This window comes from Anoxybacillus flavithermus (assembly GCF_002742685.1).
Classification (GTDB): domain Bacteria; phylum Bacillota; class Bacilli; order Bacillales; family Anoxybacillaceae; genus Anoxybacillus; species Anoxybacillus flavithermus_E.
Genome location: NZ_PEDM01000001.1, coordinates 173,014 through 229,975, shown reverse-complemented (window position 1 = coordinate 229,975; position 56,962 = coordinate 173,014). Strand labels below are relative to the sequence as shown.

The 56,962-nt window shown below is 42.1% G+C and carries 65 protein-coding genes and 1 pseudogene (2 of these 66 running past the window's edge); 52 read left to right on the top strand and 14 right to left on the bottom strand.

Annotation, left to right across the window (positions count from 1 at the left end):
• The 4 genes in view from CS060_RS01235 to crcB (CS060_RS01220) are tightly spaced (at most 11 nt apart) and all read left to right on the top strand, a layout consistent with a single transcriptional unit that may run on beyond the window.
• Positions 1 to 835, top strand: partial view of a Ppx/GppA family phosphatase gene (locus CS060_RS01235; protein WP_035046741.1) — the 3' portion only. The gene continues 677 nt to the left of window position 1, outside the view; only the last 835 of its 1,512 coding nucleotides appear in the window; its start codon lies beyond the left edge, outside the window; its stop codon occupies positions 833 to 835.
• Between the two features lie 2 nt (positions 836 to 837).
• Positions 838 to 2,925, top strand: a complete 2,088-nt coding sequence (locus CS060_RS01230; protein WP_035046739.1) for an RNA degradosome polyphosphate kinase — start codon at positions 838 to 840, stop codon at positions 2,923 to 2,925.
• Between the two features lie 11 nt (positions 2,926 to 2,936).
• Entirely contained in the window at positions 2,937 to 3,323 is a 387-nt protein-coding gene (crcB, locus tag CS060_RS01225; protein WP_035046736.1) for a fluoride efflux transporter CrcB, read from the top strand.
• The gene (crcB, locus tag CS060_RS01220) at positions 3,320 to 3,652 is read left to right on the top strand and encodes a fluoride efflux transporter CrcB (RefSeq protein WP_035046735.1); all 333 of its coding nucleotides are present in this window, start codon (positions 3,320 to 3,322) and stop codon (positions 3,650 to 3,652) included. Before crcB (CS060_RS01225) ends, crcB (CS060_RS01220) begins: the two co-directional genes overlap by 4 nt.
• On the opposite strand, the gene CS060_RS01215 is transcribed toward crcB (CS060_RS01220), so the two are convergent.
• A complete protein-coding gene (locus CS060_RS01215) occupies positions 3,647 to 4,495 on the bottom strand; it encodes a metallophosphoesterase (RefSeq protein WP_035046733.1) in 849 nt (282 codons plus the stop codon). The two genes, crcB (CS060_RS01220) and CS060_RS01215, sit on opposite strands and share 6 nt — an antisense overlap.
• 145 nt (positions 4,496 to 4,640) lie before the next feature.
• Between CS060_RS01215 and fadH the strand changes: the two genes are divergently transcribed.
• The 4 genes from fadH (at position 4,641) to CS060_RS01195 (ending at position 7,378) form a co-directional block, all read left to right on the top strand.
• Positions 4,641 to 5,396 carry a 2,4-dienoyl-CoA reductase gene (fadH, locus tag CS060_RS01210; protein WP_035046731.1) on the top strand — a complete coding sequence of 252 codons (756 nt, stop codon included), beginning with the start codon at positions 4,641 to 4,643 and terminating at the stop codon, positions 5,394 to 5,396.
• Positions 5,397 to 5,493: 97 nt separating this feature from the next.
• Positions 5,494 to 6,708, top strand: a complete 1,215-nt coding sequence (locus tag CS060_RS01205; RefSeq protein WP_035046729.1) for an EAL domain-containing protein — start codon at positions 5,494 to 5,496, stop codon at positions 6,706 to 6,708.
• A gap of 95 nt (positions 6,709 to 6,803) precedes the next feature.
• Positions 6,804 to 7,037: a hypothetical protein gene (locus tag CS060_RS01200; RefSeq protein ID WP_052025515.1), complete on the top strand. Its 234-nt coding sequence runs from the start codon at positions 6,804 to 6,806 to the stop codon at positions 7,035 to 7,037.
• Between the two features lie 101 nt (positions 7,038 to 7,138).
• Positions 7,139 to 7,378, top strand: a complete 240-nt coding sequence (locus CS060_RS01195) for a YkuJ family protein (protein WP_021094469.1) — start codon at positions 7,139 to 7,141, stop codon at positions 7,376 to 7,378.
• Positions 7,379 to 7,701: 323 nt separating this feature from the next.
• Here CS060_RS01195 and CS060_RS01190 read toward each other — a convergent pair whose 3' ends face one another.
• On the bottom strand, positions 7,702 to 8,244 hold the full coding sequence (locus CS060_RS01190; RefSeq protein WP_035046722.1) for a type II toxin-antitoxin system PemK/MazF family toxin: 543 nt from the start codon (positions 8,242 to 8,244) through the stop codon (positions 7,702 to 7,704).
• Between the two features lie 131 nt (positions 8,245 to 8,375).
• Here CS060_RS01190 and cbpB point away from each other — a divergent pair, with 131 nt between their 5' ends.
• From cbpB to CS060_RS01165, 5 genes are all read left to right on the top strand, one after another.
• Positions 8,376 to 8,795, top strand: a complete 420-nt coding sequence (gene cbpB / locus CS060_RS01185; protein ID WP_099668642.1) for a cyclic-di-AMP-binding protein CbpB — start codon at positions 8,376 to 8,378, stop codon at positions 8,793 to 8,795.
• Between the two features lie 62 nt (positions 8,796 to 8,857).
• Complete coding sequence (dapD, locus tag CS060_RS01180) at positions 8,858 to 9,565, top strand: 2,3,4,5-tetrahydropyridine-2,6-dicarboxylate N-acetyltransferase (RefSeq protein WP_009362595.1); 708 nt, start codon at positions 8,858 to 8,860, stop codon at positions 9,563 to 9,565.
• 42 nt (positions 9,566 to 9,607) lie between these two features.
• On the top strand, positions 9,608 to 10,741 hold the full coding sequence (locus tag CS060_RS01175; protein WP_035046717.1) for an N-acetyldiaminopimelate deacetylase: 1,134 nt from the start codon (positions 9,608 to 9,610) through the stop codon (positions 10,739 to 10,741).
• Positions 10,741 to 11,199 (top strand): TlpA family protein disulfide reductase, encoded by a 459-nt coding sequence (locus CS060_RS01170; RefSeq protein WP_035046799.1) that lies wholly within the window; start codon positions 10,741 to 10,743, stop codon positions 11,197 to 11,199. Before CS060_RS01175 ends, CS060_RS01170 begins: the two co-directional genes overlap by 1 nt.
• Complete coding sequence (locus tag CS060_RS01165) at positions 11,199 to 11,864, top strand: potassium channel family protein (protein WP_035046715.1); 666 nt, start codon at positions 11,199 to 11,201, stop codon at positions 11,862 to 11,864. Before CS060_RS01170 ends, CS060_RS01165 begins: the two co-directional genes overlap by 1 nt.
• 34 nt (positions 11,865 to 11,898) lie before the next feature.
• On the opposite strand, the gene rnjA is transcribed toward CS060_RS01165, so the two are convergent.
• Together rnjA and CS060_RS01155 are read right to left on the bottom strand one after the other, a co-directional pair.
• Positions 11,899 to 13,566 (bottom strand): ribonuclease J1, encoded by a 1,668-nt coding sequence (gene rnjA / locus CS060_RS01160; RefSeq protein WP_035046712.1) that lies wholly within the window; start codon positions 13,564 to 13,566, stop codon positions 11,899 to 11,901.
• A complete protein-coding gene (locus tag CS060_RS01155) occupies positions 13,563 to 13,778 on the bottom strand; it encodes a DNA-dependent RNA polymerase subunit epsilon (RefSeq protein ID WP_035046710.1) in 216 nt (71 codons plus the stop codon). Before CS060_RS01155 ends, rnjA begins: the two co-directional genes overlap by 4 nt.
• A 599-nt stretch (positions 13,779 to 14,377) precedes the next feature.
• On the opposite strand from CS060_RS01155, the gene CS060_RS01145 reads away from it, so the two are divergent.
• From CS060_RS01145 to CS060_RS01130, 4 genes and pseudogenes are all read left to right on the top strand, one after another.
• The gene (locus tag CS060_RS01145) at positions 14,378 to 15,268 is read left to right on the top strand and encodes a hypothetical protein (RefSeq protein WP_231563516.1); all 891 of its coding nucleotides are present in this window, start codon (positions 14,378 to 14,380) and stop codon (positions 15,266 to 15,268) included.
• 275 nt (positions 15,269 to 15,543) lie between these two features.
• Positions 15,544 to 15,949, top strand: a pseudogene (tnpA, locus tag CS060_RS01140) (IS200/IS605 family transposase).
• Between the two features lie 16 nt (positions 15,950 to 15,965).
• A complete protein-coding gene (locus tag CS060_RS01135; RefSeq protein ID WP_035046706.1) occupies positions 15,966 to 17,423 on the top strand; it encodes a hypothetical protein in 1,458 nt (485 codons plus the stop codon).
• Between the two features lie 181 nt (positions 17,424 to 17,604).
• Complete coding sequence (locus CS060_RS01130; protein ID WP_035046704.1) at positions 17,605 to 18,381, top strand: Cof-type HAD-IIB family hydrolase; 777 nt, start codon at positions 17,605 to 17,607, stop codon at positions 18,379 to 18,381.
• A 30-nt stretch (positions 18,382 to 18,411) separates the two neighbouring features.
• Here CS060_RS01130 and def read toward each other — a convergent pair whose 3' ends face one another.
• Positions 18,412 to 18,966: a peptide deformylase gene (def, locus tag CS060_RS01125; protein WP_035046702.1), complete on the bottom strand. Its 555-nt coding sequence runs from the start codon at positions 18,964 to 18,966 to the stop codon at positions 18,412 to 18,414.
• Between the two features lie 383 nt (positions 18,967 to 19,349).
• Between def and pdhA the strand changes: the two genes are divergently transcribed.
• From pdhA to CS060_RS01100, 5 genes are all read left to right on the top strand, one after another.
• On the top strand, positions 19,350 to 20,456 hold the full coding sequence (gene pdhA, locus CS060_RS01120; RefSeq protein ID WP_099668600.1) for a pyruvate dehydrogenase (acetyl-transferring) E1 component subunit alpha: 1,107 nt from the start codon (positions 19,350 to 19,352) through the stop codon (positions 20,454 to 20,456).
• A gap of 3 nt (positions 20,457 to 20,459) precedes the next feature.
• Positions 20,460 to 21,437 carry an alpha-ketoacid dehydrogenase subunit beta gene (locus tag CS060_RS01115; protein ID WP_004891307.1) on the top strand — a complete coding sequence of 326 codons (978 nt, stop codon included), beginning with the start codon at positions 20,460 to 20,462 and terminating at the stop codon, positions 21,435 to 21,437.
• Between the two features lie 48 nt (positions 21,438 to 21,485).
• Positions 21,486 to 22,769, top strand: coding sequence for a dihydrolipoamide acetyltransferase family protein (locus tag CS060_RS01110; protein WP_099668599.1), 1,284 nt, complete (start codon positions 21,486 to 21,488; stop codon positions 22,767 to 22,769).
• Between the two features lie 4 nt (positions 22,770 to 22,773).
• Positions 22,774 to 24,186: a dihydrolipoyl dehydrogenase gene (lpdA, locus tag CS060_RS01105; RefSeq protein ID WP_035046696.1), complete on the top strand. Its 1,413-nt coding sequence runs from the start codon at positions 22,774 to 22,776 to the stop codon at positions 24,184 to 24,186.
• A 78-nt stretch (positions 24,187 to 24,264) separates the two neighbouring features.
• Positions 24,265 to 24,501, top strand: a complete 237-nt coding sequence (locus tag CS060_RS01100) for a hypothetical protein (RefSeq protein ID WP_035046694.1) — start codon at positions 24,265 to 24,267, stop codon at positions 24,499 to 24,501.
• Here CS060_RS01100 and CS060_RS01095 read toward each other — a convergent pair.
• Positions 24,489 to 24,869, bottom strand: a complete 381-nt coding sequence (locus CS060_RS01095; RefSeq protein WP_035046797.1) for a DUF1885 family protein — start codon at positions 24,867 to 24,869, stop codon at positions 24,489 to 24,491. The two genes, CS060_RS01100 and CS060_RS01095, sit on opposite strands and share 13 nt — an antisense overlap.
• Before the next feature lie 128 nt (positions 24,870 to 24,997).
• Here CS060_RS01095 and CS060_RS01090 point away from each other — a divergent pair, with 128 nt between their 5' ends.
• Both CS060_RS01090 and CS060_RS01085 read left to right on the top strand, forming a co-directional pair.
• On the top strand, positions 24,998 to 25,297 hold the full coding sequence (locus CS060_RS01090) for a DUF3055 domain-containing protein (RefSeq protein ID WP_035046692.1): 300 nt from the start codon (positions 24,998 to 25,000) through the stop codon (positions 25,295 to 25,297).
• Between the two features lie 132 nt (positions 25,298 to 25,429).
• Positions 25,430 to 25,543 (top strand): GapA-binding peptide SR1P, encoded by a 114-nt coding sequence (locus tag CS060_RS01085; RefSeq protein ID WP_019417972.1) that lies wholly within the window; start codon positions 25,430 to 25,432, stop codon positions 25,541 to 25,543.
• Positions 25,544 to 25,646: 103 nt separating this feature from the next.
• Here CS060_RS01085 and CS060_RS01080 read toward each other — a convergent pair whose 3' ends face one another.
• A complete protein-coding gene (locus tag CS060_RS01080) occupies positions 25,647 to 27,116 on the bottom strand; it encodes an aminotransferase class I/II-fold pyridoxal phosphate-dependent enzyme (RefSeq protein ID WP_035046690.1) in 1,470 nt (489 codons plus the stop codon).
• Between the two features lie 260 nt (positions 27,117 to 27,376).
• On the opposite strand from CS060_RS01080, the gene CS060_RS01075 reads away from it, so the two are divergent.
• From CS060_RS01075 to CS060_RS01040, 8 genes are all read left to right on the top strand, one after another.
• Positions 27,377 to 27,757, top strand: coding sequence for a hypothetical protein (locus CS060_RS01075; RefSeq protein WP_035046688.1), 381 nt, complete (start codon positions 27,377 to 27,379; stop codon positions 27,755 to 27,757).
• A 75-nt stretch (positions 27,758 to 27,832) separates the two neighbouring features.
• Complete coding sequence (locus CS060_RS01070; protein WP_035067885.1) at positions 27,833 to 28,618, top strand: ABC transporter permease; 786 nt, start codon at positions 27,833 to 27,835, stop codon at positions 28,616 to 28,618.
• A complete protein-coding gene (locus CS060_RS01065; RefSeq protein ID WP_035046686.1) occupies positions 28,619 to 30,139 on the top strand; it encodes a hypothetical protein in 1,521 nt (506 codons plus the stop codon). It begins immediately after the preceding gene.
• 27 nt (positions 30,140 to 30,166) lie between these two features.
• A complete protein-coding gene (locus tag CS060_RS01060) occupies positions 30,167 to 30,817 on the top strand; it encodes an ABC transporter ATP-binding protein (RefSeq protein ID WP_035046684.1) in 651 nt (216 codons plus the stop codon).
• Positions 30,818 to 30,933: 116 nt separating this feature from the next.
• Entirely contained in the window at positions 30,934 to 31,893 is a 960-nt protein-coding gene (locus CS060_RS01055) for an NAD(P)H-dependent flavin oxidoreductase (RefSeq protein WP_035046682.1), read from the top strand.
• A gap of 32 nt (positions 31,894 to 31,925) precedes the next feature.
• Complete coding sequence (locus CS060_RS01050) at positions 31,926 to 32,195, top strand: UPF0223 family protein (RefSeq protein ID WP_099668598.1); 270 nt, start codon at positions 31,926 to 31,928, stop codon at positions 32,193 to 32,195.
• 79 nt (positions 32,196 to 32,274) lie between these two features.
• Positions 32,275 to 32,463: a YkzI domain-containing protein gene (locus tag CS060_RS01045; RefSeq protein WP_099668597.1), complete on the top strand. Its 189-nt coding sequence runs from the start codon at positions 32,275 to 32,277 to the stop codon at positions 32,461 to 32,463.
• A 50-nt stretch (positions 32,464 to 32,513) separates the two neighbouring features.
• Positions 32,514 to 33,296 (top strand): inositol monophosphatase family protein, encoded by a 783-nt coding sequence (locus tag CS060_RS01040; protein WP_035046677.1) that lies wholly within the window; start codon positions 32,514 to 32,516, stop codon positions 33,294 to 33,296.
• Between the two features lie 7 nt (positions 33,297 to 33,303).
• Here the strand turns inward: CS060_RS01040 and CS060_RS13990 are convergent, their stop codons facing one another.
• The gene (locus CS060_RS13990; protein WP_180271031.1) at positions 33,304 to 33,480 is read right to left on the bottom strand and encodes a DUF5325 family protein; all 177 of its coding nucleotides are present in this window, start codon (positions 33,478 to 33,480) and stop codon (positions 33,304 to 33,306) included.
• 110 nt (positions 33,481 to 33,590) lie between these two features.
• Between CS060_RS13990 and typA the strand changes: the two genes are divergently transcribed.
• The 4 genes from typA (at position 33,591) to CS060_RS01020 (ending at position 36,995) form a co-directional block, all read left to right on the top strand.
• Complete coding sequence (gene typA, locus CS060_RS01035) at positions 33,591 to 35,426, top strand: translational GTPase TypA (RefSeq protein WP_099668596.1); 1,836 nt, start codon at positions 33,591 to 33,593, stop codon at positions 35,424 to 35,426.
• 12 nt (positions 35,427 to 35,438) lie between these two features.
• Positions 35,439 to 35,741: a YlaH-like family protein gene (locus CS060_RS01030; RefSeq protein ID WP_035046672.1), complete on the top strand. Its 303-nt coding sequence runs from the start codon at positions 35,439 to 35,441 to the stop codon at positions 35,739 to 35,741.
• Positions 35,738 to 36,019 (top strand): hypothetical protein, encoded by a 282-nt coding sequence (locus CS060_RS01025; protein ID WP_035046668.1) that lies wholly within the window; start codon positions 35,738 to 35,740, stop codon positions 36,017 to 36,019. Before CS060_RS01030 ends, CS060_RS01025 begins: the two co-directional genes overlap by 4 nt.
• A gap of 112 nt (positions 36,020 to 36,131) precedes the next feature.
• A complete protein-coding gene (locus CS060_RS01020) occupies positions 36,132 to 36,995 on the top strand; it encodes an Rpn family recombination-promoting nuclease/putative transposase (RefSeq protein ID WP_035046667.1) in 864 nt (287 codons plus the stop codon).
• Between the two features lie 45 nt (positions 36,996 to 37,040).
• Here CS060_RS01020 and CS060_RS01015 read toward each other — a convergent pair whose 3' ends face one another.
• Complete coding sequence (locus CS060_RS01015; RefSeq protein WP_035046666.1) at positions 37,041 to 37,241, bottom strand: YlaI family protein; 201 nt, start codon at positions 37,239 to 37,241, stop codon at positions 37,041 to 37,043.
• A gap of 255 nt (positions 37,242 to 37,496) precedes the next feature.
• Here CS060_RS01015 and CS060_RS01010 point away from each other — a divergent pair, with 255 nt between their 5' ends.
• Positions 37,497 to 37,952, top strand: coding sequence for a pyridoxamine 5'-phosphate oxidase family protein (locus CS060_RS01010; RefSeq protein ID WP_035046665.1), 456 nt, complete (start codon positions 37,497 to 37,499; stop codon positions 37,950 to 37,952).
• A 19-nt stretch (positions 37,953 to 37,971) separates the two neighbouring features.
• Here the strand turns inward: CS060_RS01010 and CS060_RS01005 are convergent, their stop codons facing one another.
• The gene (locus CS060_RS01005) at positions 37,972 to 38,526 is read right to left on the bottom strand and encodes a YhcN/YlaJ family sporulation lipoprotein (protein WP_035046795.1); all 555 of its coding nucleotides are present in this window, start codon (positions 38,524 to 38,526) and stop codon (positions 37,972 to 37,974) included.
• A gap of 139 nt (positions 38,527 to 38,665) precedes the next feature.
• Between CS060_RS01005 and CS060_RS01000 the strand changes: the two genes are divergently transcribed.
• Complete coding sequence (locus CS060_RS01000) at positions 38,666 to 39,997, top strand: PhoH family protein (RefSeq protein WP_035046664.1); 1,332 nt, start codon at positions 38,666 to 38,668, stop codon at positions 39,995 to 39,997.
• A gap of 22 nt (positions 39,998 to 40,019) precedes the next feature.
• Here the strand turns inward: CS060_RS01000 and CS060_RS00995 are convergent, their stop codons facing one another.
• Entirely contained in the window at positions 40,020 to 40,514 is a 495-nt protein-coding gene (locus tag CS060_RS00995) for a molybdopterin-binding protein (RefSeq protein ID WP_082180250.1), read from the bottom strand.
• A gap of 139 nt (positions 40,515 to 40,653) precedes the next feature.
• Here CS060_RS00995 and CS060_RS00990 point away from each other — a divergent pair, with 139 nt between their 5' ends.
• The 3 genes from CS060_RS00990 (at position 40,654) to pyc (ending at position 45,726) form a co-directional block, all read left to right on the top strand.
• Positions 40,654 to 40,944, top strand: a complete 291-nt coding sequence (locus CS060_RS00990) for an Fpa/YlaN family protein (protein ID WP_004891276.1) — start codon at positions 40,654 to 40,656, stop codon at positions 40,942 to 40,944.
• 74 nt (positions 40,945 to 41,018) lie between these two features.
• Entirely contained in the window at positions 41,019 to 42,221 is a 1,203-nt protein-coding gene (gene ftsW, locus CS060_RS00985; RefSeq protein ID WP_099668594.1) for a putative lipid II flippase FtsW, read from the top strand.
• A 64-nt stretch (positions 42,222 to 42,285) separates the two neighbouring features.
• Entirely contained in the window at positions 42,286 to 45,726 is a 3,441-nt protein-coding gene (gene pyc, locus CS060_RS00980) for a pyruvate carboxylase (protein WP_035046662.1), read from the top strand.
• A 24-nt stretch (positions 45,727 to 45,750) separates the two neighbouring features.
• On the opposite strand, the gene CS060_RS00975 is transcribed toward pyc, so the two are convergent.
• Positions 45,751 to 46,698 carry a COX15/CtaA family protein gene (locus CS060_RS00975; RefSeq protein ID WP_035046661.1) on the bottom strand — a complete coding sequence of 316 codons (948 nt, stop codon included), beginning with the start codon at positions 46,696 to 46,698 and terminating at the stop codon, positions 45,751 to 45,753.
• 382 nt (positions 46,699 to 47,080) lie between these two features.
• Between CS060_RS00975 and cyoE the strand changes: the two genes are divergently transcribed.
• The 7 genes from cyoE to CS060_RS00940 all read left to right on the top strand — a co-directional run bounded on the left by cyoE (position 47,081) and on the right by CS060_RS00940 (position 53,428).
• A complete protein-coding gene (gene cyoE, locus CS060_RS00970) occupies positions 47,081 to 47,986 on the top strand; it encodes a heme o synthase (RefSeq protein WP_035046659.1) in 906 nt (301 codons plus the stop codon).
• An 87-nt stretch (positions 47,987 to 48,073) separates the two neighbouring features.
• Positions 48,074 to 49,138, top strand: a complete 1,065-nt coding sequence (coxB, locus tag CS060_RS00965) for a cytochrome c oxidase subunit II (protein WP_035046657.1) — start codon at positions 48,074 to 48,076, stop codon at positions 49,136 to 49,138.
• A 29-nt stretch (positions 49,139 to 49,167) separates the two neighbouring features.
• Entirely contained in the window at positions 49,168 to 51,036 is a 1,869-nt protein-coding gene (ctaD, locus tag CS060_RS00960; RefSeq protein WP_035046655.1) for a cytochrome c oxidase subunit I, read from the top strand.
• Entirely contained in the window at positions 51,036 to 51,656 is a 621-nt protein-coding gene (locus CS060_RS00955) for a cytochrome (ubi)quinol oxidase subunit III (RefSeq protein WP_035046653.1), read from the top strand. The genes ctaD and CS060_RS00955 overlap by 1 nt, the downstream gene beginning before the upstream one ends.
• Positions 51,657 to 51,660: 4 nt before the next feature.
• A complete protein-coding gene (ctaF, locus tag CS060_RS00950; protein ID WP_099668593.1) occupies positions 51,661 to 51,993 on the top strand; it encodes a cytochrome c oxidase subunit IVB in 333 nt (110 codons plus the stop codon).
• A 92-nt stretch (positions 51,994 to 52,085) separates the two neighbouring features.
• Positions 52,086 to 52,955, top strand: a complete 870-nt coding sequence (gene ctaG / locus CS060_RS00945) for a cytochrome c oxidase assembly factor CtaG (RefSeq protein WP_099668592.1) — start codon at positions 52,086 to 52,088, stop codon at positions 52,953 to 52,955.
• A gap of 14 nt (positions 52,956 to 52,969) precedes the next feature.
• A complete protein-coding gene (locus CS060_RS00940; protein ID WP_099668591.1) occupies positions 52,970 to 53,428 on the top strand; it encodes a DUF420 domain-containing protein in 459 nt (152 codons plus the stop codon).
• A 24-nt stretch (positions 53,429 to 53,452) separates the two neighbouring features.
• Here the strand turns inward: CS060_RS00940 and ytvI are convergent, their stop codons facing one another.
• Positions 53,453 to 54,571: a sporulation integral membrane protein YtvI gene (gene ytvI, locus CS060_RS00935; protein WP_180271040.1), complete on the bottom strand. Its 1,119-nt coding sequence runs from the start codon at positions 54,569 to 54,571 to the stop codon at positions 53,453 to 53,455.
• On the opposite strand from ytvI, the gene CS060_RS00930 reads away from it, so the two are divergent.
• Entirely contained in the window at positions 54,558 to 54,818 is a 261-nt protein-coding gene (locus tag CS060_RS00930; RefSeq protein ID WP_035046500.1) for an Asp23/Gls24 family envelope stress response protein, read from the top strand. The two genes, ytvI and CS060_RS00930, sit on opposite strands and share 14 nt — an antisense overlap.
• A gap of 6 nt (positions 54,819 to 54,824) precedes the next feature.
• Here CS060_RS00930 and CS060_RS00925 read toward each other — a convergent pair whose 3' ends face one another.
• Entirely contained in the window at positions 54,825 to 55,184 is a 360-nt protein-coding gene (locus CS060_RS00925; protein WP_035046502.1) for a YugN family protein, read from the bottom strand.
• Positions 55,185 to 55,315: 131 nt separating this feature from the next.
• Here CS060_RS00925 and CS060_RS00920 point away from each other — a divergent pair, with 131 nt between their 5' ends.
• From CS060_RS00920 to CS060_RS00910, 3 genes are all read left to right on the top strand, one after another.
• Positions 55,316 to 55,732 (top strand): CBS domain-containing protein, encoded by a 417-nt coding sequence (locus CS060_RS00920; RefSeq protein ID WP_035046504.1) that lies wholly within the window; start codon positions 55,316 to 55,318, stop codon positions 55,730 to 55,732.
• Between the two features lie 113 nt (positions 55,733 to 55,845).
• Positions 55,846 to 56,856, top strand: coding sequence for a CAP domain-containing protein (locus CS060_RS00915; protein WP_099668590.1), 1,011 nt, complete (start codon positions 55,846 to 55,848; stop codon positions 56,854 to 56,856).
• Between the two features lie 65 nt (positions 56,857 to 56,921).
• On the top strand, positions 56,922 to 56,962 hold the beginning of the coding sequence (locus CS060_RS00910) for a YlbD family protein (protein ID WP_035046505.1). The gene runs 289 nt beyond the window's last position; the window shows 41 of its 330 coding nt (coding positions 1-41); the start codon lies at positions 56,922 to 56,924; its stop codon lies beyond the right edge, outside the window.

The following is a 56,962-nucleotide window of genomic DNA, read 5'->3' as shown; positions in this document are numbered from 1 at the left end:
TCATCAATATGAAATGAATCGTGAGCATATCATTCAAGTGAAAAAATATTTGCGTTCCCTTACATTTGAACAACTGCAAAAAGTGGAAGCATTATCGAGAGATCGGGCCGATTTAATTATTCCTGCGGTTGAAGTGTTTCAAACGTTATATGAAACGGTCGATGCAACGATGTTTATTTTAAGCCGCAAAGGATTGCGCGACGGTATTTTTTACGAACAGTTTGGACCGATCATTTTTCCCAGCGTATTAGATGAAAGTTTTTTTGAATTAGCCCAAGACTACGAAGTGAATACAAGCCATGTGCAGCACGTATTAAAACTAGTCATCCAACTGTTTGAACAAATGCGTTCGCTCGCTCTTTTCCCATTGACAGGGGAAGACCTCGTTCTATTAAAACGCGCTACCCACGTATTTTATTTAGGACAATATGTCGATGAAGAAGCAAGCAGTCAGCATACGTTTTACCTTTTAGCCAATCGAACGATTGACGGGTTAAGCCATCGCGATCGTGTACAATTAGCTCTCGTCGCTTCGTTTAAAAATAAAACGTTGTTTAAACAATACGTCCAACCGTTTCATGCGTGGTTTACCCGCGCAGAACAAAAAAAGCTTCGTTTTCTTGGCGCCTTATTAAAATTTGCTTATAGTTTAAACGACACAAAACGAAATATTGTCAACCGTCTGCAACTTGAACTTCAACAAGAAACGATCGTCATACACATCTTTTGCAGTCAATCATTTAAGGCGGAAGAGTATCAAGCAGAAAAACATAAAAAACATGTCGAAAAAATGTTAAAACGCCCGATTCAATTACAGTTTCATTTGGAGGGATAAAGATGGATTTAAGCCATCCGCGTTATTACAACAACCGCGAATTAAGTTGGCTTGCGTTTAACGAACGCGTTTTGCAAGAGGCGATGGACGAACGCAATCCGCTATTAGAACGATTGAAATTTTTAGCGATCTTTAGCTCGAATTTAGATGAATTTTTTATGGTACGCGTAGCCGGCTTAAAAGATCAAGTGAAAGCCGGTTTTAACAAGCCAGAAAATAAAGCAGGATTAACGCCGAAAGAACAGTTGAAAAAAATTGCAAAAAAAACGCATGAACTTGTGAAATGGCAGTATGACATGTACAATCGAACGTTATTGCCGATGTTGCAGACAGAAGGGGTATATGTGCTTGCGCCACATGAATGGAACGATGAACAAACACAATATTTACAATCATATTTTATGAAAAATATTTTTCCTGTATTAACGCCGATGGCGGTCGATGCGTATCGCCCGTTTCCGATGTTGTTAAACAAAAGCTTAAATTTAGCAATCGTCCTTGAAGATGATGAAGAAGAGGACGACGATCGAAAAAAATTGGCGATTGTACAAGTACCGTCCGTATTAAGTCGCTTTATTCTTTTACCGACACATAACGACACACACGCTTATGCGTTATTAGAAGATGTCATTACGGCATTTATTCATACGTTATTTAAAGGTTACATCGTTTCATCTGTGACGCAATTTCGCATTACACGCAACGCCGATTTAACGATTCATGAAGAAGGGGCGCGCGATTTATTAAAAGAAATTGAAAAAGAGTTAAAAAAGCGAAAGTGGGGCGCGGCCATTCGGCTTGAAATGAGTAAAAAAGGATTTGACGAGTGGGTGCTCGATTACTTATTAGATGAGCTAGAAATTCATGAAAAAGATGTATACAAAATCGACGGGCCAATTGATTTAACGTTTTTATTTTCGTTTTATCATGAAGTAGCACGCTCTAAAGAACATCTTGTGTTTCAAACACTCATTCCGCAACCACCAAAAGATTTAGATGATGACGAAGACATATTTGAAAAAGCGAAAGAGCACGATTTATTGTTTCATCATCCATATGAATCGTTTGAGCCGGTCATTGATTTTATTTCCGATGCGGCCGATGACCCAGATGTGTTAGCGATTAAACAAACACTGTATCGCGTCAGCGGAGACTCCCCGATTATTGAAGCGTTAAAACGGGCGGCGGAAAACGGCAAACAAGTAACTGTTCTTGTCGAATTAAAAGCGCGGTTTGATGAAGAAAATAACGTGCAATGGGCGAAGGAGCTTGAAAAAGCTGGATGCCATGTCATTTACGGCATGACGCATTTAAAAACACATAGTAAAATTACATTAATCGTTCGGCAAAAACAAGGAAAAATTGAGCGGTTCGTTCATTTAGGCACAGGCAATTATAACGACGCCACTGCGAAAGTGTATACGGACTTCGGCTTTATTACGGCGAACGAGCAATTTGGGGAAGATGCGACAAACTTTTTCAATTACTTAAGCGGTTATATGGAAAAGCCACCGTTTCATCATTTAGTTGTCGCTCCGTTTGATTTACGGCAACAATTTTTACAGCTCATTGATGAAGAAATTCGTTACCATAAACAATACGGTGACGGTCGCATCATTGCGAAAATGAACTCGCTCACAGATAAACAGTTGATCATGAAGCTATATGAAGCGTCGCAAGCAGGCGTAAAAATTGATTTAATTGTGCGCGGCATTTGTTGCTTACGTCCACAAATTGAAGGCGTAAGTGAAAATATTCGCGTTCGCAGCATTGTCGGCCGCTTTTTAGAACATAGTCGTGTCTATTATTTTCACCATCATGGAAAAGAACGCGTCTTCTTATCGTCTGCCGATTGGATGACACGCAATATGGATCGACGTATTGAAATTTTGTTCCCGATTTTCCGACAACAATTAAAAGAGCGGCTCATTGAAGTGTTGCACATTTTGCTTGCAGATAACGTCAAAGCACGTGAACAAAACGAACATGGGGAATATCATTATGTAAAACGCAAAGAAGGAGAAGAAGAAGTCGATAGCCAAATGATATTATTTCAAATGGCGTATGATGTCGCAGATGATGAAGAGTAGGAGATGATTGAATGAAAGAAAGTAGAGCAGTCGCTTTTGGCGGAGCGTTAGGAGCGCTATGTCGATACGGCGTCGCGCTTATCTTTCCGTTTCTCACATTTCCATGGGGAACGTTAACGGTCAATTACATCGGTTCGTTTTTGCTTGGTGCGCTGACGTCCTACGTCGGAAAACGGAAAATGGCTGAATGGTTGCGGCTTGCGATCGGTACAGGATTTTGCGGCGGTTTGACGACGATGTCGACGTTTAGTAAAGAGACGATTGCGCTATGGCATACACATGCTACATTAGCGAGCGGATATGTACTTATATCTCTTGTTGGTGGTTTGCTTTGTTGTTATGCGGGTATATATGTCGGTGAACGAATGGGCGCAAGAGGTGTAGGTGAAGTGTCATGATGTATGTAGCACTTGGTGGGGCGTTAGGTGCTTGGTTTCGGTACAAGCTTGGCATATGGCTCTTGCGTTGGACGAAACAGTCACCTGTTCCACTTTCCATTTTACTCATAAATTGGCTCGGCTCATTTGGGCTCGGTTTTGCGCTCTCGTCCGACGTTCAATCGATTGGGGTCACGGTCGGATTTTTCGGAGCGTTTACGACGTTTTCGACATTTAGCGTCGAAGCCATTCAACTACTATTGCGCAAAAAATATAAAGAAGCGCTTCTTTATATCGGGGCTTCGATCGTTGGAAGTATATTTCTATTTCAAGCCGGGTTTATGTTATGACCCGGCTTTTAACGTAAACAATGTGAGTTCTGGTGGCGTTAAAAAACGAAACGGCATGCGCGTCGTACCAAGTCCGCGATTGACATACAATGTAAGCTGCTCGACGTCGTAAAATCCTTCAACGTATTGTTTCGCTAACGGTGGAGTAACGAGCGGACCGATCCACGGCAGTTGAATTTGTCCGCCATGGCTATGACCAGAAAGCTGAAGATGAAACGGATAGACGCTCGCTTGCGTCACAAGATCAGGTTCATGAATTAAAGCAATTGTATACGTTTCTTTCGGTATATGTCGCACCGTTTTTGCGAAATTTGGCTTACCGAGCATAAAATCATCTAACCCAGCAATGACAATTTGTTCGTTCCCTTGTTTGACGGAAACCCATTCGTTTACAAGCAAACGAAATCCACTCGTTGTCATCATTCGTTTATATATGTCTGTACCGTATCCGCCATGATCGTGGTTGCCGTAAATACAGTATTTTCCAAGAGGAGCGTGAAGCGTTTCTAATAATGATGTAATCGCAGCGCCATGTTCGTATTCATTCGGTTTATCCAGCAAATCGCCTGTAAAACAAATGAGATGCGGATCAAGGTCGTTCATTCGTTTGATGACGTGTTGAAAATGGTCAACAGAATAATGATACCCTAAATGCACATCGCTAAATTGAAGAAGCCGACAGCCATCAAAGCTTTTTGGAATAAGCGGATGCACGATCTCATAACGCCGTACCGTCAACTGTCTCGGCTCAATATATGTTGCATACATATATCCTGCCGTTGAAAGCAATGTTCCTTTCACGAACAAAGAAAAAAACGTTTTCAAAAAATCTCGTCGTTTCATTCGCTTCAAACCTTATACATAAAATGTTCTTCACTCATTATAAAAGAAAAAAGTGCATAAAAATAGTAAAAATAATATTAAAAATTTTCTAAATATATAGTACAATAAAAATGAATGAATAACCATTCATAAAGGGGATGAAGAGATGAACGGGAAAGTTATTATTGTGACAGGCGGTTCAAGTGGTATGGGGAAATATATGGCAAAGCGATTCGCGGATGAAGGAGCGCATGTCGTCATTACAGGAAGACGAAAAGAAGCGCTCGAAGAAGCAGCGAAAGAAATTGGGGGAAGCGTGTTGCCGATCGTTATGGACGTCCGCCAACCAGAACTAGTCGCTGCTATGGTAAAAGAAACGGATGAACGTTTCGGAAAAATTGATGCGTTAATCAACAATGCTGCCGGCAACTTTATTTGCCCAGCAGAAAAGTTATCCATTAACGGCTGGAATAGCGTTATCGATATCGTCCTAAACGGCACGTTTTATTGTAGTCGAGAAGTTGGAAACTATTGGATTAATAAAGGGCAAAAAGGGTCAATCATTAATATTGTGGCTACATACGCTTGGGGAGCGGGGGCAGGCGTCATTCACTCCGCGTGCGCCAAAGCAGGTGTGCTCACGATGACGCGCACGTTAGCAGTCGAATGGGGAAAAAAATACGGTTTTCGCGTGAATGCCATCGCCCCGGGACCAATTGAGCGAACAGGCGGAGCAGAAAAGCTTATTTTATCTGAAGAAATGGAAAAGCGCGTGAAAGATAGCGTACCGCTCAGTCGCTTCGGGACACCAGAGGAAATTGCCGGCGTCGCCTCATTTTTACTTTCCGATGCCGCTTCTTACATTAACGGCGAATGCATTACCGTTGACGGCGGTCAATGGCTCAATCAACATCCGTTTTAATGCGACGTTTCTTGACGTCGCTTTTTTTATTTGATGGTACGATGATGCGCATTTCTTATGATATAATGGGTGAAAAAACGGGAGAGGAGGCGTCGTTTTGGATGCGCTAGACATTTTAACACATATCGATCAAGTCGTTCCGCATTACCAACCGATTTTTAGCGCCGATGAGCAATGCATTGTTGGTTATGAAGTGCTCGGCCGCTTTCAACAAGCTGATAAAGTGATGAGCCTCGGTCCATTTTTTCACGATGAAACGATCCCAGAAGAATTTCGTATGGAAGTCGACTTGGCGGTAACGACAAAAGCGCTCGAACAGTTTGTTCACGAGCAGCCCGCATCGCTCATTTTCATTAATCGTGATGCGAACGTGTTAATGATCGATCGGGGAGAATCGTTTTTGCAACTTCTTCTTCAATATAAAGAAAAAGGACTGAAGTTAAACCAAGTCGTCCTTGAAATAACCGAGCATCATTTTAAAGGCGACATTCAACAGCTCGGGCACGTATTGACGTATTTGCGTACATACGGCATTCAAATTGCGGTTGATAATATTGGGAAAGAAAGCAGCAACTTAGATCGCATTCGGTTGTTAGCACCCGATTTATTAAAAATTGATTTGCGTGCGTTGCGCACGTCAGCGACAGCGGTATCGTACGATGATGTGCTTTATTCCATTTCGCTTTTAGCGCGGAAAATTGGGGCGACCCTTCTATATGAAGGGATAGAAAACGCCTTTCAACTTCAATATGCGTGGCGAAACGGCGGAAGGTATTATCAAGGCTATTATTTGCACGAACCGTCACCGTCATTTCTTCCGCCACATTTATTAAAAGAAACGTTGCGCAATCAGTTTCATACGTTCATTCAACATGAAAAAAAGAAACTGCAAACGTTATACGATATTTCCGAACAATTTCAAGCGCGCGTATCCGAGCTCGTCGCCAAACATAAAAAAGCCTCATCGTTTAACGAACTCATTTCCGCCCTAGCCAAACATTTAAGCGATTGTAGTTTTCGCATTTACGTATGCGATGAAGACGGATTTCAACAATCCGCGAACATGTTTAAAAAAGGAGACATATGGGAATTACAGCCGCAATACGAAATGAAAAATTGGAGCTGGCGTCCATACTTTTTAGAAAACATTATTCGCATGCGTTCTCGCAAACGAGGCATTTTATCTGATTTGTACAGCGACATTGAAACAGGTGAAACGATTCGCACATACTCGTATCCGATTGATGAACATCATTATTTGTTTATCGATTTAACGTATGAATATTTATTTGAACATAACGCCCATCTGTAATAAAATATCGTTCGCGGTGGAAAAGTAAGCATAAGGCGCAAACGTTGTGTCACGACAAGGCGATGTTTGCGCACCGTTTCCTAGAGAGGTGGGCGATGATGGATACATTTTCTTGGATGCTTTTACTTGTTGCTAGCGGGGTATTAGTCGGGGGACTTGTTTATACGTATCAAGTAGGAAAACGACAAAAAGTGCAAGGTGAATACGATGCGCCCGTCAGCGAAAAAGTGGCTGCCCATCCGTATGTCCGCAATCCGATTTTTATTGCATACATCGTGTTTGTCGCTCTTTTGCTCGGGTATATCGCATACGTTGCCATTCAAACGTAAAAGCCCGCTTTTGTGGGCTTTCGTTTTTGTTTACTTTTTTCGCGAAACTTGGTACAGTAGTGAATAGTCGTTGAAATACGTATCGGAAAGGAATGAACGTCATGTCGCAATTATTAGGCATTATTCAACGTTTAATTAGCTTACAAGAACAAAAAACAGGAACGAACGAAGCGCCACAACGTAACTTTGAAATCAATGGTGAAAAAAAATGTAGCGTGACATATTATGAAAAAACGAACACGTTCGTATTAGAAGTGTACGAAAAAGGCGAAAAGCCGAAATCGTATCAATTCGACAACATTGATATGATCGCCATTGAAATTTTCGATTTGTTGAATTAATTGTTCAAAAGGCATATGAAAAGGAGCTATCTACTCATTGAGCAGTAAGCTCATTAGATAGCCCCTAGGTTGCCTGCGACAAGACAGGCAGTGATGACTTCGCTAACATAGCGAATGAATTGCCTGTGACAAATACAGGCGATGTATGATCAGTTTATTTTTATATCGCTCATTTTATGCATAAAATATGCGAAAAGGACCTTCAGACAGGTCCTTGTGAGAAAAAACGTGATTTATCACGTGGTTTGCCCGTGACGAGACAGGCGATGTATATGTTTGCCTTAAATATATCTTGACGTACGAGTGGCTGTCAAGCCCATTTATTATTTTTTTAAGCTTTTTCTAAGTCCGAAAACCCATTCAATACGAATCATAATCTTTTCCATATCTTTCATGTCGATGTTTCCTTTATGTTCTTTCAAGCGAATTTTGCTTACGGTTTTTGTTTCTTCTCCTAAAACAGCTGAATCATAATCTAAAAATGGATATTTGTTTTTAAAAAGAAAATAGTGGCTGTGATACCGTGGCTCATTTAAACATGTAACGATTTCCCCGTTTTTGAAAATCGCTTTCTTTTTTAAGTTTTTCGTTAAAGGGACGATCGAAACGTTGCCTGACGAAAGATTAATTTGATCATTAGATACGACAATGACTGGTCGGCATTCCCCTTGTTCAGTCCCGATATTTTCCCCTAGTTCACACATATACACACCACCGCGGATGATTCGGCGACTTTTTTGCGTCGTTTCGTTTTCAATCCATTCGCTAGCTAATGTTATTTTTTTCGCATGCCATTCATTTAGCTTCCCTTTTTTGTTTTCTTTTTTTAGGCGCAATCGCTCGCGTTTTACGGCTTCCGATTCCATTATTTTCTCCTCCCATATGATACCATTTCGTCTATTATTGTATCATATCCGATGCACTTCTCGCTTTTCCATATCGAATTGAACATGGTACAATGACAAATGGGGATTATATTGTGAAAGGCGGAATGACGATGCAACAACCACCGCTCATTGACTTGATGATTCCGTCCGATAAAGTAGCGCATGTGCAAGTGGGGAATCATTTACAACACGCATTACTAGTATTAACACGCACAGGATATTCGGCTGTTCCTGTGTTAGATACGACGTACAAACTGCAAGGGCTCATTAGTATGACGATGATTATGGATGCGATTTTAGGTATTGAGCGCATCGAATTTGAGCGATTAGAGACGATGAAAGTGGAACAAGCGATGCAGCGCAACATCCCGCGTCTACATGTGAACGATTCATTTTTAAAAGCGTTAAAGTTGCTTATTGACCATCCGTTCGTTTGCGTCGAAAACGATGACGGCTACTTTGTAGGCATTGTGACGCGCCGCGAAATATTAAAGCGTTTCAATCGTTCGATGTACGAAAAGCGACAATAAGCTTGTCACCGTTTGTTTCATTTGTTAAAGTAAAAAAATAAAACGATAAGGAGGAAGTTGCGATGATGATGGATGCAAATGAAATTATTTCCTTTATTCAAAATAGTAAAAAGAAAACACCTGTGAAAGTATACATAAAAGGGGACGTCGCTGACATCGATTTTGGCCCGAGCGCAAAAACATTTATTACAGGTCAGACAGGCGTCGTATTTGGCGAATGGGCGGACATTGAAGCAGCGCTTGAAGCGAACAAACATAAAATTGAAGACTACGTCGTGGAAAACGACCGTCGCAATTCTGCCATTCCACTTCTTGATTTAAAACATATTAAAGCGCGCATCGAGCCGGGAGCGATCATTCGCGATCAAGTGCAAATTGGCGACAATGCGGTCATTATGATGGGAGCCGTCATTAACATCGGTGCGGTTGTTGGTGAAGGAACGATGATCGACATGAACGCTGTGCTTGGCGGACGTGCGACAGTTGGGAAAAACTGCCACGTGGGTGCGGGAGCAGTACTTGCTGGTGTCATTGAGCCACCGTCAGCTAAACCGGTCATTGTAGAAGATGATGTCATGATCGGAGCAAACGCCGTTATTTTAGAAGGAGTGACAGTCGGAAAAGGTGCGGTCGTTGCCGCTGGGGCGATCGTGACAGAAGATGTGCCGCCATATACAGTCGTTGCTGGCGTACCAGCGCGCGTCATTAAACAAATCGATGAAAAAACAAAAGCAAAAGTAGAAATTAAACAAGAACTTCGTCAACTATAAAGCGTGGATCGATTCCACGCTTTTTTCAAAAGGAGGATCGAAATGTTTGTAAACATTCGCCGCGATTTGCATCAAATTCCCGAACTCGGCTTTCAAGAGTTTAAAACACAACAATACATATTAGACTACCTTGCCACCCTTCCGTCTGAGCGCCTGCAAATCAAAACGTGGCGCACAGGCATTTTCGTGCGTGTCCTTGGCACGGCGCCAACGAAAACGATCGGTTATCGCGCCGATATGGACGGATTACCGATTGACGAACAAACAGACGTCCCGTTTCGCTCAACGCATGAAGGACGCATGCACGCCTGTGGACACGATATGCATATGGCGATCGCGCTTGGTGTGCTTACTCACGTCGTTCATCATCCGATTCGCGACGACATGCTGTTTATTTTTCAACCAGCGGAAGAAGGACCGGGCGGGGCGCTTCCGATGTTGGAGAGCGACGAAATGAAACAATGGATGCCCGATATGATCCTTGCTTTGCATATCGCGCCACAATACCCGGTCGGAACGATTGCAACAAAAGAAGGATTATTGTTTGCGAACACGTCCGAACTGTTTATTGATTTAATCGGCAAAGGAGGGCATGCCGCTTTTCCGCATGAAACGAAAGATATGGTCGTTGCGGCAAGCGCCTTAATTATGCAACTGCAAACGATCGTCTCGCGCAATGTCAACCCGCTTGATAGCGCCGTTATTACGATTGGAAAACTAACGAGCGGTACAGTACAAAACGTTATCGCCGAGCGCGCACGACTCGAAGGAACGATTCGTACGCTTTCACCAGAAGCGATGGAAAAAGTAAAAGGGCGCATCGAAGCGCTCGTGCGCGGCATCGAAGTCGCTTACGACTGCGAAGCGCATATTGATTACGGTTCGATGTATTATCAAGTGTACAACAACGAAACGCTCACAAATGAATTTATGGAATTTGTTGAAAAAGAAACGGACGTCCGCCTCGTTCGTTGCCAAGAGGCAATGACGGGCGAAGATTTCGGCTACATGCTTGCGCGCATTCCCGGCTTTATGTTTTGGCTCGGCGTGCAATCCCCGTTCGGTTTGCATCATGCGAAGTTAAATCCGAACGAAGAAGCGATCGATGTGGCCATTGAACTTTTGACTCGCTATGTCGCATGGAAAGGAAATCATAAAGTAAAGGAAGAAGAATGATGAAATTACGAGAGCCTATGCCATCATTAGACGGAGCAACAGTCGTACTAAACGGAAACATTACGCACGAACAACTCATTGGAAAACCGACGCTCATTCATTTTTGGGCGGTCAGTTGCCATCTGTGTAAAGAAGGAATCAAACAAGTAAACGCGTTTCGCGATCGTTATAAAGATGAATTACACGTCATCTCCATCCATATGCCGCGACGCGACGGTGATGAAAACGTTGAAGTCGTCAAACAGCTAGCTGAACAATACGGCATTACCCATCCGCTTCTCATTGACAACAATCATCGGTTAAAAGAGGCGTTTGATAACCGATGCGTACCGACGTATTACGTATTTGATGCCAACGGTATATTTCGCCATTACCAAGCAGGAAGCGGCGGAATGAATATGTTAGAAAAACGGATTTTGCGTGTCATAGAAGAATATCGAACAAGAGGGGATTTGTGATGAAAAAGAAGGAGTTTGCCGTCATCGGTCTCGGGCGTTTTGGAGGTAGCGTATGTCGCACGTTAAGTGAGCAAGGAATGGAAGTGCTTGCGATTGATGTAGACGAAGAGAAAGTGAACGAATATGCATCGATTGCCTCACAAGCCGTCGTTGCCGATTCAACGGACGAAAACGTTTTGAAAAGTTTAGGCATTCGCAACTTTGACCACGTCATCGTCGCCATCGGTGACAACATTCAAGCGAGCATTTTAACAACGCTTATTTTAAAAGAGCTTGGCGTCGAAAAAATTACAGTAAAAGCAACAAATGATTATCACGAAAAAGTGTTGAAAAAAATTGGTGCTGATCATATCGTTCACCCAGAACGAGATATGGGCGAACGAATTGCAAACAATATGATTTCAAACAACGTGCTCGATTACTTAGAGCTGTCCGATCGCCATAGCATCGTCGAAATTGTCGCAAACGAACGGCTTCATGGCCACTCGCTTCTCGAGTTAGACATTCGCGCCAAATACGGCATTAACATCGTTGCGATCAAACGAAACAACGACATTATCGTTTCACCGCTTGCCTCTGAAATGATTTACGAAGGAGACATTTTAATTGTCATCGGTGCCGATCAAGACATCGATCGCTTTGAAAACGAAGTCGTGGGGGGATAAGAAAAAAAGGTGTCCAAACGGGCACCTTCTTTTCTTATACTTCCATAATAATTGGTAAAATCATTGGCTTGCGTTTCGTTTTTTCGTATAAAAACGGAGCGAGCGTATCGGTAATTTCTGTTTTAATGTCCGACCATTGATTTGTTCCTTGTTCAAGCAGCTGTTGTAAATGTTTGGCGATCAGTTGTTGGGCATCGCTAATTAAGTTGCCGGATTCACGCATATAAACGAATCCGCGCGAAATAATGTCTGGTCCGGAAGCGATTTTCATTTCTTTCATATTGATGCTTACAACGACGATCACTAATCCTTCTTCTGACAAAATGCGGCGGTCGCGCAAGACGATGTTGCCGATATCGCCAATGCCGCTTCCGTCGATATATACGGAACCGGACGGAATTTTGCCGACGATGCTTGCCCCTTCTTCACTAATGCCGAGCACATCCCCATTGTCCATAATAAAGCAGTTTTCTTCTGGTACACCACAATCGACTGCCAGCTTCACATGCATTTTTTGCATGCGATATTCACCGTGAATCGGCATAAAATATTTCGGTTTCATTAAGCGAATCATTAATTTTTGTTCTTCTTGTCCGCCGTGACCAGACGTATGAATGTCGCTAAGCGGTCCGTGAATGACTTCCGCTCCTGCGCGCGCCAGCATATTAATAATGCGATTGACGCTTACAGTATTGCCCGGAATTGGCGAAGACGAAAAGACGACTGTATCGCCCGGCATAATTTGAATTTGACGGTGTGAGCCGTTTGCGATGCGCGACAACGCTGCCATCGGCTCCCCTTGGCTTCCGGTACAAAGAATCGTGACGCGATGGGCAGGGAGGCGATTAATTTGCACCGCATCGACGAACGTATCTTTCGGACACTTAATGTAGCCGAGCTGTTGCCCAATTTCAATAGCCGCTTCCATGCTTCGGCCGAATACCGCAATTTTTCGATTGTTTAATACAGCGGCTTCCGTTACTTGTTGTAAGCGATGAATGTTCGAAGCGAACGTCGCAAAAATAATGCGTCCTTGCACCTTTCTGAAAATGTCGTGAATGCTTTCACCGACACGCCGCTCCGACATTGTAAAATGCGGAATTTCGCTATTTGTACTATCGGACAATAAACAAAGGACGCCTTCTTTTCCGATTTCAGCCATTTTCGTTAAGTTCGCTGGCTCGCCAACAGGCGTAAAGTCGAATTTGAAATCGCCTGTATGCACAATTTGACCGACTGGCGTTTTGACGACAATGCCGTAGCTATCTGGAATGCTGTGCGTTGTACGGAAAAATGTCACCGCAGTTTTTCCGAACGAAATGACGTCGTCTTCTTTTATTTCGATTAGTTTCGTTTGACGCAACAACCCGTGTTCTTCTAGTTTGTTGCGAATAAGCCCAAGCGCCAATTTTCCGCCGTAAATTGGCACGTTTACTTGGCGAAGCAAATACGGAATGCCGCCAATATGGTCTTCGTGCCCGTGTGTAATAAATAGCCCTTTAATGTTCTCTGCGTTTTTCACTAAATAACTATAGTCAGGAATGACGTAATCAATGCCGAGCAATTCATCTTCTGGAAACTTAATGCCGGCATCAATGATGATGATTTCATCTTCATATTGCACGCCATATGTATTTTTCCCAATTTCGCCTAGACCGCCGAGAGCGAAAACACCAACTTGTTTATTTTTTAATACGTTCATTGTTCAATCTCCAATACGTGAAAATCAGGGTTTTGTTGTTCGTACGCTAAATGCGTCCCTTCAAGTGGTTGAATGTATTCAATATTGATATGACGGTCTTGTAACTTTCGGCGCACATCTCGCTCGCTTTCTGCTTCGATGTAGAGCGTTTTCGTTTTTTCTCTTACAGGTACTTCATCGATCGTATCTTGGTAAAACACTTTAAAAATCAACGTTCATCTCTCCTTTTGTCATTTGTTTAAAAATAAAGCGATATTTAGCTCCGGACGCTTTCCGCTTTTCTTATTATATATAAAAAGTGTGGAATGGGAAACAAAATTGAAAAGAAGCCCTTCAATAGAAGGGCTCGTACAACTACGCAATCGATTTTCTGCGCAAAAGTTCTTTCCATTGTTTGAGCAGCTTGCGTTTCAACTTTTTCAACATGACGCATCACTCCTCACTTTTATTGTATCCGATTTTGTCGGAAAGTAAATGTCTGATCTATTATTTATTATAAGAAGATCATCGACAAATTTTGCATGGGAAAATATACATTGTTTTTATGCGTAGCGAACAAGATGTTTTCTTAAATAATCATGTACTTATACGTATGCCGAATTTGAGTGGAGTTCTGGAGCGAATTCTTCTGCATATGCTAATTATACTCATATGAAAACGGGATGGAGTTCTTCATTTAGTGTGTCGATGCCGCTAGGAGCGTCGATCTCTGTTTCGGGAACAACCAGTTACGTACAAATACCAAATGCTGCAGTTTCTTTTACAAGATAAAACTATGTTGCAAATAGATATAGCGAAGGGTGGCTTGTTGTTGAAACGAATCGTTAGTTATTTTTTGTTGTGTACAATGCTAGCTGGATGTGATCATCAGGGAATACATTTGCATGCTCAGCATTTGGATGAAAAAAGACAAGGTTTTGATAAAGAAGAGGTCGAAAGCTTCGTCAGAGAGCCGCAAAAGGTGAATAATACAATTAACCCACAGTTTAAAAACAAAGATATTGTGAATTTATTTTTGCTCGGGTTGACGAAAGAAGAAATGAAACACATGGATAGTGAGGAGTTGCACTTCTTTAGCAATAAAAGTTCAATAAATAAATGGAACAACCTAAATGAGCAAACGTTGAGAGAAATTTTCAAAAAGCAGACAAATGATCAAATCATTCAATGTGATCCCTATAAGCAGATGTTATGCACAGCATCGACAATTTACACGGTTCAAAAAAAGAAGGTGATGGAATTGACGATGTCTATTTCTTTGTTCAATCGAGAAGAGCCTCGATATGCTGTCGTTTTGTCATATAAATGGCTTACAAATCCGCAAGAAAAGAAGGCGGACTTTTACGGAGTTTTGACAACGGAAAATGCAGTCGTAGATTATCGTGAATTTTACAGCTATTACAAAACATACAAGGACACATCTCACATCAGCGCAAAACATTATAATAAGCCTTATCAATCTTCTGTTGTCGGCTATGTGATAAAAAATTCTTTAAGCAAGGAAAATAGTCAGCACTTCGGCTATTTGTATGCCGAAATCGTACCCTCAGATCGTACACATAAATATATTGATGTTGAGGGATTTTATATACATGCTGATGAAGATCACTCGTTTTCTTTTCAAGATGTCCTTGATGCGGGTGTGAATGATGATATGGTGATGTTCAAGTCTCCGATTACCCGAATTGTAATCAAAAAGTGACGAATGAAGTGAAGTTAAGGGAGCGCTTAATTAAAAGCGCTCTCTCCTTTTGATGTTTGTATGACGAATTCACTTGTTTTTGATAAATGAGTTTAACTTGTGGTGAAGAGATTGTTAACCAATTTATTGACAATATGGCGCAATTCCGTTACGCTTATATAGCGAGAAATCCCCTGCCTTTAGGCGTGGGGATGAATCGTTTTTTTGAATGAATTTATTAGATATGTTTCATTTATCTAATATTTATGGTGTATTTTATATAGATGTGATTGCTTTTGGAAGACAAGAAATACACCCATAAAAAAGGAATTGTGTATCTCAATCAATACGATGTTGTATTCTGTCCAAAATATCGTAGAAAAGTGTTGATTGGAGATATTGAGCGAGATTTATTTAAAAGAAATTTTCGATCAAGTTGCCAAAGAACACGATGTAGAAATAAAAGCATTAGAAGTTATGCCAGACCATGTGCACTTATTTATTTCTTTTGACCCTAGGCAACATTTGCATAAAATTATTCAAGCGTTTAAAGAAACAAGCAGTCGAATATTAAGAGAAAAATATCCATCATTAAAAAGCAGACTACCATCATTATGGACGAGAAGTTATTTTTGTTGTACCGTTGGTTATATTTCCGAAGATGCCGTAAAGCAATATATTGAAAATCAAAAAAACGTGTAAAAGGAGGTGTATCGCATTGGCAAAATCAAAAACAAAAAGCTACGTACTGACATTGAAACTAAAAACAGAGATATGGCAAGAACATATACTTGAAAAGCGATTCGAAATCGCAAGAAAGTTGTATAATGCTTGTTTGCGTGAATGTCTAAAACGATATAAAAAATTACAGCACGATAAAGAATACAAACAAGTCATTCAACTACCGACGTCAAAGGAAAAAAACGAAAGATTAAATGAACTGTATCGTTCTTATGGTGTTACTGAATACGCCATGCACGATTTTATCAAGCCAATGCGATACCCTTTTAAAAAACATATTGATTCTCACGCGGCACAAAAAATTGCGACACGGGCGTGGTTGGCTTTTGAAAAATTAGCGTTTGGAAACTCTAATCAAGTGCATTTTAAAAAACAAAACGAAATGGATTGTGTTGAAGGAAAATCAAACAAAACAGGGATTCGTTTCATAGACAATCAGCTTTTATGGAACGGATTGTCTATTCCTGTTATTGTTCGAAAGAATGATATATATGCCCATATCGCTTTACAAGACCGAGTAAAGTATTGCCGTATTGTCCGCAAACGAATCCGAGGGAAAATAAAATACTATATTCAGCTTATTCTCGAAGGTACCCCTCCTAAAAAATTTAATAAAGAAACAGGAGAAATCAAACATCCGCTAGGTCAAGGTGATGTTGGCATTGACATTGGTACACAAACGATTGCTATTTGTTCAAAAAATGATGTGAAGCTACTTGTTCTTGCGCCAAGTGTAGAAAATATCGAAAAACAAAAACGACTGCTTCTTCGAAAACTAGACCGCCAAAGACGAGCGAACAACCCTCATAAATACAATGAAGATGGTACAATCAAAACAGACAATAAAGAAAAATGGATTTGGAGTAAAAACTATATCAAAACAAAAAATCAACTCGCGGAACTACAACGAAAGATGACAGACAAAAGAAAACAAGACCACCATCGGTTAGCGAATTGGATGATTACTCTCGGTGATTGCTTTAAAGTAGAAAAAATGAATTTTAAAGCACTTCAAAAAAGAGCAAAAGAAACAAAAGTCGATGCCAACGGAAAATACAAAAAGAAAAAGAGATTTGGAAAAAGCATCGCAAATCGCGCGCCAAGTTTGTTTTTGACCATATTAAATCAAAAACTACAATATGAAGATTTGCAACTTAATTATATTGACACATTCAGCGTAAAAGCAAGTCAATACGACCATCAAAACAACGAGTACAACAAGAAAACACTTTCGCAACGATGGCATGAAACAAATGGATGTAAAATACAACGTGATTTATATAGCGCGTTTTTAATTATGAACGTAAAAGATAACCTAAAAGAAATAGATAGACAAAAATGCATAGATAGATGGAAACACTTTATTCATCTACACCATAAAGAAATCGAACGACTCCGTCTCCAATCATGTGTTGTAAGTAGTATGGGAGTGTAAGTCATATCAATTCAAGCGTCTTGAATCGGGCGCACAGGGCGCAAAGCATCATCAAGGTGTTTGCCCATGAAAGTCTTGCGGAACAAGGGTGAGTTCTGCACGCAGGTGTACGAGAAACCCTTTTGTACGCAAGAACCCCGCGACTTTAGTCGTCGGGAGATTCAGACGAGGAGCGAGAAACATGGAGAGAAAGATCGTTTTTTTTGATATTGATGGGACGTTGTTAGATCATGAGAAACAGTTGCCGACATCGACATATGAAGCGATACATGAATTAAAAAAACAAGGGGTATATGTAGCGATCGCAACCGGACGAGCGCCGTTTATGTTTGAATGGATTCGTGAAAAACTCGACATCCAATCGTTTGTCAGCTTTAACGGGCAATATGTTGTTTTTGAAGGGGAGGTCATTTACAATCAACCGCTTGATCGCAAGCAACTTCGTGCATTAAAACAAATGGCGCACGACAATGAACATCCGCTTATTTTTATGGACGCTGACACGATGCGTGCGAGTGTAGCTGATCATCCGTACATTCACGAAAGCATGGGAAGTTTAAAATTTACCCATCCACCACATGATGAAACGTATGACGAACGAAATGACATTTATCAAGCGCTTTTGTTTTGTAAGCCGGAAGAAGAACAGCAGTACGTCACAGCGTTTCCGACGTTTCATTTTGTGCGCTGGCATGCGGTATCCACAGATATTTTACCGTATGGCGGCTCTAAAGCAGAAGGAATTAAAAAAATGATCGCGCAGCTCGGCATTGCGCGCGAAAACGTATATGCGTTCGGCGACGGGTTAAACGATACGGAAATGTTGCGCTTTGTCGGCACAGGGGTAGCGATGGGGAACGGACATGAAGAAGCGAAAAAAGTAGCCGATTTCGTTACAAAACCGGTCGATGAAGATGGCATTTTATTCGGTTTACGTCAGCTTGGGCTGTTGAAATAAAAGGGCACCATCATGGTAGCCCTTTTCTTATTATCGTTCAATCGGAATCGCGCCAGCTGGCACGTCGTACGGATTTTGTTTATTAATATGGTCATAAAACATAATGCCGTTTAAATGGTCAATTTCATGTTGAAACACGATTGCAGGCAATCCTTTTAAGCGCACCTTCACCGTTTCGCCTTCAAGTGTCGTTCCGGTGACGGTAATGCGCATGTAGCGCGGAACGTAGCCGGGGATCGGCTCGTCGACGGATAAACATCCTTCTCCGCTCGTTAAATAACACATTTCAACGGAATGACTGACAATTCTCGGATTAAATAACGCATAGCTATGTAACGTTCCTTTTTCGTCCGTTACATGCACCGCGATCATCCGTTTCGACACGTTAATTTGCGGGGCAGCTAAGCCAATGCCCGGACGAAGCCCGTATGTTTTCGCTAGCTCAGGATCTTGGCTCATTTTTACATATTCCAACAAGCTCGCTAAAATGCGGCGATCTTCTTCAGAAGGGGGAAGCGGTACTTCTTCCGCTACTTTTCGTAACGTCGGATGACCGTCTTTAATAATATCTTTCATCGTAATCACGTCGTTTCACTCCTTATCCGCAAAGTAGACTACGTTTTATTATGGGGGATCATACACAAAAGTGCAATCCGCTGACGAAACATACATAAACACAATGTAAAACAGAAATAATACAGTTGAATAAAAAAAGTATAACAGATTCGTAACACAGTTAAAATTTTCTAATTTTCATTTTTATGTAGAACGTTGCAATCAAACTGATTGACGAGCGTTGTCGAACGGTGTAAACTGAAAGATGTAAAAAAACAGTTGTATTAATCGCAATTGCTTTTTTCATTAATACAGCTTTCAATACACAACGTGTGGTAAAAAGAAACCGTTTTTGGGCAAATTAAAAGGTGCATCATTTTACGTGTTGAAAAAGAAAGGATGAGGTGAACAACATGGGTAAAAAGCCCCTATTTGATGTGAAAAAGCAACTTGAAAAAGTCGCTGAGCAGTTCCCGACATTTCAAATTTTAAACGAAGAAGGCGAAGTCGTAAACGAAGCGGCGATGCCAGATTTAACAGATGAGCAATTGAAAGAATTGATGCGTCGCATGGTATATACGCGCGTACTTGACCAACGTTGCATTTCGTTAAACCGTCAAGGACGTCTCGGCTTCTACGCGCCAACAGCAGGACAAGAAGCGAGCCAATTAGCGAGCCATTTTGCGTTAGAGAAAGAAGATTTCATTTTACCGGGTTATCGTGACGTTCCGCAAATGATTTGGCACGGTTTACCGCTTTACCAAGCATTTTTATTTTCACGCGGTCATTTCCACGGCAACCAAATTCCAGAAGACGTAAACGTGTTGCCACCACAAATCATTATCGGTGCCCAAATTATTCAAACAGCCGGCGTTGCACTCGGTATGAAAAAACGCGGCAAAAAAGCGGTTGCGGTTACATATACAGGTGACGGCGGTGCATCACAAGGGGACTTCTACGAAGGAATTAACTTCGCAGGGGCATTTAACGCGCCAGCGATCTTTATCGTTCAAAACAACCGCTTTGCGATTTCAACACCAGTCGAAAAACAATCTGCGGCAAAAACGATCGCACAAAAAGCAGTTGCAGCTGGTATTCCGGGCATTCAAGTCGATGGAATGGATCCGCTTGCTGTGTATGTCGCAGTTCGTGACGCCCGCGAGCGCGCAATTAACGGCGAAGGTCCAACATTGATTGAAACGCTTTGCTTCCGTTACGGTCCACATACGATGGCAGGAGACGACCCAACACGCTATCGTTCAAAAGAACTTGAAAACGAATGGGAGAAAAAAGATCCGCTCGTTCGCTTCCGCAAGTTTTTAGAAAACAAAGGATTATGGAGCGAAGAAGAAGAAAATCGCGTCATCGAACAAGCAAAAGAAGATATTAAAGAAGCGATTAAGAAAGCGGACGAAACACCAAAACAAAAAGTGACAGACTTAATGTCGATCATGTACGAAGAAATGCCAGCGTTCTTAAAAGAACAATACGAAATCTATAAAGAAAAGGAGTCGAAATAAGCCATGGCGCAAATGACAATGATTCAAGCAATCACGGATGCGTTGCGCGTAGAAATGCGCAAAGACCCGAACGTTCTCGTGTTCGGTGAAGACGTCGGTGTAAACGGCGGGGTATTCCGCGCGACAGAAGGATTGCAAGCAGAGTTTGGCGAAGACCGCGTATTTGATACACCGCTTGCAGAATCAGGAATTGGCGGTTTAGCGATCGGTTTAGCATTACAAGGATTCCGCCCTGTGCCGGAAATTCAGTTTTTCGGATTCGTCTATGAAGTGATGGATTCCATTTCTGGTCAAATGGCGCGCATGCGCTATCGTTCTGGCGGCCGTTTCCATGCGCCAATTACTGTTCGTTCGCCATTCGGTGGTGGCGTACATACGCCAGAATTGCACGCAGATAGCTTAGAAGGGCTTGTCGCTCAACAGCCGGGATTAAAAGTCGTTATCCCATCAACGCCATACGATGCAAAAGGCTTGCTCATTTCAGCGATTCGCGACAACGACCCGGTCATTTTCTTAGAGCATATGAAATTGTATCGCTCATTCCGTCAAGAAGTGCCAGAAGGCGAATATACAATTCCAATCGGCAAGGCGGACATTAAACGCGAAGGAACAGACGTATCGGTCATCACATACGGTGCGATGGTACATGAATCGTTAAAAGCAGCAGCGGAACTCGAAAAAGAAGGCATTTCTGTTGAAGTCATCGACTTACGTACCGTTCAGCCGTTAGACATTGAAACGATTATCGCATCCGTTGAAAAAACAGGTCGTGCGGTTGTTGTACAAGAAGCGCAAAAACAAGCAGGTATTGCCGCAAACGTTGTTGCAGAAATTAATGAACGTGCGATTCTTAGCCTTGAAGCGCCAGTATTGCGCGTCGCAGCACCAGATACAGTATATCCGTTCTCACAAGCAGAGCCAGTATGGTTACCGAACTTTAAAGATGTGATCGAAACAGTGAAAAAAGTCATGACGTTTTAATGGAGGGGAATGTCCCCTCCACATTTAAGAAATAGGAGGTTGAGATACATGTCATTTGAATTTAAATTGCCGGATATCGGTGAAGGAATTCACGAAGGTGAAATTGTTAAATGGTTTGTGAAACCGGGCGATGAAGTAAACGAAGACGACGTACTTTGCGAAGTGCAAAACGATAAAGCGGTTGTCGAAATTCCATCTCCAGTTAAAGGAAAAGTATTAGAAATTTTAGTGAGCGAAGGCACAGTCGCAACAGTTGGCCAAACGTTAATTAAATTTGATGCGCCGGGATACGAAAACTTAAAGTTTAAAGGCGATCATGGCGATGAGCCAAAAGTAGAAGAAAAGAAAGAAGAAGTGAAACAAGAGCAAGTGGCACAAGCACAGCCGAAAAAACGCGTCATCGCGATGCCATCTGTGCGTAAATACGCGCGTGAAAAAGGTGTCGACATTCGCCTCGTACAAGGAACAGGCAAAAACGGTCGCGTGTTAAAACAAGATATCGATGCATACTTAGCAGGCGGTGTAGCGCCACAACCAGAAGCACAAGTGCAAACGGCAACAGAAACAGTTGTGCCAGCACAAGAACAAAAAGCAGCACCAGCTCCACAGCCAGTTGTTCTTGAAGGGGAGTTCCCAGAAACACGCGAGAAAATGAGCGGCATTCGTCGCGCGATCGCAAAAGCGATGGTAAACTCGAAACATACAGCGCCGCACGTCACATTAATGGACGAAGTCGATGTGACAAAACTTGTTGCCCATCGTAAGAAATTTAAAGATGTGGCAGCGCAAAAAGGCATTAAGTTAACGTTCTTGCCATATGTCGTTAAAGCGTTAACGTCTGCACTTCGCGAATATCCAGCGCTTAACACATCGATTGACGATGCAACAGAAGAAATCGTTCATAAACATTACTACAACATCGGAATTGCAGCGGACACAGATAAAGGCTTGCTCGTTCCTGTTGTGAAACATGCCGACCGCAAATCAATTTTTGCGATCGCAAAAGAAATTAACGAACTCGCAACAAAAGCGCGCGAAGGTAAACTAGCGCCAAACGAAATGAAAGGTGCAACATGCACAATTACAAACATCGGTTCTGCCGGCGGTCAATGGTTTACACCGGTCATTAACCATCCAGAAGTAGCGATTTTAGGTATCGGCCGCATTTCAGAAAAACCGATCGTGCGCGATGGTGAAATTGTCATCGCTCCAGTATTAGCGTTGTCATTAAGCTTTGACCACCGTATGATCGACGGTGCGACAGCGCAAAATGCGTTAAACCACATTAAACGTTTATTAAACGATCCCGAATTATTATTAATGGAGGCGTAATGCGATGGTAGTAGGCGATTTCGCAATTGAAACAGAAACTCTCGTCGTCGGTGCAGGTCCTGGCGGTTACGTTGCAGCCATTCGTGCAGCGCAACTCGGTCAAAAAGTAACGATCGTTGAAAAAGGAAACCTCGGGGGGGTGTGCTTAAACGTTGGATGTATTCCATCGAAAGCGCTCATCTCTGCCGGTCATCGTTACGAAATTGCGACACATTCACAAGATATGGGTATTTTCGCAGAAAACGTAAAAGTCGACTTTTCAAAAGTGCAAGAGTGGAAAGCTAGCGTCGTGAAAAAATTAACGGGCGGTGTCGAAGGATTATTAAAAGGAAATAAAGTTGAAATCGTGCGCGGCGAAGCGTATTTCGTGGATGAAAATACCGTTCGCGTCATGACAGAAAATAGCGCGCAAACGTACAAATTTAAAAACGCCATTATCGCAACAGGTTCTCGCCCAATCGAGTTGCCAACGTTTAAATTTTCAAAGCGCGTGCTTGATTCAACTGGTGCATTAAACTTACCTGAAATTCCGAAATCAATGGTCGTCATCGGCGGCGGTTACATCGGTACAGAATTAGGAACAGCATACGCAAACTTCGGAACAAAAATTACGATTTTAGAAGGTGCGGACGAAATTTTATCTGGCTTTGAAAAGCAAATGAGCGCAGTCGTTCGTCGCCGCTTAAAGAAAAAAGGAGTAGACGTCTTTACAAACGCGCTTGCAAAAGGTGTCGAAGAGCGTGAAGACGGCGTAACGGTAACATTTGAAGTAAACGGCGAAACGAAAACGATTGACGCGGAATACGTGCTTGTCACAGTCGGTCGCCGTCCGAATACAGAAGAGATGGGACTTGAACAAATCGGCGTGAAAATGACGGAGCGTGGCTTAATTGAAATCGATAAACAATGCCGCACAAGCGTACCGAACATTTATGCGATCGGTGACGTCGTTGCAGGTCCACCGCTTGCACATAAAGCATCATACGAAGGAAAAATTGCGGCTGAAGCGATCGCTGGTCATCCGTCTGAAATTGACTACTTAGCGATTCCAGCTGTCGTCTTCTCTGACCCTGAATGCGCATCTGTCGGTTACTTTGAAAAACAAGCGATCGAAGAAGGCATTGACGTCATTACAGCAAAATTCCCGTTTGGTGCAAACGGCCGTGCCCTTGCGTTAAACGAAACAGACGGCTTCTTAAAGCTCGTCTTAACGAAAGACGATGGCGTCATTATCGGAGCGCAAATTGTCGGTCCAAACGCATCGGATATGATCGCTGAGCTCGGTTTAGCAATTGAAGCTGGCATGACAGCAGAAGATATTGCGATGACGATTCACGCGCATCCAACGCTTGGAGAAATTACAATGGAAGCGGCAGAAGTGGCGCTCGGCAGTCCAATTCATATTATTAATAAATAAAAGAGGATGGCTTAGCCGTCCTCTTTTTTCATGATTTTTTCCTTACGATCATATGATGTTTGTAAGGGGTGTGTGAACATGTATATCGTCTTTTTACTTCAAATGATCATATGGAGTTTGTTTTCGTTTATTGAATGGAGATCGGCGCACGATCATTTTATTTTTAAGGCGTTATTATTCGGGATATTCATATATATTTCTTTTTTGCTTGCCCTTCGGTTGCATGTAACGAAAAAGCGCGCATGTTGGACAACCTTACTGACGATTGCCGTCTATTTCGTTTGCCGCAAGCTGTTTTGGTCTTATCTTTTATAATAGTACATGATGCGTCCGTTAAATAAATGCAGTTTTCCTGCCATTTGTTTGGCGAAAAATTTGCATAGTTCGTTCGCTTTCCCTTTATCGCCGTGCGTCGCTTGTTTTGGCAAGACGAACTGCACAGCACGGTCGTGCACGCGGCATTCAATCATATAATAGCGATCATCTTTTCCGACTAACAAAATGCGATCGTCTTTTGTGACGATGTCATATGGGAAAGCGGACTCGGCGTAATCCCACGCCAGCTGTTCGCCTGTTTTTTGCGCGATGTTTCGATATTGTTCGAGCAGTTGTTTGCATTGTTCTAACGTTATCGTCTCCCATGTTGATGCAGGGACAAGTTCAATGGTAGCTGTATGAGCCATTTTTTTCACCTCAACCATATTTGAAATCACTTTCATTGTATCACGTACATACGAAAAAAAACAAATAATTGCGAAAATATGAATGGTGCGATATAATAAAGTTTAATATACAAGAAGGAGGGAATGATATGCACGTATTTGAAAAATTGTACGATGAGCATGAAAAAGTAAAAGTGAGGTTTGTCGGCTTTACGACAAAAGACGTCCGATACGACTTTGGCATCGTGTACACAAATATGTTTTTTGGTAAACCACTTGTCATCTGTATGCAAACAGGCCGCTCCGCTCTCCTCGACCCGAAAGACATCGAAGACCACGACTATTTACAACGAACGTTCCGCATTGACACAAAAGAACAAGCTGAAGATTTAGCGGAATTTTTCTCAGACATTTTACCAACGACACCTTATGCTGAACAATATGAGTAAGAGGCGTGAAATACGTCTCTTTTTTTGTTTAAATATGTCATACTAATTCCTATTGACAAAATAAATGTGACATATTATTATGAAATCAGTAAAACGTTTTCAAATATTCCAAACGAAAAGGGGTTATCGGGGATGGGTACAATTGTATGCCAAACATGCAATGCGACAATCGATCATTTTGAGGACGAAAAAGTAACGGTATTGTACGGGCAATGTAGCGGATGCGATTGTGAAGACGAGGAATAACATATAGCGTGGAACAAACTTTGGGGGATGAGGAGACAATATAGAGAAAGAGACTGGTTTTCGCCAGTCTCTTTTTTAAAAGGCGGAGCATTGCACTCCGCCTTTATCGCTTATGATGTTCTTTAATGACGCGCAACGTTTGTAACGTATCGTCTTCTGGACCTTGAACAGGCAAACCGACTTCTATATTTTTGCGAATGTAATTTAAATTATCTTCCGTAATAATTTCACCCGGAATAAAAATCGGAATGCCAGGTGGATATACCATCACAAACTCAGCGATAATACGCCCTGCTGATTCGTCAAACGGCACGACTTCCGTTTCGGAATAAAACGCATCGCGCGGAGTAAGCGCCAGGACAGGAATGTCTGGTAAAAGCACTTTCGGTTTTTTTCCGACTTTGGCTTGATGGCGAAATTCGTTTGATAAACGACGAAGCGCTTCGACTAATACGCTCGTCTCCCGTTCTGTATCGCCCGGTGTAATAATACATAAAATGTTGTATAAGTCGGACAACTCGACTTCAATGTTGTAATGTTCACGAAGCCATTTTTCGACTTCATAGCCCGTCAATCCGAGCTCTTTGACCGAAATGATGAGCTTCGTTGGGTCGTAGTCAAACGTTGCCTTTGCGCCGATAATTTCTTTTCCGACGCAATATAAATAGTCGATGTCGTTAATTTGCTTGCGCGTTTCATTCGCGAGGCGAATCGCTTGTTCCGCTAGCTCATGTCCTTCTGTCGCAAGCCGTTTGCGCGCCACATCAAGCGAAGCAAGCAACAAGTAAGACGTCGATGTCGTCGTTAACATGCTTAAAATGGCTTGCACTCGTTTTGGCGACACAAGCCCTTCTTTCACGTTTAAAATCGAACTTTGCGTCATGGAACCGCCAAGTTTATGCACGCTCGTCGCCGACATATCCGCTCCTGCTTGCATCGCTGAAAGCGGCAAATCTTCATGAAAGTGAATGTGCACACCATGCGCCTCATCGACAAGGACAGGGACGTTGTATGCGTGCGCAATGTCAACAATTCGTTTTAAGTCGCCTGCAATGCCGAAATACGTCGGGTTAATGACGAGCACCCCTTTGGCGTCTGGATGTTGCTTTAACGCCGCTTCTACTGCTTCTGGTGTAATGCCGTGTGAAATGCCAAGCTCTTTATCAATTTCAGGATGAACGAAAATCGGTGTCGCTCCCGAAAAGACGATTGCTGACATGACTGATTTATGCACGTTTCGTGGGACGATAATTTTATCGCCAGGGCCTGCGACAGACATGACCATCGTCATAATGGCGCCGCTCGTCCCTTGCACGGAGAAAAACGTATAGTCCGCCCCGAACGCTTCCGCCGCTAACTGTTGGGCGCGTTTAATCATTCCTTTTGGCTGATGTAAATCATCAAGCGGACCGATATTAATCAAATCCATCGCTAACGCATTTTCTCCAATAAAGGAGCGAAACTGCTCGTCCATTCCTGCTCCTTTTTTATGACCAGGAATATGAAATTGAATCGGATTTTTCTTTATATGCTCTAACAGTCCGGTAAATAACGGTGTTTCATACTGTGACAATTTCGCTGTACACCTCTTTAACTTGGATTTACATAAAACAAAGTGAATTATAGCACTTCTTTATACGTTTGGAAAGATGATTTTTTTCAAAAGAAATATGAGTGATATGCTTCATATGTATGAATATAACCACTTTGCACACAAGATATAAAATTTAAATTTTGGTTAATAAACTAAAATATTCTATTAAACTATTGAAAAAAAAAAAAAAACTATTATAATGAAAATGTACCAAAATTTTAAAGAGGAGGTAATTTAGTTTGAAGAAAAAATTAGTTTTAATGGGTTTATCAGTAGGTTTGGTAGCGTTTGGTGGAGCGGTGCAAGCAGGAACTAGTTGGTCAGAATATAATACAACCGTTCCGAAATTTAATGGAAGTGGATATACGGGTTATCAGACAAAAGAATCTTCTGGAACTTATGGTGAATTATATTCATCTATAGTTGGTGGCGCATATACCGTTGATGCCAGAATGCAGGCAACTTCAGGAACAGGTTCATGGGTCAGAAGTATTACTGATAATGATTACCGTAATCTTCCAAACTCTGTTCCTAAAGGATTGAATGCGCGAGTTGAATTTAGCAATGATCTTACCACACCGGTAGATGTTCAAGTATCTGGAAGATGGAGAAGCAATTAAAAAATAAAGATCGTGATAGTTGGGCTTTAGCCTTTAACTATCACGACTATTTTTCATAACAATGAGGTGAATAACATGTTGCGTAACCAACTAGTCGTGGAGTTAAAAAGAGCTTTAACGAAAAAAAATATATTACTTTGGCTCAGCATCATTATTTTTTTGCCAGTTAGTCGGTTTTATATGATAAGTAAAGGATATCAGTTTTTCGAGCCAGTGGAAGTATTTCAAGAAACGATATCAGGGATTATCCCATTACTTTTTCCTGCCATTGTAATCATAGTATATTTGCCCTCTTTTTTACAAGAGAAGAGAAACAAGTTTATTCCATATACTCGTCCGAGAATTCCACTACACATTTATGTAACTAGCAAAGGATTCGTAAATGCTTTTTTTACTGGGCTTGTTACGTTTTTGCTTGTCTTTATTCCATTTGTTTTTATCGTTTATGTTGAGAAACATCTAGGAATCATTCATTATAGTTCTCCTGCTGAAAATGTACGTATCCCTGCGGTCACTTTTTCGCAGCTTTTGCGGTATGGAGATTTCGCTTACGGTTTTATTTACTCGTTATGGGTGGCGATAAACGGTGTCGTTTATAGCACGATTGCCTTTATTTTGCTCTTAAATGTAAGCAACCCGTTTATTGCTTTATCGGCTCCATTTCTTTTTTATCATATTTTGAACTTTGTTACGGGACTATTTCATGTAGCCATGTTCTCGCCACTTAGTACAATTTTTCCTTTTAATATTGAAGAACAACCTTTATGGACTGTATTTGTTCCGTTCTCATTTTTAATCGCTTTTTTAGTTTTTACGTTTTTACTCACACTGAAAAACGATGAGGAAGAATGGATGATATAGATGATGAAAAGTTGGTCGTCTTTTATACGTGAAAGTATCAAACAGATGATTAGCATCAAGTGGATCGTTGTAGGAATAGTTTTTTACTTTTATGGTGTGAGGCTAAAAAAAGAGATTGTTCAAACTGCTTATGAACAAAAAGTAGATTTTAACAATTGGGATATCACTTTGCGTTTACTAAGCGATGCATATCTAGTTGTTTATTTTATTATTCCAGTTGTTTTATTTTTTTTAATTAGATCTATTTTTACAGATTTTGATTATCAAGTATTCATTCGTTTAGGATCATTTAAAAAATGGGTGTATCATTCTTTGAATAATTTTTGGATAAACGTTTTTCCTTTACCATTTTTGTGGTTTTTTATGTCTTTATTTATGGCAATTGGATTTCCTCACTCGTGGAATTGGAGCGAGCTAAGTAAAACAGCGCATGTTACGAATACGCTTGAAGAACTTGTGCATTTTTTTAGTTATCCAGCATTCGCTTTTTTCGCACAGTTTGTTTTGCTATTGTTCACTTTTTCATTGCTACATATCGTTTTTGCGATTATATATGTGCTGATTAAAAATAAAGGTGTTCTCATTTTTATGAATGTATTGTTTTTCCTTTTTAATATTGTAGGATTTAAGTTATTCCCGACCGAGTTTGCTTTTTTATTGCCTGTGACTTTTTTTTCGATTACCAATGCATTACATGCTTTTCGTTCTTTAGAATTAGTTTATATTGTCGTGATCGTTGTTTTTGTTTTTTGTATATGCTTTTTGCCATTTTTAGACTTGAATAAAAGACCTTACATACAAGCGATGAAATCGTATATGCCTATTGTTTTTTATTTTTCTCTTTGTATAGTGGGGATCGTCGCAACGGCTCAATCGTTAGTTCACTCTTCGGATATAACTATTTTTGATGTTTTCGTTATGTCGTTTGTTGGAGTGAGTGCCGAACGTTTTGCGTATATGCCTTTTTTCTTTTATGCGATCGTATTTTTTGGATTTACTTATTTAGTACAACTGCTTTTTTTAAGTAATGAATTGGAACGACTAAGTTATTATAAAATGATTCGTTTTAGAAGTTTAAATAAATGGTTTTGGAGTTGGATGAAGAAGCTCATTGCCATAACAATTTTCTTTTTAATGATATTGTTTGTTCTTTCACTTGCAGTCGCTGTTTGTTTTCGAGCAAATGTCGATGGATATGTGACATTGCTTTCAAAGCCGTTACATGAGATGATTTACCATTTTTTTATGAACGGTTTTTTACAAATCATGTTTTATATAAGTCTAATCTTTATTGTTTCTTGGATAAGCAAGGAATCTATATATGGTGTTGTGCTCATTAGCATATGTATGCTTGTTATGCTACCTCATATAAATGTAAACGGGATCATACCGATCGGTTTAAATAGTATGGCTTACTTGGCAGATTATTCTCCATATTATTTAACAACGATTTTATTGATAATGAATGTTATATCGTTTCTTGTTATTCATCGCTTGCTCAAACAAAGCTTAAAAATATAAGCACATGAACAATAGGTGGTGTAAAAAATGGATATTATTTCTTTAAAAAATGTAAGTAAATCGTATAAAGGATTAACACTTTTTCAACATGTGAATTTAAATGTAGAAAAAGGAAAAATATATGGCATTGTAGGACCAAACGGTTCTGGTAAATCCGTTTTATTTAAAATGATATGTGGATTTGTATTCCCAGATGAAGGAACAATCATTGTGAATGGAGTAGAGATTGGAAGAAGCAAACGATTCCCTGAAAATATTGGGATTATTATAGATCGCCCCGGTTATATACCTAATAAAACAGGGTTTCAAAATTTAAAAGAATTAGCCATGATTAGAGGAAAAATTAGCGATAATAAAATTTTTGAAACGATGGAAATGGTCGGGCTTCAACCGACGGCGAAACAAAAAGTAAAACACTATTCTCTAGGGATGAAGCAGAAATTAGCTATTGCTCAAGCAATTATGGAAGACCAGCAAATACTTATATTAGATGAGCCGTTTAATGCGCTAGATGCAGAAAGTGTAAATAACATCCGTAGGTTATTGTTAGCATTTAAAAATGAAGGACGCACCATTTTATTAACAAGTCATAATCAAGAAGACATTGATATTTTGTGTGACTATGTTTTTCGAATTAATAATTATAAACTAGAACCGATTGTTTCCGTTAAAAGTTGAAAGTTGTCCCCTCGCGATGAAGTGAGGGGAATTTTATTGTTCATTCAATCAAAAAGAGGAAAATAGATATACGGAAGAGAAACATATTACCATTGCCATTAGAGGAGGAATAAAGGATGAACTGGAACACGAGAGTAACCGAGCTGTTAGGCATTCGTTATCCGATTATTCAAGGAGGGCTTGCGTATTTGGCGTATGCCGATTTAGCGGCGGCGGTATCGAATGCTGGGGGGCTAGGGCAAATTACGGCGATGTCGCTTGAGACACCTGATGAGTTGCGAGAAGAAATTAAAAAAGTGCGCGAAAAAACGGACAAACCGTTTGGAGTCAATTTTGCGATCGGACAACATGGACGCCCGTTTGCACATATGCTTGATGTGGCGATTGAAGAAAACGTGCCGGTCATTTCGATGACGGGCGGAAATCCTGCCCCTATTTTTGAACAGTTAAAAGGCGTGTCCGTGAAAAAGCTTGTGCTCGTGGCGGCAGTACGCCAAGCGGTAAAAGCGGAGGAACTTGGGGCGGATGCGGTTATGGTTGTCGGTCAAGAAGGGGGAGGCCATCTCGGAAAAGATGATATCGGGACGTTCGTATTAGTGCCGCGCGTCGTTGATTCCGTATCGATTCCTGTCATCGCTTCAGGGGGAATCGGAGATGGGCGCGGCTTGATGGCTGCGCTTGCGCTTGGAGCAGAAGGAATTGAAATGGGCACGCGCTTTATTGCAACAAAAGAATGCATTCATGCCCATCCTGTGTATAAACAAATGCTTGTGGAGCGCACAGAAAGCGATACCGTCGTCATTAAACGTACGCTCGGTGCCCCTGCGCGCGCTTTGTTAAACGAATGGACGGAAAAAATTTTACAGTTTGAACGAGAAGGAAAAGGATACGAACAGCTAAAAGAGTACATTAGCGGAAAGGCGAACAAGAGGTTTATTTACGACGGTCGTACCGAAGAAGGATTTGCATGGGCGGGGCAAGTGATCGGGCTCATTCACGACGTGCCGACAGTGAGTGAACTTTTTGCGCGTATGATAAACGAGGCGGAACAAATTTGCGCACGTTGGGCAAACTAAAACGAAACAGCAAACAAAGAAAGGTGAACATCATGAAATATGCATACCCGATTGATTACAGTTGGTCAACAGAAGAAATGATTGACGTTATTAAATTTTATGAAGGCGTTGAACAAGCATACGAACAAGGTATTGAACGAGAGCAGCTCATGAACTTATATCGCCGTTTTAAACAAATCGTCCCAAGCAAAGCGGAAGAGCGAAAACTATGCGATGAATTTGAAAAAGTAAGCGGCTATTCATCATATCAAACGATCAAAAAAGGAAAAGAGTTGTCCAACGGAGATATTGTGAAAATGTAAAGTTGCATATCCCCTTTCCGTTACATAGTATATAAAAAAGAATTTTCAGAAAAAAACAAGAACGGAAGGGGTGCACCGCATGAAAAAAACTGCTGATGGATTCAAAAAAATGGATGGAGAACGCCGGATAAAAGTATTAAAACTTGAAGTCGATTACGAATTAGCCACCCTTTATGAAGCGATGTTAGAAAATAATGAAGCGAAAAAAAACGAATGTAAACGAAAATTAGAAAGACTACGCCAAGAACTCATTCGTCTGTCGAACTGAAAGGCGGCAAGCGCCGCCTTTTCTACATAAGTATATGCAGGAGGTTTTATATGTGGAACGAAATTGATCAACATATGCAGCATTGGATTCGGGAAGCAGGGGAGCGCATACGCGATGCGTTTCAAACGAAGCTAAAAATCGAAACGAAATCGAGCCCGTCCGACTTAGTGACAAACGTCGATCGGGAAATTGAGCAATTTTTTATTGAGCGCATTCGTGGGACGTATCCGACGCACCGCATTTTAGGAGAAGAAGGGCTCGGCGATACGCTTGAAGCGCTAGACGGCACCGTTTGGATCATCGACCCGATTGACGGAACGATGAATTTCGTTCATCAACAGCGTCATTTTGCGATTTCTGTCGGGGTGTTTCAAGATGGTGTCGGCATGCTTGGCTACATTTACGACGTTGCTTTTGATGAGCTGTATTATGCCGAAAAAGGAAAAGGAGCGTTTGTAAACGGCACGCCGCTTCCGCCGCTTGAAAAAACGTCGCTTGACCGTGCGATCATTTCACTAAACGCGACATGGGTGACAGAAAACCGACGCATCGACCCGCATGTGCTAGCCCCGCTTGTGAAAAAAGCGCGCGGCACGCGTTCATACGGCTCCGCTGCGTTAGAAATGGCATATATCGCTTCAGGCAAACTCGATGCGTACATCACGCTTCGTTTGTCGCCGTGGGATATTGCTGGCGGGATGGTGATCGTGCAAGAAGTGGGTGGGATCGTGACAAACTTGTACGGGGAGCCGCTCAATATGATTGAGAAAAGCTCCGTATTCGTCTCGAAGCCGGGATTGCATGAAGAAATACTTGCGATCATTCAGCGCTAACGAATCGTTAGCGCATTTTTTTCTTTCTTTTCAATGAAAATCCGAGGCCCATGACGGCAAATAAAGCAACGATGGACGCGACGATCGCTGGCACATGTCGGTAAGCAATCGCAATGCCGATGCTAATCATCGCCGCCGTGGCAAGTAGTGCAATCATAAAAAAAAGCGGTTGAAATTTGTTCATTTTCTTCCTCCTCATCCTCTTTCCTTTTAGGTTACAACAAAACATTCCGCTTTTCTACTATGTTTATGCTATAATAGACGCGCAATGTTGAAAAATAGGAGTTGACATAAGTGAGAAACGATATTCGCAACATCGCGATTATTGCGCACGTTGACCACGGAAAAACGACGTTAGTCGACCAATTGCTTCGCCAATCTGGAACGTTTCGGGCGAACGAACAAGTGGAAGAACGCGCGCTTGATCGCAACGATTTAGAACGTGAACGAGGCATTACCATTTTAGCAAAAAATACAGCTATTCAATACAAAGGCACGCGCATTAACATTTTAGATACGCCGGGACATGCGGACTTCGGTGGAGAAGTCGAACGCATTATGCGGCTTGTTGATGGGGTGTTGCTCGTTGTCGATGCGTACGAAGGATGTATGCCACAAACGCGCTTCGTCTTAAAAAAAGCGCTCGAGCAAAACTTAACGCCTATTGTCGTCGTCAATAAAATTGACCGCGAATTTGCGCGACCGCACGAAGTTGTCGATGAAGTGATCGATTTATTTATTGAGCTTGGGGCATCAGAAGACCAGCTTGAGTTTCCGGTCGTGTACGCTTCAGCCATTAACGGCACCGCAAGCTTAGATCCAGACAAACAAGATGCCGATATGACAGCGCTATTTGAAACGATTATTGAACATATTCCTGCCCCGCCCGACAATAGCGACGAGCCGCTGCAATTTCAAGTGGCGCTTCTCGATTATAACGACTACGTCGGCCGCATCGGGATCGGACGCATTTTCCGCGGACGCATGCAAGTGGGGCAACAAGTGGCGCTCATGAAGCTGGACGGTTCTGTGAAGACGTTTCGCGTCACAAAACTGTTTGGCTTCCTCGGGTTAAAACGCATTGAAATTGAAGAAGCGAAAGCGGGCGATTTAGTTGCCGTTTCTGGAATGGAAGATATTAACGTAGGCGAAACGGTATGTCCGCTTGACGCTCAAGAAGCGTTGCCGCCGCTTCGCATTGACGAACCGACGTTACAAATGACGTTTCTTGTGAACAATAGCCCGTTTGCTGGACGGGAAGGAAAACATGTGACAGCGCGAAAAATCGAAGAGCGTCTTCGCTTACAATTAGAAACAGACGTGTCGCTTCGCGTTGAGCCAACGGATTCGCCAGATGCATGGATCGTGTCAGGACGCGGGGAGCTTCATTTATCGATTTTAATTGAAAATATGCGCCGTGAAGGATTTGAGCTACAAGTATCCAAACCGGAAGTCATTATGAAAGAAATCGACGGCGTCATGTGCGAGCCTGTCGAGCGCGTGCAAATCGACATTCCTGAAGAATATACAGGAGCGATTATGGAGTCGCTTGGGGCGCGCAAAGGAGAAATGGTCGATATGATCAACAACGGAAACGGACAAGTCCGTCTTATTTTCCTCGTTCCTGCGCGCGGGTTAATTGGCTATCGTACAGAATTTATGTCGCTTACGCGCGGATACGGTATTTTAAACCATTCGTTCGACAGCTATCAACCAGCCATCCAAGGGCAAATTGGCGGCAGACATCAAGGTGTGCTCATTTCGATGGAGACAGGAAAAGCGACTGCTTATGGCATTATGCAAGTCGAAGACCGCGGCGTCATTTTTATTGAACCGGGAACGGAAGTGTATGAAGGAATGATCGTTGGAGAACATAGCCGCGACAACGATTTAGTCGTGAACGTATGTAAAATGAAACATGTGACAAACGTCCGCTCGTCAACGAAAGAACAAACAGTGACGATGAAAAAACCGCGCCTCATGACGTTAGAAGAAGCGCTCGAATATTTAAACGATGACGAATATTGCGAAGTGACGCCACAATCGATTCGCTTGCGGAAAAAAATATTAGATAAAAACGAACGCGAAAAAATCGCGAAAAAGAAAAAACTTGCTGAGCAAAAGAAATAGGGGGAAGTCGTCATGGATGTGATCGGTCGCCTGTCGTTTTTCGCTTCGCTATACAACGTGCATGAACAGCCGACGAAAGGGATGTGGCTGTTGTACGTGACGATTGTCGTTTTATCGATGATCGTCTATCGTCTCGGCTTTGCGCGTGAGCTGCCGCTATTAAAAAACGCTGTCATTTACGCGCTACTTGTGCTCGGCTGCACGATTTTAACGTTTTTCGCCGTCTTTTTACCTGTGGCGGAAGGATTACTTGTCGCAGCGATCGTATTAATTATTTATAAATGGCGTCTTCGTCGTGAGGGGGGACGCGCGTGAAACTACAAGATGCGGTATACAATTGGCTGACGATTAAAGTGGTTGCGCAGGCACGCCCAGACGATACGGCGGCACGAGAGACGGAACAATTTTTTGCCGACTTATTGCGTGAAGATCATGCGGTTCAGCAAATCGCATATACAAAAGAAGATGACGTCTATACAGTTGCATTTACCGTAAACAACGAACCGCGCACGTTTCGCTTTCCAGCTGAACTCGTCGAAACGATGCTCGATCAAATCAATCGCGAACCTGAAAAATATGTCAATTACCAATAAGCGCCCATGTTTTATGCAGGGCGCTTTTCTTAATTGAACATTCTAACATATAGAGGAAAAATGATCCTTGTTGTCGAATAAAAACATGGAAAGAAGTATGCGAGGTGAATGTATGTCCATTGACCATGACCGTTTGTTTAAAGAGTTAATTCAAACGTTTTTTGAGGAATTTATTTTTCTCTTTTTCCCGACGATGCACGAGCATATCGACTTTCAACACGTATCGTTTTTATCGGAGGAGCTGTTTACTGATGTGACGGCAGGGGAGAAGTACCGCGTTGATTTGTTAGTCGAAACGAAATTGAAAGGGGAGGATAGCCTGATGATTGTCCATATCGAAAATCAAAGCTACGTCCAACCATCGTTTCCCGAACGCATGTTTATTTACTTTAGTCGCTTGTTTGAAAAGTACCGCAAAAACATTGTGCCAATTGCTGTCTTTAGCTACGATACGATCCGCGACGAACGATCTACATTTACTATCCAATTTCCTTTTGGCAAAGTCCTCGACTTTCATTTTTTCACTGTGGAACTTCGTAAACAAAACTGGCGCAACTACATTCGCCAAGACAACCCGATCGCCGCTGCATTGTTAAGCAAGATGGGGTATACTGAACATGAACGAGTAGAACTGAAAAAACAATTTTTGCGCATGCTTGTCCGAATGGAGTTAGACGAAGCGAAACGACGGTTATTGTTTGGCTTTTTTGAAACATATGTAAAGCTATCAGACGAAGAAGAAGAAAAATTACGAAGCGAGGTGAATGAAATGGAGACGAAAGAAAGAGAACAAGTGATGGAATTGATTATTTCGTATGAACAAAAAGCGTTGGAAAGAGGAAGAGAAGAAGGGGTGAAACAAGGAATGAAGCATATCGTACAAACGATGGCGCGAAAAGGGATGAGTATACAAAACATTGCGAGCCTCACCGATCTTACGGAAGAAAAAGTGAAACAGCTGTTGGAAAAAGAATAAGTTGTTTGCTATGTCCCCTCCAATCTTACAAGAGGGAGGGGACGATTACCATTCCGTTTCGTGTTTGCTCGTTCGGAAAAAGCGAAATTTCCCGGTTGCAAGCCGCTCTTTCGTTTTTTGCGCAATGCGCTCATGGCACGGTTCACACATATATGTATGAATCGGGCGGTTGCGCAACCGTTTCGCAAGCAACGTTTCATCGTTTAACGTATCTATTTTTTCACAAAGAATGCATCGTACTCTCATCGTCAAACCTCACATGTTTTTTTAAAAATTTTTTAAAAAAGATAAGAAAGTATAAAATTTCGAATTGATGTCTAGCTCCAAGCGCCATCGGCTCGAGTAGATTCGCCCCACACTGCGGCGGCGACAGCCTCCTCGGTGGGGCTTGTTCGCTCTTCGCCGATAGGCGGGCGCTTTGCGCTTTTCTTAAAAATTAGTATATCATATCATTTGAAAGTGTGTGAAAAAAAGGTATGATAAAAATAAGGAGGGATACATATGCCAAATGCGGTAGAACCGACATTAATTGAGCCTTTGTTCCAAGCGTTACAAAAAGAACGATATGTCATTGTATGTACGATCGATCATGAAACAGGCGCCCCAAATGCAAGTGCGATTTCATGGGTGTACGCCCCGACGCCTGACCGATTGTATTTTGCCGTCGATCAACGTTCACGCATCGTCGCAAACGTGCAAGCTAATCCAGCGATTTCGATCGTTTTGATCGCCAACGAATCGACGTATTCGATTAGCGGAAAAGCGCATGTGAAAGTTGAAAAATTAGAAAACGTTCCGCTAAAGCTTGCCGTTATTCAAGTCGATATTGAAGAAGTGCGTGATGTGATGTTTTACGGAGCAAAAATTTCCGTCGAACCGAAATACGAAAAAACGTACGATGCGCAAGCCGCTGCCAAGCTCGATCAACAAGTGATGAGCGCATTAAAACAAGCATAAGCCGAGCGATACGCTCGGCTTATTTCATATGGTCGTTTGATTGCTTTTGTTGTTCGTTTTCGAGTTGCTGTTGTTCGCCATCGTTTAACTGCTTGTCGTTTTGTCGTGTTGAGCGCGGATTTTTCGTTTGAAGAAAGTCGCTCGGAATTTCCGGCATGACGCGTCCGACAATGGCGGCTAATTCGTCCATAAACCCTTGAATCGGCTTTCCTTTCTCCACTTGCTTTTGAATGTCGCGTAACCGCGTATTCAAATCCGCATCAGCAATGACGATCGCATTTGCCCCGTACGGATCTTTTTGTAAACTTTCCACAACGGAATATTTCACCGTTCCGACACGCGACGGATCAAGCTTAGCGTTCACATCGATGCCTACTAACGCATATTTCCCAACAACTAACACGGTCGCATCGTTCACATTCGGCACGCTGCTCGCAAGATTTGCGAGATGACGCGCGATTTGTTGCCCAGATTTATTGACGATTTTCTCATTTGTCGTATTTTTCACATGAACGAGCGAATCGCGATCGTTCGGCTGTGCTTGTTGTCCGCAGGCGCTTATAAAAAGCAACATGAAGATGATGATATATTTCAACTAATCCACCCCTTTTCTTCTTTAACTTTATTTTGCAAAACTTCTTCTATCTTTATGCGCCCGTTCATATATATAAACAACAATCCCGTCCAGCGACGGTCGTCAAGGGGGAAAAAGCGTGAGCAAAAAAATATACGTGTTAGATACAAACGTACTTTTACAAGATCCGTATTCCATTTTTTCCTTTCAAGATAATGAAGTCGTTATCCCAGCTGTCGTCTTAGAAGAAGTGGATTCAAAAAAGCGATATATGGACGAAGTAGGAAGAAACGCTCGCCAAGTATCTAAACTCATCGATCATTTAAGACAAAACGGAAAACTACATGAAAAAATTCCGCTCGATAATGGTGGTGTGTTGCGCATTGAATTAAATCATCGCTCGTTTCAACAGCTGCAAGAAATTTTCGTTGAGAAAACGAACGACAATCGCATTTTAGCTGTGGCGAAAAATTTATCGTTAGAAGAACAAACGAAAGAAAATGGGCGTCCAGTCATTTTAGTTAGCAAAGATGCGCTCGTCCGCGTCAAAGCCGACGCGATTGGGCTAGAGGCGGAAGATTTTTTAAGCGATCGCGTTGTTGAAATTGATCATATTTACACCGGCTTTTTAGATTTGTACATAAGCCCGGAACATTTGGTCCGCTTTTATGAAAAAGGCGAACTTGTGCTTTCGGAAATTACAAACCACCCGTTTTATCCGAATCAGTTTATTATTATGAAAGATGCGCTTGGCGGTTCGTCATCAGCGCTTGGGATGGTCGATCATACCGGAAAAAAAGTGCGCAAACTCGTCTTTCATTACGATCACATTTGGGGCATTCGCCCGCGCAACGTGCAACAAACGATGGCATGTGAACTGTTGCTTCGCACCGACATTCCGCTTGTGACGCTCATCGGAAAAGCTGGGACAGGAAAGACGTTGCTGGCGTTAGCGGCAGGACTGATGCAGACAGAAGATTTACGGCTATATAAAAAATTGCTTGTTGCTCGTCCGATTGTACCGGTCGGAAAAGATATCGGCTATTTGCCGGGGGAGAAGCAAGAAAAATTGCGTCCGTGGATGCAACCGATTTTTGACAACTTACATTTTTTATTTGATACGAAAAAGCCGAGTGAACTTGATGCGATTTTATCGGGTATGGGGTCGATTGAAGTGGAGGCGCTCACGTATATACGTGGTCGAAGCATTCCAGAGCAGTTTATTATTATTGATGAGGCGCAAAACTTAACGAAACATGAAGTGAAAACGATTTTAACGCGCGTCGGGGAGCGAAGTAAAATTGTATTAATGGGCGATCCGGCTCAAATTGATCATCCGTATTTAGATGAATATAATAATGGGCTCACATACGTCGTTGAAAAATTTAAAGAACAAAAAGTGGCTGGGCACGTGCGATTAATTAAAGGAGAGCGTTCATCGCTTGCACAGCTGGCGGCAGATCTTTTATAAGAAAAGAGGCATTCGCCTCTTTTCACTCGACAATAAATGCTCGCACGTGCGTGATTGGGTTGTCGCGATTTGAACCATCACCGAAATAAATATGGACAGGCCCATCTTCTTTGAGCGGTTTTCCATCTTTTGAAAAACATAATAACAGCTCATAAGCTTCACTAAGTGAAATTGTTGTATCGCCGTTTTCTGTGACGATGGTGACACGTGTTGCATCGTCGTTTGGTTCCGCATTGCGTAAAAACGGGGCAAATGGCATCCCGAACGTACCTGTTAATATTTTTTCTTTTTCAAACTGCTTTTCTGTTTGTAATGTTGGAGGAGACACCGCTCCTTCTTGAATTTCGCGGTCCCAATACGCTGAAATTTTTTGAATGTCGTCGATGTCTTCTCGTTGTTCTGTTTGCGGCTGACGTGTAAAATAAGTATGTACATCTACTTTACGATCGTCAAAAATCCATACGCTCGGGTCGAGTGTAATTGTAAATTTGACGTTCCCTTTGATGACGATGACCATGTTCATTCCCCCTATCTGCCTTTCATTATATGATGAAAGCACTTGTTTGTAAAATTGTTCGTCAAGACACGATGCTTGCATTTTTTTCGTATTCACGATAAGATGAAGAAACAGGAACGTACGGAACGGAGGGGTCGACGTGACGCCTGAAGTGGCGATAAACTTTCGAGAAAGAGCCTATTCGTTATTGCAAGCGGATGCGGAAAAAATTGTGAAGCTTATTCAAGTGCAAATGGACCACTTAACGATGCCGCAATGTCCGCTGTATGAAGAAGTGTTAGATACGCAAATGTTCGGACTATCTCGTGAAATTGATTTCGCGGTCCGATTAGGACTTGTCGATGAAAAAGACGGGAAGGCGATTTTAGACCGACTTGAGCGGGAGCTTTCGGCGTTGCATGAAGCGTGCACGAAAAAGAAGAAAAAGTGACAAAAACTCAAACGAATTTCGTTTGGGTTTTTTCTGTTTTGTAGTACAATGCAAGTAAGAAAGTGAAAAGGAAGATGGAGCCTATGCGCTTAAAAACGTTTATGAAATATCATGATTATCCGCTCATCATCGCTGTATTTTTACTATCGTTGTTTGGGCTTGTGATGGTATATAGCGCAAGCATGATTACAGCAGTCACTCGTTTTCATACGGCGAGCGATTATTTTTTTCAAAAACAAAAATGGGCGTGGATCATCGGAACGTGTATGTTTTTATTCATTGCATTTGTTCCGTATAAACATTATGCGCGCAAAAAGTTTTTGCAGTTCGTTTTTTTTGTTATGCCTTTGCCGCTCATTTACGTTCTTTTATTTGGACATACAGCCAACAATGCGACAAGCTGGATTAAACTCGGTCCGGTGAATGTTCAGCCAGCAGAGTTTGCAAAAATCGGATTAATCGTATATTTAAGTGGGGTGCTCGCAAACAAACAAAAAAAATTACAAACATCGCCACAAGAGGTACTTTTTCCAATCTATTATATGCTGTTTATTTGCTTGCTTATTTTCTTGCAGCCGGACGTTGGAACGATGATTATCATCGGAGTCATTTGCGTGGCGATCATCTTTTCTTCTTCGGCAAGCAAACGGCTGTTAATGAAACAGTTGTTATTGTTCTGCTTGATTGTTAGTCTTGTCGCGCTCATTTCTGGTCCGTTTATATATGATAAAGTTTTCACAAAAGTACGCATGGCGCGTATTTACAGTTTTCTAGATCCGTTTGCATATCCTCAAAAAGAAGGATATCAGCTTATTAACTCGTATTTTGCGATCGCAAACGGAGGCTTAAAAGGGCTTGGACTTGGGCAAAGCATTCAAAAGTACGGTTATTTGCCGGAAGCGCATACCGACTTTATTATGGCGGTTATTGCAGAAGAACTTGGCTTATTTGGTGTTTCGTTCGTCCTTCTTTTATTATCGTTTATCGTCTTGCGTGGTTTTGTTATTGCAAGAAAATGCCACGATGCGTTCGGCAGCTTATTAGCGATTGGCATTTCGACGATGATTGGCTTTCAAGCATTTATCAATCTCGGTGGAATTTCAGGAATCATTCCACTTACAGGCGTTACCTTGCCGTTTGTGAGCTACGGCGGTTCATCGCTCGTTTTACTTATGATGTCTGTGGGGGTACTCGCAAACATTTCTGCAGTGGCAAACTACGAAAAGCATAAAAATGAAAAAAACAATATTCAAAAAAATCATATTTCTTTTTCGTAACCCTATTTACAAATACAGAAAATTCGTTATAGTTTTTATATGAAGAATAGGGGGAGGATCACATATGAGGCGTATTCAAAAAGTGCTTGTCGCAAACCGTGGAGAAATTGCGATTCGCGTCTTTCGCGCGTGCAATGAGCTCGGTATTCGCACCGTTGCGATTTATTCGCGCGAAGACGCAGGATCGTACCATCGCTATAAAGCGGATGAAGCGTATTTAGTTGGGGAAGGAAAAAAACCGATTGAAGCGTACTTAGATATCGAAGGTATTATCGAAATTGCAAAAATGCACGATGTCGACGCAATTCATCCGGGATACGGATTTCTATCGGAAAACATCGAATTTGCGAAACGATGCGAAGAAGAAGGCATCATTTTTATCGGTCCACGCCAAGAGCATTTAAATATGTTTGGCGATAAAGTAAAAGCGCGCCACCAAGCGAAACGAGCGGGCATTCCGGTCATTCCGGGAAGCGATGGTCCTGTGCAAAGCTTGGAGGACGTCGTGCGCTTTGGCGAGACATACGGTTATCCGATGATCATCAAAGCGGCATTAGGCGGCGGTGGTCGCGGGATGCGCATCGTTCGTTCGCAATCGGAAGTAAAAGAAGCGTATGAGCGCGCCAAATCGGAAGCGAAAGCCGCTTTCGGTAGCGATGACGTATATGTCGAAAAATTAATTGAGAATCCAAAGCATATTGAAGTGCAAATTTTAGGCGATGCATACGGCAACATCGTTCATTTATACGACCGTGATTGTTCCGTGCAACGTCGCCATCAAAAAGTGGTCGAAGTGGCGCCAAGCGTATCGCTTTCTAAAGAGCTTCGCGAAGAAATTTGTGAAGCGGCAGTCAAACTCATGAAAAACGTGCAATACGTCAACGCAGGAACGGTCGAGTTTCTCGTTTCTGGCGATGAGTTTTACTTTATTGAAGTTAATCCGCGCATTCAAGTCGAGCATACGATTACGGAAATGATTACGGGCATCGATATCGTCCAATCGCAAATTTTAATTGCGGAAGGGCATGCGTTGCATAGCGAAAAAGTTGGCATTCCGAAACAAGAACATATTCATGTGCACGGATATGCGATTCAGTCGCGCGTCACAACAGAAGATCCGTTAAATAACTTTATGCCAGACACTGGGAAAATTATGGCATATCGCTCAGGTGGCGGCTTCGGCGTTCGTTTAGATGCAGGGAATAGCTTCCAAGGAGCAGTTATTACACCGTATTACGATTCGCTATTAGTGAAAGTGACGACGTGGGCGTTAACATTTGAACAAGCGGCGGCGAAAATGTTACGCAACTTGCGTGAATTTCGTATTCGCGGCATTAAAACGAACATTCCGTTTTTAGAAAACGTCGTCCAACATCCGAAATTTTTAACAGGGGAATACGATACGTCGTTTATTGATACGACACCAGAGCTCTTTATTTTCCCGAAACGGAAAGACCGCGGTACGAAACTGTTGTCATATATCGGAACAGTTACCGTAAATGGATTTCCGGGCATCGGAACAAAGAAAAAGCCGGTATTTGATCCGCCGCGCATTCCGAAAATAAACTATATCGAACCGATGCCAAAAGGAACGAAACAAATTTTAGATGAGCGTGGTGCAGACGGGCTCGTTCAATGGATTAAACAACAAAACCGTGTATTGCTTACGGATACGACGTTTCGTGATGCCCATCAATCGCTTTTAGCGACGCGCGTGCGCACAAACGACTTGATGCGCATCGCTGAGCCGACGGCGCGTTTATGGCCGCAGCTGTTTTCGATGGAAATGTGGGGCGGAGCGACGTTTGATGTCGCATATCGCTTTTTAAAAGAAGACCCATGGGAGCGTCTCATTCAATTGCGCGAAAAAATTCCGAACGTTCTGTTTCAAATGTTGCTTCGCGCTTCCAATGCGGTCGGATATAAAAACTATCCAGATAACGTCATTCGTGAGTTTGTTGCGAAATCAGCCGAAGCGGGCATTGACGTATTCCGCATTTTCGATAGTTTAAACTGGGTGAAAGGAATGACGGTTGCCATTGATGCGGTACGTCAATCTGGAAAAGTGGCGGAGGCAGCCATTTGTTATACAGGCGATATTTTCGATCCTGCGCGCACGAAATACAATCTCGACTACTATAAAAACTTAGCGAAAGAGCTCGAACAAGCAGGTGCGCACATATTGGCGATTAAAGATATGGCGGGGCTATTAAAGCCGCAAGCAGCGTATACGTTCATTTCCGCTTTAAAAGAAGTCGTCGACATTCCGATTCATTTGCATACGCACGACACAAGCGGAAACGGCATTTATACGTACGCTAAAGCGATCGAAGCAGGCGTAGATATTGTAGACGTTGCGGTTAGCTCCATGGCTGGTTTAACGTCACAACCGAGCGCTAATACGCTCTATTATGCACTTGAAGGAACAGAGCGTGCGCCGGAAGTCGATATCGCATCGCTTGAAAAATTATCGCGTTATTGGGAAGATGTTCGCCAATATTATGCGGACTTTGAAAGCGGCATGAACGCACCGCACACGGAAGTATATATGCACGAAATGCCGGGCGGACAATATAGCAACTTACAACAACAAGCGAAAGCGGTCGGCTTAGGTGATCGTTGGGACGAAGTAAAAGAGATGTATCGCCGCGTCAACGATTTATTTGGCGACATTGTCAAAGTGACACCGTCATCGAAAGTCGTTGGCGATATGGCGCTATATATGGTGCAAAACAACTTAACCGAACAAGACATTTACGAGCGCGGTGAAACGCTCGATTTCCCAGATTCCGTCGTTGAACTGTTTGAAGGCTACCTCGGTCAGCCGCATGGCGGATTCCCAGAAACGTTGCAGCCCATCATTTTAAAAGGGCGTGAACCGATTATCGTTCGTCCGGGTGAGCTGTTAGAGTCGGTCGACTTTGAGAAGTTGCGCGAAGAGTTATATCATATCGTCCAGCGTGAAGTGACCGACTATGATGTGTTAGCTTACGCGCTTTATCCGAAAGTATTTGTTGAATATGCACGCACCGTCGAACAGTTTGGCGACGTATCTGTTTTAGATACGCCAACGTTCTTATATGGTATGCGTCTTGGCGAAGAAATTGAAATCGAAATTGAAAAAGGAAAAACGTTAATCGTCAAGCTCGTTGCGATCGGTCAGCCACAAGCGGACGGAACGCGAGTCGTTTACTTCGAACTAAACGTTCAGCCGCGCGAAATCGTCATTAAAGACGAAAGCATTAAAACGACGGTTGTTGCACGCGTAAAAGCTGATCGCAGCAATCCAAACCATATTGCCGCAACGATGCCAGGAACGGTTGTAAAAGTGCTTGTAGAAAAAGGGGAAAAAGTGAAAAAAGGCGACCATTTAATGATTACCGAAGCGATGAAAATGGAAACGACCGTTCAAGCACCGTTTTCAGGCGTCGTAAAAGACATTTACGTCAAAGGCGGCGACGCCATCCAAACGGGCGATTTATTAATCGAATTAGCCGAAAAATAAAAGAACGAGGACTCCCTCGTTCTTTTATTTTAAAACGGCAGACGGAATGACGTTCGATCGTTGTGTTGCATCTTTTTGTTTTTGACTACGCGTTGCCAGTAACACAAAGTAACTTAATACACCGAACAAACATGAAATAAAAAACGCATGAGCTAAAGCGATGTACAAGTTTAATTGTGTAAAGACGACGAGCGCTCCCGTTGCGACTTGGCAGCTAACAAGAATAAGTGCAATAAGCCAACCCCAATATATAATCGGTTGCTGTTTATATCGTTTGATCGCATAAATGGTTGCTAATAAAATCCATACAAACAACAATCCCGCTGCAAAGCGGTGACCCATTTGCACCCATTCATGTAGTTGTGTCGGGAATAGACGTGTTTGTGCGCAAAACGGCCAGCTCGGGCACGCTAAACTCGCTTGTTTATGACGAACGAGCGCTCCTGTATATACGACGATATAACAATACGCAATAATGCCGTAAATATGAAATGCCATCTTGCGGTCGAGCACAACGGATGCGGCATCAAATTTTTTATCGACTTCAAAAATAAACAACGTCAATAAAAAGACGGCCGCAAATGAAATGAGCGAAATGCCAAAATGAAGCGCAAGCACAACGTCCGATTGCCCCCAAACGACCGCAGCGGCACCAATGAGTCCTTGCAAGACGAGAAAGACGAACGAAACGATCGCTAAAAATTTCGTTTCGCGAATATGTCCGATCGCTTTCCAAGACCAAATCGATAAAATGAGTACCATCAACCCGACGACACCTGAGACGACGCGGTGACTTAACTCAATCAGCAGCTCCGCTGTAATATTGGACGGAATGAGTTGCCCGTGACAAAGCGGCCACGAACGCCCACAACCCATCCCTGAGCCCGTTTTTGTGACGAGCGCTCCGCCAATTAAAACGAAAAGCATGCCAATTGTTGTCGCTACCGCAAACCATTTTAAAAGCCGTTGCAATGTATCCACTTCCTTAACACAAAATTTTATCTAGCAAAAGCCTAGTAAAAACTGTATAATAAATGTGAAATACGTGTGAAGAAATTCTATTCTCATATTAGCGGAAAATGTCGAAAAGCGCAAAGTTTTATTATTATTTTACAATATAGCAAACGTGACAAATGTAGTTGAATATTTGCATGGAGTTTGCTAGAAATATAAGTGCAGTCATTTTTCAATATTTTTATCATAGCAATATCATTTTGACACAAATTCGACACAATTAAGACAAAAAAAGTTCACAATTTGCCAGAGAAATATGCTTTAATATACAGAGACGACATATCGTTATCGTGTATATAATGGAAACGCCTTCAAAGGCATAAGAGAGGAGTGGCGGCACATGGCGGATGTAGTCGAAGATGTAAAAATAGCAAAAATACAATCAAGTGTTTTAAAAGATGTGCTTGCGGTCGTAAAAATTGGCATCGTCAATTCGAATTTAATTACGACGTTTACAGGGCTTTGGTTAGCTCTTCATTTTACAGGAAAAGGATTTTTAAGCAATTTGCATATCGTATTTTTCGCGCTCGTTGGATCTGCGCTCGTCATTGCAGGTTCTTGTGCGTTAAATAATTTTATTGATCGCGATATTGACCATCTCATGGAGCGGACGAAAGGTCGTCCAACGGTGAGCGGAAGTGTAGAGCCGAAGCGGGTGCTTTGGTTTGGGATGCTTCTTGTCGCTGTCGGCACGCTAAGTTTATTGATGACGACCGTCACTGCCGCAGTCATCGGGCTGATTGGCATGGTGACGTACGTCTTTTTATATACGATGTGGTCTAAGCGAAGCAATACGTTCAATACCGTCATCGGAAGCATTTCTGGAGCGGTTCCACCCGTTATTGGTTGGACAGCGGTTGATGACTCTTTTCACATCGTTCCGATTATTTTGTTTTTGCTTATGTTTTTATGGCAGCCGCCGCACTTTTTAGCGCTGGCGATGAAGCGATGTGAAGAATATCGCGCCGCAGGCATTCCGATGCTGCCTGTCGTTCACGGCTTTGCGGTGACAAAACGGCAAATCGTCATTTGGATTGTGGCGCTTTTACCGCTTCCATTTTACTTATTTTCGTTAGGTGTTCCGTTTTTAGTCATTGCGACGTTGTTAAATGTCGGCTGGCTAGCGCTCGGATTAGCGGGCTTTAAAATGAAAGATGATATGAAATGGGCGAAATGGATGTTCATTTATTCGCTCAACTATTTAACGATTTTATTTGTGACAATGGTTATTGTCACCATCGATTAAAAAAGGTTTACAATTCTTTCTTTTTGTAAAGAAAGAATGTATATATTTCACTTTATTTCATAATCGAAAGAGGGGTTTGATTAGGCTATGAAGAAGTGGCTACGAAATTGGCGCTTGGTTTCTCTTGTATCCGCCATGGCGCTTTTGCTAGCTGGTTGCGGTAAGCCGTTTTTATCGACGCTTCAACCAGCAGGAGAAGTAGCTGACATGCAGTACAAGCTTATGCTGCTCAGCACGGCCATCATGGTCATCGTCATTGCGGTTGTAACAATCATTTTCCTTTACGTTGTGACTCGCTTCCGTCGTCGTAAAGGGGAAGAAAACAAAATTCCAAAGCAAGTGGAAGGAAGCCATACGCTTGAAATTATTTGGACAGTTATTCCGATTATTTTACTTATCATCTTAGCTGTTCCAACGGTTTTATACACGTTTAAATTGGCGGATGTAAAACCGATGAACAAAAAAGAACGCGACGTCGTTGTCGTGAATGTTCGCGCGAACTTATACTGGTGGGAGTTTGAGTACCCAGATTACGGCATTATTACAAGCCAAGATTTAGTTGTCCCAACAGGTGAGCGTGTATATTTCAACTTAAAAGCATCTGACGTCAAACACTCGTTCTGGATCCCTGCAGTTGGAGGAAAAATGGATACAAATACAGATAACACAAACCAATTTTTCCTCACATTTGATGACAAACGCGCCGAAGAAGCAGGACGTCTCTTTTATGGAAAATGTGCGGAGCTTTGCGGTCCGTCCCACGCTTTAATGGACTTTAAAGTGAAGGCGCTTCCTCGCGGTGAGTTTGATCAATGGGTAGAAAAAATGAAAAATGCAAAACCTGTTGCTTCAACAGACCCTGTTGTGAAGCAAGGGGAAGAAATTTTCAACAAAAGCTGTATTGGCTGTCACGCGGTCACACCAGTTGATGGTCGTCCAGAGCAAGCACGCCTTGCGCCAAACTTAGGCAACTTTGCGGATCGTGAACGCATTGCCGGCATTTTAGAACATAACGAAGAAAACTTAAAAGCTTGGTTAAAAGATCCAGAGAAAATTAAACCAGGAAACAAAATGACAGGTACTTATCCAGCATTGTCTGATGAAGAGCTTGAAGCATTAACAAAATACTTAATGACATTATCTGTTCAGTAAGGGGATTATCGATAAAGGGAGGTTAAACTGTGAGTACGTTAGCTCGGAAAAAAGGTGTCGGCGCAGTCATTTGGGACTACTTAACGACAGTAGACCATAAGAAGATTGCGATTTTGTACTTAATCGCCGGCGGGATTTTCTTCCTGCTTGGTGGTTTAGAAGCGATGATTATTCGCATTCAGCTCGCCGTGCCAAACAATGACTTCATTAGTGCGGGCTTCTACAATGAAGTGTTGACGATGCACGGGACGACGATGATTTTCCTTGCGGCGATGCCGCTCGTGTTTGCGATGATGAACGCTGTTGTACCGATTCAAATCGGTGCGCGCGACGTAGCGTTCCCATTTTTAAACGCGCTTGGATTTTGGTTATTTTTCTTCGGTGGTGTATTTTTAAACTTATCGTGGTTTTTAGGTGGAGCACCTGATGCAGGTTGGACATCTTACGCATCGTTATCGCTTGCATCACCAACACACGGCATTGACTTTTACGTATTAGGGTTACAAATTTCGGGTTTCGGAACGTTAATTGGTGGAATTAACTTCCTTGTGACAATTATTAATATGCGCGCACCAGGAATGACGTATATGCGCATGCCGATGTTTACATGGGCAACGTTTGTTACGTCTGCGCTTATTTTATTTGCGTTCCCGCCATTAACAGTCGGTTTAATTTTCATGATGATGGACCGTTTGTTCGGTGGAAACTTCTTTGACCCAGCGCTTGGTGGAAATACGATCATTTGGGAGCACTTGTTCTGGATTTTCGGTCACCCAGAAGTATACATTCTCGTCTTACCAGCGTTCGGTATTTTCTCAGAAATTTTCGCGACATTCTCACGTAAACGTTTATTCGGTTACTCTTCAATGGTATTTGCGACAGTATTAATTGGATTTTTAGGATTCATGGTGTGGGCGCACCATATGTTTACGGTTGGTATGGGCCCAATTGCAAACGCCATCTTCGCAGTTGCGACAATGGCGATCGCCGTTCCAACAGGGATTAAAATTTTTAACTGGTTATTTACGATGTGGGGCGGAAGCATTCGCTTTACAACGCCAATGATGTATGCAGTCGCGTTCATTCCATCGTTCGTCATCGGTGGGGTCACAGGGGTCATGAACGCAACAGCTGCAGCAGACTATCAATACCATGATAGCTATTTCGTCGTTGCGCACTTCCACTACGTTATCGTCGGTGGGGTTGTATTTGCGCTACTTGCGGGGGCACACTATTGGTGGCCAAAAATGTTCGGTAAAATGTTAGATGAAAAATTAGGAAAAGTAACATTCTGGTTGTTCTTTATCGGTTTCCATTTAACGTTCTTTATTCAACATTTCCTTGGCTTAATGGGTATGCCACGCCGCGTATTTACATTCTTGCCTGGTCAAGGATTTGAAACAGGAAACATGATTAGTACAATCGGTGCATTTTTCATGGCAGCAGGTACAATTGTGTTATTAGCAAACGTTGTCATCACAACAGTAAAAGGAAAACGCGTTGGCAACGACCCATGGGAAGATGGACGTACGTTGGAGTGGGCAGTATCTTCGCCAGCGCCAGAATACAACTTTGCGCAAACGCCACTTGTGCGCGGATTAGATGCATACTGGATTGAAAAAATGGAAGGCAAAAAAGGATTAACACCAGCAGAGCCGCTTGGTGACATTCATATGCCAAATCCATCGATTTTACCGTTTGTCATTTCGCTTGGCTTATTTGTAGCCGCATTCGGTTTCTTGTTCCATAACGATCATGCGTGGGGAACACCAGTTGGCGTAGTCGGCTTACTTATTACGCTTGGTGCGATGTTCTTCCGTTCAATTATCGATGACCACGGCTTCCATATTCATAAAGAAGAAGTGATGGAAGCGGAGAAGAAGGGGGCTGGGGCATAATGCACGTGGAAGAAAAATTAACGCCGGAGACGTTCCCGGCAGAGCCTGAAAAAGCAACCCTTGAAGGGAAAAATAAGTTTTTAGGTTTCTGGTTTTTCCTCGGCGGAGAGACGGTATTGTTCGCCTCTCTCTTCGCCACATTTTTAGCGCTAAGAGACTCTGTCGCAAACGGTCCAACCGCACAAGAATTGTTCAAAATGCCAATCGTCTTTTTAGCGACGATGCTGTTACTTACAAGCAGCTTAACGAGCGTATATGCGATGCATCATATGCGCAACTTCGACTTTAAAAAAATGCAGCTTTGGCTCGGCATTACTGTATTGCTTGGCGCAGGCTTTTTAGCGCTTGAAATTTACGAGTTTACAGAATACGTACATGAAGGATTTAAATTTTCAACAAGTGCGTTTTCTTCATCGTTTTATACGTTAGTTGGTACGCACGGGGGTCACGTGGCGTTCGGTTTACTTTGGATTTTAACGTTAATGGTTCGCAACGCGAAACGTGGGTTAAACTTATATAACGCACCGAAGTTTTACGTCGCCAGCTTATATTGGCACTTTATCGACGTTGTTTGGGTGTTTATTTTCACGGTCGTATACTTAATGGGAATGGTGGGGTGATTGTATGGCAAATCATACACATGTACAAAACCCAAAAGTAGATGTGCAATATCGCCGCAAAAAAAATGCGGAAGAAATGAAACATCAAATCGTTTCATTTACGTTAATGATTTTCTTAACGCTCATCGCCTTTTTTGCGGTTGGATATGAAGGATTTTCCGCCTGGTTTTCGGTACCGTTCATTTTGTTGCTAGCGGTTGTGCAAGTCATTTTCCAACTGTATTACTTTATGCATATGAGCCATAAAGGTCATGAACTTCCAGCGCTTTTCTTATACGGTGGAGTCGTTGTAGCGTTCGTTACGATTTGGGCGTTTTTAACAGTCGTCTGGATTTAAGAAGCTAGCGTTAGCTAGCTTCTTTTCTTTTCACGTTTGTTACGTTTGTTACGTTTGTAGTATAATAAAGTCGGAAAAAAAGCGAGGTGAATATGATGCCGTTAAGTATATTTGGTTTTGAGGCGATGTGGAGTCCGTACTTTTTCATGTTTTTAGTTGGGGTAACAGTCGCTTATTTTTGGCTTGTTAACCGTGCAAAAGAGCAAACGACGAAAAAACAAAAAACGTTGTTTGTTACTGCGATTGTTTTGCTTTACATTTGTAAAGGTTCTCCGGTCGATTTGTTAGGTCATTTAATGTTTAGCGCGCATATGACGCAAATGGCTGTCCTTTATTTAATGGTGCCGCCGCTTCTTATTAAAGGCATTCCATCGTGGATGTTTGAAGCGCTTTTTCGCATTCAAATCATTCGTTCGACGTTTACATTTTTCACGAAACCGCTTATCGCCTTATTTTTGTTTAATGGGATTTTTTCGTTATACCATGTACCTCTTATTTTTGACGTTGTAAAAACAAATATGTGGCTACATGCACTTATGACGACAGCTATTTTTATTGCGGCGATGATGATGTGGTGGCCGCTCGTTAATGACGTGCGCGGTTTTCAAACGTTATCTGGTGTAAAAAAAATCGGCTACATTTTCGCTGATGGGGTGCTTCTTACACCAGCATGTGCACTTATTATTTTTGCAGATACACCGCTATATGCGACGTATTACGATCCAGCCGCTTGGATGAACGCGTTAGCGCTTTGTGTGCCGCAAAGTACGTTATCGTCGCTTGAATTAAGTGGACCGGAAATGTTTAGCTCGATGTCGCTATTGCACGACCAACAGCTCGGTGGCGTTTTAATGAAAATTATTCAAGAAATTGTGTATGGGGTTATGCTATTTTTCATTTTTATGGAATGGTATCGAAAAGAACGAGATGAAGAAACGATCGCTGTTCAAACAACAAAATAAAGAGGGGAGAAACGATGGTACCGATCTTACCTACGATTAGTACAAGCTTTATTGTCATTAGTGCGATCCTTGTAGCCGTTGGCTGGTATTTTATTCGCCAAAAGCAAGTGAAAAAACATGAAAAAACGATGTGGCTTGCGGCCGCTTTTGCGCTTGCCTTTTTCATCATTTACTTGTCGCGCACGATTTTTATCGGCAATACAAGCTTCGGTGGTCCAGACGATATAAAAATATATTATACAATCTTTTTGTTTTTCCACATTTTTTTAGCTACTTCAGGCGCAGTGTTTGGCATTGTGACGTTGCTTTCCGCGGTGAAAAAAAATTGGGTACGCCATAAAAAAATTGGTCCGATCACGAGTATCGTATGGTTTTTTACCGCAACAACAGGAGTTGCTGTTTATTTATTGTTATATGTATTTTACCGTGGCGGTGAAACGACATCGGTTATTAAAGCGATTTTAGGATTTTAAAAAGAGGGTGAACATTCACCCTCTTTATAGTTTAAAGTGAAATTTAATAATTCCTGCTTCTTTCGCGGATTTGATCGCAATGAGTAAGAGCGGGAATAAAATGAGCCCGAGCGCGCCCATAATTTTTACACCTAAATACATGGAAATAAGCGTTGCAAGCGGCGATAAACCGATATGTGCACCCATCACTTTCGGCTCAATCGTTCGGCGTAAAATTAATAAAATGACACCGAGAATCGATAGTTTTGTCGCTAATACCGTATCACCTGTGACAAAGTGGAAAATGGCCCAAGGTGCCATAATGACAATCGATCCGATAATTGGAATAAAATCGATCACCCAAATAATAAACGCGGTAAATAACGCCACTTTCGGTGTAATAAGCAACAATCCAACTAGCGATACCGCAAAAATAATTAAGCTAACGAGAAATTGCGCTTTCCAAAAACCGAATACGACATACGATAAACGCGACAGCATAAAATGTACTTTTTCTTTCGTTTCTTCCGTTAAATGTGAAAAAATCGCTTCGCGTATTTTCGGTAAATCATGCATAAATAAAAATAAAGTAATTAAATAAACGAGAAAGTTAATTAAAAATGTTGGAACGTTCGCAACGAGTACGCTTACTTTATGAAAGCTCAGCGAATCCGTCAGTTGCGCTTTTAATTTGGTTAAAAATAAGTCAACTTGATGACTGAGCTCTGCCACAACGAACGGCGGCAATTTTTCTGTCTGCTTGTACCAGCGTGCGACAAGTTCGTTCCAACCTGCGATCATTTCATTTAAGTATAGCGGTGAATGTCTAAAAAAATGAAACGCTTCCGTCACAATTTTTGTAATAATAAAGTATCCGCTTAAGAGCATAAACAACGTAAATAAACTAAATACAAGAAGCGTGGCGGACTGCCGCTTAAACCCGATCCGTTGTTGTGCCACTTTGACGGCAGGCTCTAAAAAAATAGCAGTAATAAACGCAAATAAAATCGGAACAGCAATCGGAGCGACCCAGTACGTCAATAAGACGATCGCAAGCAAAATAAGAATGATGTATACGGACCGCTTTGGAATTTTCTCAAACAACGAAACGACACCTGCTTTCATTTCATAAATCGTATGGAGGATGTATATGCATAAACCCATTATAACGATTGTTGCCATGAGTGTACAACCGTTTGATGATGTCATATTAGAAGAAGTGAACGTGTATGAACGACAAAACCGATTGACGATTTCCATGACCGTTTCTGTCAAGATGCATGACAATATGCTCGCTTTATGTGAACGTATTCAAAAACAAGTGATCGACGACGTATATGACATGACAGGAAAAGAAGTTTTTGCTGTTCATCTGTACGTCCGTCGTCTCGTTGACGGAAAAAACGCATGAGCGCGCTCATGCGTTTATAGTTGCAAGACCTTCTTTCACTTTTGCCAAAAGAGCTTCACATTGGTTCACTAATGATGAAGGGAAGTTTTCGCCCTCACCATATTCGACACCGTGTGGATAATAATGTTTGCCAAGCAACGGTTTCATCAGTTTAATGATTGCATGGCGACCACCAACGTCTCCTTCAATCGCATAACCTTGCACACGTAAATAAAAGACGTCATTTTTAATTTCAAATTTGCGGTCATATGTGACACGATCGTAATCCCATTGACCTGCACGCACAAAGCCGAGGCTTTCCATCAATTCGTCTAAACGTGTTAATGGCGCTGTTTGATTTTCAATACCTGTATTTTCAAAGCGCATCTTTCATGTCCCCCTTATGTAAAATAAAACATTCCTCCATTAATAATAGTACGAAAGCGCATAACTTTCAATGACGAGGTTCATAATTGTTCCGATTTTGGTGAAACTAATATGCGAAAGGAGAGATGAACATGCCAAAAGTGAAAGAAATGATGACAACAGACGTTGAATGTTGTACATCGCTTGACAATATGTACGAAGTAGCCGTAAAAATGCGCGATTATAACGTCGGAGCCATTCCAATTATAGATGGAAAACGACTTGTCGGCATTGTGACGGATCGCGACTTAGTTGTGCGTGGCGTTGCCGAGAAAAAACCAGGTTCGACAGCGGTCACAGAAGTGATGAGCGAACAGCTTGTGACAATTTCACCGAACGCTTCTGTTGCTGAAGCGGCTCAGCTGATGGCAAAACATCAAATTCGCCGCTTGCCTGTTGTCGAAGGCGATACGTTAGTGGGAATGATGTCGCTTGGTGACTTAGCGATTCATGAAGCAAGCGATGAACAAGCAGGAGAAGCATTAACGGAAATCTCACAATATCACTAAAAAATAAGGCTATGTTTGCGCATAGCCTTATTTTTTAGTGTTGCAATGTAGACAAGCTGTATATAATGGAAGTACAAATGAAATTATATACAACAGCTAAGGGAGAATGATAAATGCGTTGGATCATTGCTCTAATTACGATCTTTATTTTTATTTTTTCTTTTTTCCCAACAGATGAACCCTCCCCATTAAACGATACATCCATGATGAGTGAACAAACGAGCGAGAAAACTGTTGTAGAAGGGTTAGGGTCATGGATCGGAAAGACGGAAGAAGAAGTAAAACAAACATTTGGACAGCCAGTCCGCATCGATCCATCCGCTTACGGCTACGTATGGTGGATATATAATAACCCGAAAACGTATATGCAAATCGGTATTCTTGATGGACGTGTCGTCACGATTTATGCATGTGGACCGGAAGTGAACGTTGCCCCGTTTCAGTTCAATCGCTCAATTAACGAGCTGCTACAAACGATGCCGCTTCACGATGAAATCCATGTGCAACTAGACGATGGGGTATATCGCTTTCAATTAACGGAAGAAGATTTACTCATTCAACCGCTTCTTTCGTTTGGTGATGTGTACGTGCAATTGTATATCGATCGTTTTACAGGTGAATTATCAAGCATTCGCTGGGTCGACGGAGAGACGTTAGTGAAGCTTCGTCCGTATGAACTTGAATATCGTGGTCCGTTACCGAGCGTCAAAATGGATGAAACGCTCGAAAAACAAGTTGAGCAAGCAAACGTACAACAAATTTTTGATATTACAAACGTGATGCGCATACGTCACGGTGTTCCACCGCTCGAATGGGATGAACGTGTAGCAAAAGTGGCGTATGGACATAGTAAAGATATGGCGGAAAATCACTTTTTTGCACACGAATCGCCAACGAACGGCGATTTAAAGCAACGACTAACAAAAGCGAACGTTCGTTTTGAGATAGCGGGGGAAAATATTGCCTCGGAATATGTCGATGGACCAGCGGTTGTCGAAGCGTGGCTCAACAGCCGTAGCCATAGGCAAACGTTGTTAAATGCCGAGTTGACGCATTTAGGCGTCGGTGTATATAAACGTTATTATACGCAAAACTTTATTCGTCCGTTTTCCGAACCAAAATAGGCGCACGTATTGGCTGTTCGGTCGTAATATATGATAGGCAAACAAACAAGGAAGGAGCGACCGATATGTCTATTGAACCATTTAAACAGTTTGTAAAAAAACATCC

Coding starts and splice junctions, on each gene's coding strand:
- CS060_RS01230 (WP_035046739.1), top strand. CDS start 838: ATGGATTTAAGCCATCCGCGTTATTACAACAACCGCGAATTAAGTTGG.
- crcB (WP_035046736.1), top strand. CDS start 2,937: ATGAAAGAAAGTAGAGCAGTCGCTTTTGGCGGAGCGTTAGGAGCGCTA.
- crcB (WP_035046735.1), top strand. CDS start 3,320: ATGATGTATGTAGCACTTGGTGGGGCGTTAGGTGCTTGGTTTCGGTAC.
- CS060_RS01215 (WP_035046733.1), bottom strand. CDS start 4,495: ATGAAACGACGAGATTTTTTGAAAACGTTTTTTTCTTTGTTCGTGAAA.
- fadH (WP_035046731.1), top strand. CDS start 4,641: ATGAACGGGAAAGTTATTATTGTGACAGGCGGTTCAAGTGGTATGGGG.
- CS060_RS01200 (WP_052025515.1), top strand. CDS start 6,804: ATGATGGATACATTTTCTTGGATGCTTTTACTTGTTGCTAGCGGGGTA.
- CS060_RS01195 (WP_021094469.1), top strand. CDS start 7,139: ATGTCGCAATTATTAGGCATTATTCAACGTTTAATTAGCTTACAAGAA.
- CS060_RS01190 (WP_035046722.1), bottom strand. CDS start 8,244: ATGGAATCGGAAGCCGTAAAACGCGAGCGATTGCGCCTAAAAAAAGAA.
- cbpB (WP_099668642.1), top strand. CDS start 8,376: ATGCAACAACCACCGCTCATTGACTTGATGATTCCGTCCGATAAAGTA.
- dapD (WP_009362595.1), top strand. CDS start 8,858: ATGATGATGGATGCAAATGAAATTATTTCCTTTATTCAAAATAGTAAA.
- CS060_RS01175 (WP_035046717.1), top strand. CDS start 9,608: ATGTTTGTAAACATTCGCCGCGATTTGCATCAAATTCCCGAACTCGGC.
- CS060_RS01170 (WP_035046799.1), top strand. CDS start 10,741: ATGAAATTACGAGAGCCTATGCCATCATTAGACGGAGCAACAGTCGTA.
- CS060_RS01165 (WP_035046715.1), top strand. CDS start 11,199: ATGAAAAAGAAGGAGTTTGCCGTCATCGGTCTCGGGCGTTTTGGAGGT.
- rnjA (WP_035046712.1), bottom strand. CDS start 13,566: ATGAACGTATTAAAAAATAAACAAGTTGGTGTTTTCGCTCTCGGCGGT.
- CS060_RS01130 (WP_035046704.1), top strand. CDS start 17,605: ATGGAGAGAAAGATCGTTTTTTTTGATATTGATGGGACGTTGTTAGAT.
- pdhA (WP_099668600.1), top strand. CDS start 19,350: ATGGGTAAAAAGCCCCTATTTGATGTGAAAAAGCAACTTGAAAAAGTC.
- CS060_RS01115 (WP_004891307.1), top strand. CDS start 20,460: ATGGCGCAAATGACAATGATTCAAGCAATCACGGATGCGTTGCGCGTA.
- CS060_RS01110 (WP_099668599.1), top strand. CDS start 21,486: ATGTCATTTGAATTTAAATTGCCGGATATCGGTGAAGGAATTCACGAA.
- lpdA (WP_035046696.1), top strand. CDS start 22,774: ATGGTAGTAGGCGATTTCGCAATTGAAACAGAAACTCTCGTCGTCGGT.
- CS060_RS01100 (WP_035046694.1), top strand. CDS start 24,265: ATGTATATCGTCTTTTTACTTCAAATGATCATATGGAGTTTGTTTTCG.
- CS060_RS01095 (WP_035046797.1), bottom strand. CDS start 24,869: ATGGCTCATACAGCTACCATTGAACTTGTCCCTGCATCAACATGGGAG.
- CS060_RS01090 (WP_035046692.1), top strand. CDS start 24,998: ATGCACGTATTTGAAAAATTGTACGATGAGCATGAAAAAGTAAAAGTG.
- CS060_RS01085 (WP_019417972.1), top strand. CDS start 25,430: ATGGGTACAATTGTATGCCAAACATGCAATGCGACAATCGATCATTTT.
- CS060_RS01070 (WP_035067885.1), top strand. CDS start 27,833: ATGTTGCGTAACCAACTAGTCGTGGAGTTAAAAAGAGCTTTAACGAAA.
- CS060_RS01065 (WP_035046686.1), top strand. CDS start 28,619: ATGATGAAAAGTTGGTCGTCTTTTATACGTGAAAGTATCAAACAGATG.
- CS060_RS01060 (WP_035046684.1), top strand. CDS start 30,167: ATGGATATTATTTCTTTAAAAAATGTAAGTAAATCGTATAAAGGATTA.
- CS060_RS01055 (WP_035046682.1), top strand. CDS start 30,934: ATGAACTGGAACACGAGAGTAACCGAGCTGTTAGGCATTCGTTATCCG.
- CS060_RS01050 (WP_099668598.1), top strand. CDS start 31,926: ATGAAATATGCATACCCGATTGATTACAGTTGGTCAACAGAAGAAATG.
- CS060_RS01045 (WP_099668597.1), top strand. CDS start 32,275: ATGAAAAAAACTGCTGATGGATTCAAAAAAATGGATGGAGAACGCCGG.
- CS060_RS01040 (WP_035046677.1), top strand. CDS start 32,514: ATGTGGAACGAAATTGATCAACATATGCAGCATTGGATTCGGGAAGCA.
- CS060_RS13990 (WP_180271031.1), bottom strand. CDS start 33,480: ATGAACAAATTTCAACCGCTTTTTTTTATGATTGCACTACTTGCCACG.
- CS060_RS01030 (WP_035046672.1), top strand. CDS start 35,439: ATGGATGTGATCGGTCGCCTGTCGTTTTTCGCTTCGCTATACAACGTG.
- CS060_RS01020 (WP_035046667.1), top strand. CDS start 36,132: ATGTCCATTGACCATGACCGTTTGTTTAAAGAGTTAATTCAAACGTTT.
- CS060_RS01015 (WP_035046666.1), bottom strand. CDS start 37,241: ATGAGAGTACGATGCATTCTTTGTGAAAAAATAGATACGTTAAACGAT.
- CS060_RS01010 (WP_035046665.1), top strand. CDS start 37,497: ATGCCAAATGCGGTAGAACCGACATTAATTGAGCCTTTGTTCCAAGCG.
- CS060_RS01005 (WP_035046795.1), bottom strand. CDS start 38,526: ATGTTGCTTTTTATAAGCGCCTGCGGACAACAAGCACAGCCGAACGAT.
- CS060_RS00995 (WP_082180250.1), bottom strand. CDS start 40,514: ATGGTCATCGTCATCAAAGGGAACGTCAAATTTACAATTACACTCGAC.
- ftsW (WP_099668594.1), top strand. CDS start 41,019: ATGGAGCCTATGCGCTTAAAAACGTTTATGAAATATCATGATTATCCG.
- pyc (WP_035046662.1), top strand. CDS start 42,286: ATGAGGCGTATTCAAAAAGTGCTTGTCGCAAACCGTGGAGAAATTGCG.
- cyoE (WP_035046659.1), top strand. CDS start 47,081: ATGGCGGATGTAGTCGAAGATGTAAAAATAGCAAAAATACAATCAAGT.
- coxB (WP_035046657.1), top strand. CDS start 48,074: ATGAAGAAGTGGCTACGAAATTGGCGCTTGGTTTCTCTTGTATCCGCC.
- CS060_RS00955 (WP_035046653.1), top strand. CDS start 51,036: ATGCACGTGGAAGAAAAATTAACGCCGGAGACGTTCCCGGCAGAGCCT.
- ctaF (WP_099668593.1), top strand. CDS start 51,661: ATGGCAAATCATACACATGTACAAAACCCAAAAGTAGATGTGCAATAT.
- ctaG (WP_099668592.1), top strand. CDS start 52,086: ATGATGCCGTTAAGTATATTTGGTTTTGAGGCGATGTGGAGTCCGTAC.
- CS060_RS00940 (WP_099668591.1), top strand. CDS start 52,970: ATGGTACCGATCTTACCTACGATTAGTACAAGCTTTATTGTCATTAGT.
- CS060_RS00930 (WP_035046500.1), top strand. CDS start 54,558: ATGCATAAACCCATTATAACGATTGTTGCCATGAGTGTACAACCGTTT.
- ytvI (WP_180271040.1), bottom strand. CDS start 54,571: ATGGGTTTATGCATATACATCCTCCATACGATTTATGAAATGAAAGCA.
- CS060_RS00925 (WP_035046502.1), bottom strand. CDS start 55,184: ATGCGCTTTGAAAATACAGGTATTGAAAATCAAACAGCGCCATTAACA.
- CS060_RS00920 (WP_035046504.1), top strand. CDS start 55,316: ATGCCAAAAGTGAAAGAAATGATGACAACAGACGTTGAATGTTGTACA.
- CS060_RS00915 (WP_099668590.1), top strand. CDS start 55,846: ATGCGTTGGATCATTGCTCTAATTACGATCTTTATTTTTATTTTTTCT.